Source organism: Pseudomonas sp. RC10-4-2, from assembly GCF_050433085.1.
Classification (GTDB): domain Bacteria; phylum Pseudomonadota; class Gammaproteobacteria; order Pseudomonadales; family Pseudomonadaceae; genus Pseudomonas; species Pseudomonas aeruginosa.
Genome location: NZ_JBNPXX010000001.1, coordinates 669684 through 725750 on the forward strand (window position 1 = coordinate 669684; position 56067 = coordinate 725750).

Annotated in this window: 53 protein-coding genes (2 of these 53 running past the window's edge); 37 read left to right on the plus strand and 16 right to left on the minus strand. The window is 65.3% G+C overall.

Going from position 1 to position 56067, the window contains the following annotated elements:
* Together FHW81_RS03165 and map are read right to left on the minus strand one after the other, a co-directional pair.
* Positions 1 to 153 carry the 5' end (the start) of a [protein-PII] uridylyltransferase gene (locus FHW81_RS03165; protein ID WP_003113862.1) on the minus strand. It extends 2550 nt beyond the left edge of the window, so only the first 153 of its 2703 coding nucleotides appear in the window; the start codon lies at positions 151 to 153; its stop codon lies beyond the left edge, outside the window.
* Positions 154 to 319: 166 nt separating this feature from the next.
* Positions 320 to 1105, minus strand: coding sequence for a type I methionyl aminopeptidase (gene map, locus FHW81_RS03170; protein WP_003092395.1), 786 nt, complete (start codon positions 1103 to 1105; stop codon positions 320 to 322).
* Positions 1106 to 1369: 264 nt separating this feature from the next.
* Between map and rpsB the strand changes: the two genes are divergently transcribed.
* The 24 genes from rpsB (at position 1370) to ispD (ending at position 28667) form a co-directional block, all read left to right on the plus strand.
* A complete protein-coding gene (gene rpsB, locus FHW81_RS03175; protein WP_003092394.1) occupies positions 1370 to 2110 on the plus strand; it encodes a 30S ribosomal protein S2 in 741 nt (246 codons plus the stop codon).
* Positions 2111 to 2240: 130 nt separating this feature from the next.
* Positions 2241 to 3110, plus strand: coding sequence for a translation elongation factor Ts (gene tsf / locus FHW81_RS03180; RefSeq protein WP_003092393.1), 870 nt, complete (start codon positions 2241 to 2243; stop codon positions 3108 to 3110).
* Between the two features lie 198 nt (positions 3111 to 3308).
* Complete coding sequence (gene pyrH / locus FHW81_RS03185) at positions 3309 to 4046, plus strand: UMP kinase (protein ID WP_003092391.1); 738 nt, start codon at positions 3309 to 3311, stop codon at positions 4044 to 4046.
* Positions 4047 to 4048: 2 nt separating this feature from the next.
* Positions 4049 to 4606: a ribosome recycling factor gene (frr, locus tag FHW81_RS03190; RefSeq protein WP_003092390.1), complete on the plus strand. Its 558-nt coding sequence runs from the start codon at positions 4049 to 4051 to the stop codon at positions 4604 to 4606.
* Positions 4607 to 4621: 15 nt separating this feature from the next.
* Complete coding sequence (uppS, locus tag FHW81_RS03195) at positions 4622 to 5377, plus strand: polyprenyl diphosphate synthase (RefSeq protein WP_003113863.1); 756 nt, start codon at positions 4622 to 4624, stop codon at positions 5375 to 5377.
* Entirely contained in the window at positions 5371 to 6186 is an 816-nt protein-coding gene (gene cdsA, locus FHW81_RS03200; protein WP_003092388.1) for a phosphatidate cytidylyltransferase, read from the plus strand. The genes uppS and cdsA overlap by 7 nt, the downstream gene beginning before the upstream one ends.
* On the plus strand, positions 6183 to 7373 hold the full coding sequence (ispC, locus tag FHW81_RS03205) for a 1-deoxy-D-xylulose-5-phosphate reductoisomerase (protein ID WP_003119345.1): 1191 nt from the start codon (positions 6183 to 6185) through the stop codon (positions 7371 to 7373). The genes cdsA and ispC overlap by 4 nt, the downstream gene beginning before the upstream one ends.
* A 25-nt stretch (positions 7374 to 7398) precedes the next feature.
* A complete protein-coding gene (gene rseP / locus FHW81_RS03210; protein WP_023119457.1) occupies positions 7399 to 8751 on the plus strand; it encodes a sigma E protease regulator RseP in 1353 nt (450 codons plus the stop codon).
* A 70-nt stretch (positions 8752 to 8821) separates the two neighbouring features.
* Positions 8822 to 11209, plus strand: coding sequence for an outer membrane protein assembly factor BamA (gene bamA / locus FHW81_RS03215; protein ID WP_004345477.1), 2388 nt, complete (start codon positions 8822 to 8824; stop codon positions 11207 to 11209).
* A gap of 50 nt (positions 11210 to 11259) precedes the next feature.
* Positions 11260 to 11766, plus strand: coding sequence for an OmpH family outer membrane protein (locus tag FHW81_RS03220; RefSeq protein WP_003098586.1), 507 nt, complete (start codon positions 11260 to 11262; stop codon positions 11764 to 11766).
* Positions 11766 to 12827, plus strand: a complete 1062-nt coding sequence (lpxD, locus tag FHW81_RS03225; RefSeq protein ID WP_003117487.1) for a UDP-3-O-(3-hydroxymyristoyl)glucosamine N-acyltransferase — start codon at positions 11766 to 11768, stop codon at positions 12825 to 12827. Before FHW81_RS03220 ends, lpxD begins: the two co-directional genes overlap by 1 nt.
* A 45-nt stretch (positions 12828 to 12872) precedes the next feature.
* Positions 12873 to 13313, plus strand: a complete 441-nt coding sequence (gene fabZ / locus FHW81_RS03230; protein WP_003092375.1) for a 3-hydroxyacyl-ACP dehydratase FabZ — start codon at positions 12873 to 12875, stop codon at positions 13311 to 13313.
* Positions 13310 to 14086: an acyl-ACP--UDP-N-acetylglucosamine O-acyltransferase gene (gene lpxA / locus FHW81_RS03235; RefSeq protein WP_003092373.1), complete on the plus strand. Its 777-nt coding sequence runs from the start codon at positions 13310 to 13312 to the stop codon at positions 14084 to 14086. The genes fabZ and lpxA overlap by 4 nt, the downstream gene beginning before the upstream one ends.
* Positions 14087 to 14089: 3 nt before the next feature.
* Entirely contained in the window at positions 14090 to 15226 is a 1137-nt protein-coding gene (gene lpxB / locus FHW81_RS03240; RefSeq protein ID WP_003113865.1) for a lipid-A-disaccharide synthase, read from the plus strand.
* Positions 15226 to 15831 (plus strand): ribonuclease HII, encoded by a 606-nt coding sequence (gene rnhB / locus FHW81_RS03245; protein ID WP_003098580.1) that lies wholly within the window; start codon positions 15226 to 15228, stop codon positions 15829 to 15831. The genes lpxB and rnhB overlap by 1 nt, the downstream gene beginning before the upstream one ends.
* Before the next feature lie 216 nt (positions 15832 to 16047).
* Positions 16048 to 17463: an alanine/glycine:cation symporter family protein gene (locus FHW81_RS03250; RefSeq protein ID WP_003092370.1), complete on the plus strand. Its 1416-nt coding sequence runs from the start codon at positions 16048 to 16050 to the stop codon at positions 17461 to 17463.
* Positions 17464 to 17592: 129 nt separating this feature from the next.
* Positions 17593 to 21114, plus strand: coding sequence for a DNA polymerase III subunit alpha (dnaE, locus tag FHW81_RS03255; RefSeq protein WP_003098578.1), 3522 nt, complete (start codon positions 17593 to 17595; stop codon positions 21112 to 21114).
* Positions 21115 to 21263: 149 nt separating this feature from the next.
* On the plus strand, positions 21264 to 22214 hold the full coding sequence (accA, locus tag FHW81_RS03260) for an acetyl-CoA carboxylase carboxyl transferase subunit alpha (protein ID WP_003109333.1): 951 nt from the start codon (positions 21264 to 21266) through the stop codon (positions 22212 to 22214).
* A 69-nt stretch (positions 22215 to 22283) separates the two neighbouring features.
* Positions 22284 to 23612, plus strand: a complete 1329-nt coding sequence (gene tilS / locus FHW81_RS03265; protein ID WP_003119350.1) for a tRNA lysidine(34) synthetase TilS — start codon at positions 22284 to 22286, stop codon at positions 23610 to 23612.
* Positions 23613 to 23782: 170 nt separating this feature from the next.
* On the plus strand, positions 23783 to 25411 hold the full coding sequence (locus tag FHW81_RS03270; RefSeq protein WP_003092366.1) for a CTP synthase: 1629 nt from the start codon (positions 23783 to 23785) through the stop codon (positions 25409 to 25411).
* A 2-nt stretch (positions 25412 to 25413) separates the two neighbouring features.
* Entirely contained in the window at positions 25414 to 26259 is an 846-nt protein-coding gene (gene kdsA / locus FHW81_RS03275; protein ID WP_003092365.1) for a 3-deoxy-8-phosphooctulonate synthase, read from the plus strand.
* A 45-nt stretch (positions 26260 to 26304) separates the two neighbouring features.
* The gene (eno, locus tag FHW81_RS03280) at positions 26305 to 27594 is read left to right on the plus strand and encodes a phosphopyruvate hydratase (RefSeq protein WP_003092364.1); all 1290 of its coding nucleotides are present in this window, start codon (positions 26305 to 26307) and stop codon (positions 27592 to 27594) included.
* Between the two features lie 64 nt (positions 27595 to 27658).
* Positions 27659 to 27943: a cell division protein FtsB gene (gene ftsB / locus FHW81_RS03285; protein WP_003098569.1), complete on the plus strand. Its 285-nt coding sequence runs from the start codon at positions 27659 to 27661 to the stop codon at positions 27941 to 27943.
* Positions 27944 to 27962: 19 nt separating this feature from the next.
* On the plus strand, positions 27963 to 28667 hold the full coding sequence (gene ispD, locus FHW81_RS03290; RefSeq protein ID WP_003092359.1) for a 2-C-methyl-D-erythritol 4-phosphate cytidylyltransferase: 705 nt from the start codon (positions 27963 to 27965) through the stop codon (positions 28665 to 28667).
* A gap of 60 nt (positions 28668 to 28727) precedes the next feature.
* Here the strand turns inward: ispD and yedF are convergent, their stop codons facing one another.
* From yedF to gfnR, 3 genes are all read right to left on the minus strand, one after another.
* Complete coding sequence (gene yedF, locus FHW81_RS03295; RefSeq protein ID WP_034033823.1) at positions 28728 to 28976, minus strand: sulfurtransferase-like selenium metabolism protein YedF; 249 nt, start codon at positions 28974 to 28976, stop codon at positions 28728 to 28730.
* Positions 28942 to 30168 (minus strand): selenium metabolism membrane protein YedE/FdhT, encoded by a 1227-nt coding sequence (gene yedE, locus FHW81_RS03300; protein WP_016852566.1) that lies wholly within the window; start codon positions 30166 to 30168, stop codon positions 28942 to 28944. The genes yedF and yedE overlap by 35 nt, the downstream gene beginning before the upstream one ends.
* 75 nt (positions 30169 to 30243) lie before the next feature.
* A complete protein-coding gene (gene gfnR / locus FHW81_RS03305; protein WP_003122148.1) occupies positions 30244 to 31152 on the minus strand; it encodes a glutathione-dependent formaldehyde neutralization regulator in 909 nt (302 codons plus the stop codon).
* A gap of 131 nt (positions 31153 to 31283) precedes the next feature.
* Here gfnR and FHW81_RS03310 point away from each other — a divergent pair, with 131 nt between their 5' ends.
* From FHW81_RS03310 to rpoS, 8 genes are all read left to right on the plus strand, one after another.
* Positions 31284 to 32396 carry an S-(hydroxymethyl)glutathione dehydrogenase/class III alcohol dehydrogenase gene (locus FHW81_RS03310; protein ID WP_003092351.1) on the plus strand — a complete coding sequence of 371 codons (1113 nt, stop codon included), beginning with the start codon at positions 31284 to 31286 and terminating at the stop codon, positions 32394 to 32396.
* A gap of 53 nt (positions 32397 to 32449) precedes the next feature.
* Entirely contained in the window at positions 32450 to 33301 is an 852-nt protein-coding gene (fghA, locus tag FHW81_RS03315; RefSeq protein WP_003113869.1) for an S-formylglutathione hydrolase, read from the plus strand.
* A 70-nt stretch (positions 33302 to 33371) separates the two neighbouring features.
* Entirely contained in the window at positions 33372 to 33845 is a 474-nt protein-coding gene (gene ispF / locus FHW81_RS03320; protein ID WP_003098560.1) for a 2-C-methyl-D-erythritol 2,4-cyclodiphosphate synthase, read from the plus strand.
* A complete protein-coding gene (gene truD, locus FHW81_RS03325; RefSeq protein ID WP_017148389.1) occupies positions 33842 to 34909 on the plus strand; it encodes a tRNA pseudouridine(13) synthase TruD in 1068 nt (355 codons plus the stop codon). The genes ispF and truD overlap by 4 nt, the downstream gene beginning before the upstream one ends.
* Positions 34897 to 35646: a 5'/3'-nucleotidase SurE gene (surE, locus tag FHW81_RS03330; RefSeq protein ID WP_003092341.1), complete on the plus strand. Its 750-nt coding sequence runs from the start codon at positions 34897 to 34899 to the stop codon at positions 35644 to 35646. The genes truD and surE overlap by 13 nt, the downstream gene beginning before the upstream one ends.
* Positions 35647 to 35678: 32 nt before the next feature.
* Positions 35679 to 36314 carry a protein-L-isoaspartate(D-aspartate) O-methyltransferase gene (locus FHW81_RS03335; protein WP_003098558.1) on the plus strand — a complete coding sequence of 212 codons (636 nt, stop codon included), beginning with the start codon at positions 35679 to 35681 and terminating at the stop codon, positions 36312 to 36314.
* A gap of 45 nt (positions 36315 to 36359) precedes the next feature.
* Complete coding sequence (locus tag FHW81_RS03340; protein ID WP_003115226.1) at positions 36360 to 37253, plus strand: peptidoglycan DD-metalloendopeptidase family protein; 894 nt, start codon at positions 36360 to 36362, stop codon at positions 37251 to 37253.
* A 104-nt stretch (positions 37254 to 37357) separates the two neighbouring features.
* Complete coding sequence (rpoS, locus tag FHW81_RS03345; RefSeq protein ID WP_003113871.1) at positions 37358 to 38362, plus strand: RNA polymerase sigma factor RpoS; 1005 nt, start codon at positions 37358 to 37360, stop codon at positions 38360 to 38362.
* A 426-nt stretch (positions 38363 to 38788) separates the two neighbouring features.
* Here rpoS and fdxA read toward each other — a convergent pair whose 3' ends face one another.
* The 3 genes from fdxA to FHW81_RS03360 all read right to left on the minus strand — a co-directional run bounded on the left by fdxA (position 38789) and on the right by FHW81_RS03360 (position 42879).
* The gene (gene fdxA, locus FHW81_RS03350; protein ID WP_003119354.1) at positions 38789 to 39112 is read right to left on the minus strand and encodes a ferredoxin FdxA; all 324 of its coding nucleotides are present in this window, start codon (positions 39110 to 39112) and stop codon (positions 38789 to 38791) included.
* 66 nt (positions 39113 to 39178) lie between these two features.
* A complete protein-coding gene (gene mutS, locus FHW81_RS03355; protein WP_003113873.1) occupies positions 39179 to 41746 on the minus strand; it encodes a DNA mismatch repair protein MutS in 2568 nt (855 codons plus the stop codon).
* A gap of 125 nt (positions 41747 to 41871) precedes the next feature.
* Positions 41872 to 42879: a TolB family protein gene (locus FHW81_RS03360; RefSeq protein ID WP_003098486.1), complete on the minus strand. Its 1008-nt coding sequence runs from the start codon at positions 42877 to 42879 to the stop codon at positions 41872 to 41874.
* 147 nt (positions 42880 to 43026) lie between these two features.
* Between FHW81_RS03360 and FHW81_RS03365 the strand changes: the two genes are divergently transcribed.
* The 3 genes from FHW81_RS03365 to recX all read left to right on the plus strand — a co-directional run bounded on the left by FHW81_RS03365 (position 43027) and on the right by recX (position 45174).
* Entirely contained in the window at positions 43027 to 43533 is a 507-nt protein-coding gene (locus tag FHW81_RS03365) for a CinA family protein (RefSeq protein ID WP_003092262.1), read from the plus strand.
* A 133-nt stretch (positions 43534 to 43666) separates the two neighbouring features.
* Positions 43667 to 44707 carry a recombinase RecA gene (gene recA / locus FHW81_RS03370; protein ID WP_003092260.1) on the plus strand — a complete coding sequence of 347 codons (1041 nt, stop codon included), beginning with the start codon at positions 43667 to 43669 and terminating at the stop codon, positions 44705 to 44707.
* Positions 44708 to 44712: 5 nt separating this feature from the next.
* Positions 44713 to 45174: a recombination regulator RecX gene (gene recX / locus FHW81_RS03375; protein ID WP_003098485.1), complete on the plus strand. Its 462-nt coding sequence runs from the start codon at positions 44713 to 44715 to the stop codon at positions 45172 to 45174.
* 21 nt (positions 45175 to 45195) lie between these two features.
* On the opposite strand, the gene FHW81_RS03380 is transcribed toward recX, so the two are convergent.
* Together FHW81_RS03380 and FHW81_RS03385 are read right to left on the minus strand one after the other, a co-directional pair.
* A complete protein-coding gene (locus FHW81_RS03380; RefSeq protein WP_003092255.1) occupies positions 45196 to 46266 on the minus strand; it encodes an LOG family protein in 1071 nt (356 codons plus the stop codon).
* A gap of 82 nt (positions 46267 to 46348) precedes the next feature.
* Complete coding sequence (locus FHW81_RS03385; protein ID WP_003098484.1) at positions 46349 to 47752, minus strand: MBL fold metallo-hydrolase RNA specificity domain-containing protein; 1404 nt, start codon at positions 47750 to 47752, stop codon at positions 46349 to 46351.
* Between the two features lie 179 nt (positions 47753 to 47931).
* Here FHW81_RS03385 and FHW81_RS03390 point away from each other — a divergent pair, with 179 nt between their 5' ends.
* Positions 47932 to 50337, plus strand: coding sequence for a xylulose 5-phosphate 3-epimerase (locus FHW81_RS03390; RefSeq protein WP_033980650.1), 2406 nt, complete (start codon positions 47932 to 47934; stop codon positions 50335 to 50337).
* 123 nt (positions 50338 to 50460) lie between these two features.
* Here FHW81_RS03390 and FHW81_RS03395 read toward each other — a convergent pair whose 3' ends face one another.
* From FHW81_RS03395 to FHW81_RS03420, 6 genes are all read right to left on the minus strand, one after another.
* On the minus strand, positions 50461 to 50682 hold the full coding sequence (locus FHW81_RS03395; RefSeq protein WP_003092249.1) for a DUF3820 family protein: 222 nt from the start codon (positions 50680 to 50682) through the stop codon (positions 50461 to 50463).
* Between the two features lie 18 nt (positions 50683 to 50700).
* Positions 50701 to 51111 carry a quorum-sensing-regulated virulence factor family protein gene (locus FHW81_RS03400; protein WP_003092248.1) on the minus strand — a complete coding sequence of 137 codons (411 nt, stop codon included), beginning with the start codon at positions 51109 to 51111 and terminating at the stop codon, positions 50701 to 50703.
* A gap of 175 nt (positions 51112 to 51286) precedes the next feature.
* The gene (locus tag FHW81_RS03405; RefSeq protein WP_003113877.1) at positions 51287 to 52351 is read right to left on the minus strand and encodes a polyamine ABC transporter substrate-binding protein; all 1065 of its coding nucleotides are present in this window, start codon (positions 52349 to 52351) and stop codon (positions 51287 to 51289) included.
* Positions 52352 to 52439: 88 nt separating this feature from the next.
* The gene (locus tag FHW81_RS03410) at positions 52440 to 53210 is read right to left on the minus strand and encodes an ABC transporter permease (RefSeq protein WP_003092244.1); all 771 of its coding nucleotides are present in this window, start codon (positions 53208 to 53210) and stop codon (positions 52440 to 52442) included.
* A complete protein-coding gene (locus FHW81_RS03415; protein WP_003092241.1) occupies positions 53203 to 54096 on the minus strand; it encodes an ABC transporter permease in 894 nt (297 codons plus the stop codon). The genes FHW81_RS03410 and FHW81_RS03415 overlap by 8 nt, the downstream gene beginning before the upstream one ends.
* A gap of 4 nt (positions 54097 to 54100) precedes the next feature.
* On the minus strand, positions 54101 to 55192 hold the full coding sequence (locus FHW81_RS03420) for an ABC transporter ATP-binding protein (RefSeq protein WP_003119359.1): 1092 nt from the start codon (positions 55190 to 55192) through the stop codon (positions 54101 to 54103).
* Positions 55193 to 55450: 258 nt separating this feature from the next.
* Here FHW81_RS03420 and FHW81_RS03425 point away from each other — a divergent pair, with 258 nt between their 5' ends.
* Positions 55451 to 56067: the 5' portion of a tRNA-uridine aminocarboxypropyltransferase gene (locus FHW81_RS03425; RefSeq protein ID WP_003098478.1), read on the plus strand. It continues 100 nt past the right edge of the window; only the first 617 of its 717 coding nucleotides appear in the window; the start codon lies at positions 55451 to 55453; the stop codon falls past the right edge of the window.

A 56067-nucleotide genomic window follows, 5' to 3' on the forward strand; every position in this document is an offset into this window, starting at 1 on the left:
GCGGCGGATGTCGCGGCCGCTGTTGAAACGGTTGTCGAGCACTTCGCGGAATTGCCGGATGGCCTTCTTGAAGGCGGCGATCGGGCTGGACTTCAAGGCCAGTTCCGCCTGGAACTGCCCGCGATCGAACAATTCGGGATCCACCTGCGGCATGCGGCCTTCCTTTATCTGCTAGCGGTTGGGTTCGATACGCGAGCGCCCCGTCTTGGTGCGTTTTTGCGCTGTATTGGTGCGCGCGCTGCGCCGAATCGGGGCGTCGGCCCCGCCGGAATGGGGCGGGGCGTCGAGGCGCACGGCTGGCAGCAAAAGCCGGGCCGGATCAGGCTGCCGAGGTGCGCGGGAAGGTTTCGTCGTTGCGCAGGGTGAGGATCTCGTAGCCATCGGCGGTGACCAGCACGGTGTGCTCCCATTGCGCGGACAGCTTGCGGTCCTTGGTGATCGCGGTCCAGCCGTCGCCGAGCAGGCGGGTCTCCGGGCGGCCCTGGTTGATCATCGGCTCGATGGTGAAGATCATGCCTTCCTTCAGCTCGATGCCGGTACCCGCACGACCGTAGTGGAGGACCTGCGGCTCCTCGTGGAACACCTTGCCGATGCCATGGCCGCAGTATTCGCGGACCACCGAGAAGCCGTTCTTTTCCGCGTGCTTCTGGATGATTTCGCCGATATCGCCCAGGTGCGCGCCCGGACGCACCACGGAAATGCCCTTGTACATGCATTCCTGGGTGATCTGGCAGAGGCGGTCGGCCCATTCCGGGGTCTTGCCGACCAGGAACATCTTGCTGGTGTCGCCGTGGTAGCCGTCCTTGATGACGGTGATGTCGACGTTGAGGATGTCGCCTTCCTTCAGCGGCTTCTCGTTGGGGATGCCATGGCAGACCACATGGTTGATCGAGGTGCAGATCGACTTGGGAAAGCCCTTGTAGTTCAGCGGGGCGGGAATCGCCTTCTGCTCGTTGACGATATAGTCGTGGCAGATGCGATCCAGCTCCTCGGTGGTCACGCCGGGCTTGATGTGTTCGCCGATCATTTCCAGCACTTCGGCGGCCAGGCGGCCGGCGATGCGCATCTTCTCGATATCGTCGGGCGTCTTGATGGTGACGGTCATGCGAATTCTCTTCGGGCGTGCAAGCACGCATGAATAATAAGGAATACGCGATTCTAGCAGACCTGACCGACCGATCTACTCCCGCCCGGCCATCCGCGGCGGGTTTTACTGCGTCCACGGTTATGGTATAAAGCGCCCCGCTCCGAGGCTGCGGCCTTTTTCGGAGCACAAACCCACACATGCATCGACACGATGGCCTGGGTGCCCGCAAGGGTTGGTCATTGGGATGCGTGGAGGCCTAACCCGACTTATCGAGGAACTATCATGTCCCAAGTCAACATGCGCGATATGCTGAAGGCCGGTGTGCACTTCGGCCACCAGACCCGTTACTGGAACCCGAAAATGGGCAAGTTCATTTTCGGCGCGCGCAACAAGATCCATATCATCAACCTCGAAAAGACCCTGCCGATGTTCAACGAGGCCCTGACCTTCGTTGAGCGCCTGGCCGCTGGCAAGAACAAGATCCTGTTCGTCGGCACCAAGCGTTCCGCCGGCAAGATCGTTCGCGAGGAAGCCGCTCGTTGCGGTATGCCGTACGTCGACCATCGCTGGCTGGGCGGCATGCTCACCAACTACAAGACCATCCGTCAGTCGATCAAGCGCCTGCGCGACCTGGAAACCCAGTCCCAGGACGGCACCTTCGACAAGCTGACCAAGAAAGAAGCCCTGATGCGCAGCCGTGACCTCGAGAAGCTCGAGCGCAGCCTGGGCGGCATCAAGGACATGGGCGGCCTGCCGGACGCTCTGTTCGTGATCGACGTCGACCACGAGCGCATCGCCATCACCGAAGCCAACAAGCTGGGCATCCCGGTCATCGGCGTTGTCGATACCAACAGCAGCCCGGAAGGCGTCGACTATGTAATTCCCGGTAACGATGATGCCATCCGCGCCGTGCAACTCTACCTGAACTCGATGGCCGAAGCGGTAATCCGCGGCAAGCAGGGCGCTGCCACCAGCGCCGACGAGTTCGTCGAGGAAGCGCCGGCCGAATCCGCCGAAGGCTGATTCCGGGACGTTCAGACGTCCGACGGTGCGCAGGAAGGGGGCTAGGCCCCCTTTTTGCCACCTTTGAGTTTCTGTCCGGCAGGCCGGGCACAAAGGTTTTTTGAGAGCTACCACTCAAGAGGATTTCGAAATGGCAGAAATTACTGCAGCCATGGTTAAAGAACTGCGCGAGCGTACCGGCTTGGGCATGATGGAGTGCAAGAAGGCGCTGACCGCCGCTGGCGGCGACATCGAGAAGGCCATCGACGACATGCGCGCTGCCGGTGCGATCAAGGCTGCCAAGAAGGCCGGCAACATTGCCGCCGAAGGCTCGATCGCCGTCAAGATCGCTGCCGACAACAAGGCCGCCGTGATCATCGAAGTCAACTCCCAGACCGACTTCCTGGCCCTCCAGGACGACTTCAAGGGCTTCGTCGCCGAGAGCCTGGAAAAGGCCTTCAACGAGAAGCTGACCGACGCCGCTCCGCTGGTCGAAGCACGTGAGGAAGCTCGTCTGGCCCTGGTCGCCAAGACCGGCGAGAACGTCAACATCCGCCGCCTGACCCGCGTCGAGGGCGACGTGGTCGGCGCCTACCTGCACGGCCACCGCATCGGTGTCGTGGTCAACCTGAAAGGCGGCAACCCGGAACTGGCCAAGGACATCGCCATGCATGTCGCCGCCAGCAACCCGCAGTTCCTGAGCGCTTCGGAAGTTTCCGAAGAAGCGATCGCGAAAGAGAAGGAAATCTTCCTGGCGCTGAACGCCGACAAGATCGCCGGCAAGCCGGAGAACATCGTCGAGAACATGGTCAAGGGCCGCATCAGCAAGTTCCTCGCCGAAGCGAGCCTGGTCGAGCAGCCTTTCGTGAAGAACCCGGAAGTGAAGGTCGGCGACCTGGCCAAGCAGGCCGGCGCCGAAATCGTTTCCTTCGTTCGTTACGAAGTGGGCGAAGGCATCGAGAAGGCCGAAGTGGACTTCGCTGCCGAAGTTGCCGCTCAAGTAGCCGCCACCAAGCAGTAACAAAGACGGTTTCGACTGTCGCCCCGGAAGAGGCTGCCCGCTGATGCGTGCGGCCTCTTCGTCAAATGGGGAAGCGTTCGGGGCAGCTTCCGCGTTGCCGGCCCGCTCGGCGGGCTCGCACGCAACGCAGGCGCAAAGTCGTCTCCGCCCACGACGGCCCGGCCGTCACGTATTTTTATCGCCGCAGGAGAAAAGGTCATGGCTCAGCAACTGAGCGCTCGTCAACCTCGCTATAAACGCATTCTTCTAAAGTTGAGCGGCGAAGCCCTGATGGGCTCGGAGGAGTTCGGCATCGATCCCAAGGTGCTGGACCGCATGGCGCTGGAAATCGGCCAGTTGGTCGGGATCGGCGTGCAGGTCGGCCTGGTCATCGGCGGCGGCAACCTGTTCCGCGGCGCGGCCCTGTCCGCGGCCGGCATGGACCGGGTGACCGGCGACCACATGGGGATGCTGGCCACCGTGATGAACGGCCTGGCGATGCGCGATGCGCTGGAGCGCTCGAACATCCCCGCGCTGGTGATGTCGGCGATCTCCATGGTCGGTGTGACCGACCACTACGACCGCCGCAAGGCCATGCGCCACCTCGGCGGTGGCGAGGTGGTGATCTTCTCCGCCGGTACCGGCAACCCGTTCTTCACCACCGACTCGGCGGCTTGCCTGCGCGCCATCGAGATCGACGCCGACGTGGTCCTTAAGGCTACCAAGGTCGATGGCGTGTACACTGCCGACCCGTTCAAGGACCCGAATGCCGAGAAGTTCGAGCGCCTGACCTATGATGAAGTGCTCGACCGCAAGCTCGGCGTGATGGACCTGACCGCCATCTGCCTGTGCCGTGACCAGAACATGCCGCTGCGGGTGTTCAACATGAACAAGCCGGGCGCATTGCTGAATATTGTTGTTGGTGGTGCCGAAGGCACCCTGATCGAGGAGGGTTGAGAATGATCAACGAGATCAAGAAGGAAGCGCAGGAGCGCATGGGCAAGACCCTGGAAGCGCTGGGCCATGCCTTCGCGAAGATTCGTACCGGTCGCGCGCATCCGAGCATCCTGGATAGCGTGATGGTTTCCTATTACGGGGCCGATACGCCGCTGCGCCAGGTCGCCAACGTCACCGTGGAAGACTCCCGTACCCTGGCCCTGGCCGTGTTCGACAAGAGCATGATCCAGGCGGTCGAGAAGGCCATCATGACCTCCGACCTGGGGCTCAACCCGGCCACCGCCGGCACCACCATCCGCGTACCGATGCCGGCCCTGACCGAGGAGACCCGCAAGGGCTACACCAAGCAGGCGCGTGCCGAGGCCGAGCAGGCGCGGGTTTCCGTGCGCAACATCCGTCGCGATGCGCTGGCCCAGTTGAAGGATCTGCAGAAGGAAAAGGAAATCAGCGAGGACGAAGAGCGCCGCGCCGGCGACGACGTGCAGAAGCTGACCGACAAGTTCATCGGTGAGATCGAGAAGGCACTGGAAGCCAAAGAAGCGGACCTCATGGCTGTCTGAGGCCGGGCTGACGTCATGGAAAAGACCCGGAAGGATGTGTGCGTGCCACGCCACGTGGCCATTATCATGGACGGTAACAATCGCTGGGCGAAGAAGCGTCTTCTGCCCGGCGTCGCCGGCCACAAGGCCGGTGTCGATGCCGTCAGGGCGGTGATCGAGGTCTGCGCCGAGGCAGGGGTCGAGGTCCTCACCCTGTTCGCGTTCTCCAGCGAGAACTGGCAGCGTCCGGCGGACGAAGTCAGCGCGCTGATGGAGCTGTTTCTCGTGGCCCTGCGCCGCGAGGTGCGCAAGCTCGACGAGAACGGCATCCGCCTGCGCATCATCGGCGATCGCACGCGTTTCCATCCGGAGTTGCAGGCGGCCATGCGCGAAGCGGAAGCCGCCACTGCCGGCAATACCCGTTTCCTCCTCCAGGTCGCCGCCAACTACGGCGGCCAGTGGGACATCGTCCAGGCCGCACAGCGCCTGGCGCGCGAGGTCCAGGGCGGGCACCTGGCGGCGGACGATATCTCCGCCGAGCTGCTCCAGGGCTGCCTGGTGACCGGCGACCAGCCGCTGCCCGACCTGTGCATCCGCACCGGCGGCGAGCATCGCATCAGCAATTTCCTTCTCTGGCAGCTGGCCTACGCCGAGCTGTATTTCTCCGACCTGTTCTGGCCCGACTTCAAGCACGCGGCGATGCGGGCTGCCCTGGCGGATTTCTCCAAGCGCCAGCGCCGCTTCGGCAAGACCAGCGAGCAAGTCGAGGCCGAGGCCCGTCCGTCATGCTGAAACAACGGATCATCACGGCGCTGGTGCTCCTGCCCATCGCGCTGGGTGGTTTTTTCCTTCTCGAAGGGGCGTTCTTCGCCCTGTTCATCGGCGCGGTGGTGAGCCTGGGGGCCTGGGAATGGGCACGCCTGGCCGGCTATGAACAGCAGTTCGGCCGCGTTGCCTACGCGGCGACGGTCGCCGTGCTGATGGTCGCTCTCTACCATCTGCCGCAGCTTGCCGGAGCCGTGCTGCTGCTGGCGCTGGTCTGGTGGACGCTGGCCACCGTGCTGGTGCTCACCTACCCGGAAAGCGTCGGCTACTGGGGCGGCCGCTGGCGCCGCCTGGGCATGGGCCTGCTGATCCTGTTGCCGGCCTGGCAGGGGCTGGTCCTGCTCAAGCAGTGGCCGCTGGCCAATGGCCTGATCATCGCCGTGATGGTGCTGGTCTGGGGCGCGGACATCGGCGCCTACTTCTCCGGCAAGGCCTTCGGCAAGCGCAAGCTGGCGCCGCGGGTCAGCCCCGGCAAGAGCTGGGAAGGCGTTTACGGCGGCCTGGCGGCCAGCCTGGCGATCACCCTGGCGGTCGGCCTCTACCGCGGCTGGTCCCTCGGCGCGCTGCTCCTGGCCCTGCTCGGCGCGGCGCTGGTGGTGTTCGTCTCGATCGTCGGCGACCTTACCGAAAGCATGTTCAAGCGCCAATCCGGAATCAAGGACAGCAGCAACCTGCTGCCCGGCCACGGTGGCGTGCTGGATCGCATCGACAGCCTGACGGCAGCCATCCCGGTGTTCGCGGCCCTGCTCTGGGCCGCTGGCTGGGGTGCGCCATGAGTCGACCGCAGCGGATCAGCGTGCTCGGCGCGACCGGCTCGATTGGCCTGAGCACCCTGGACGTCGTCCAGCGTCATCCCGATCGTTACGAAGCCTTCGCCCTGACTGGCTTCAGCCGCCTGGCCGAACTCGAGGCGCTGTGCCTCAGGCACCGCCCCGTCTATGCGGTGGTGCCGGAGCAGGCCGCGGCGATTGCCTTGCAGGGCTTGCTCGCCGCGGCGGGTGTCCGCACCCGGGTGCTGTTCGGCGAGCAGGCGTTGTGCGAAGTGGCCAGCGCGCCCGAAGTGGACATGGTAATGGCGGCCATCGTCGGCGCCGCCGGGCTGCCGTCGACCCTGGCGGCCGTCGAGGCCGGCAAGCGCGTACTGCTGGCCAACAAGGAGGCGCTGGTGATGTCCGGCGCGCTGTTCATGCAGGCGGTCAAGCGCAGCGGCGCGGTGCTCCTGCCGATCGACAGCGAGCACAACGCGATCTTCCAGTCGCTGCCGCGCAATTATGCCGATGGCCTGGAGCGGGTCGGCGTGCGCCGGATCCTCTTGACCGCCTCCGGCGGCCCGTTCCGTGAGACGCCGCTGGAGCAGCTTGCTTCGGTGACGCCGGAGCAGGCTTGTGCGCACCCGAACTGGTCGATGGGGCGGAAGATTTCCGTCGATTCCGCCAGCATGATGAACAAGGGGCTCGAACTGATCGAGGCGTGCTGGCTGTTCGACGCCCAGCCGAGCCAGGTCGAGGTGGTGATCCACCCGCAGAGCGTGATCCACTCGATGGTGGACTACGTCGACGGTTCGGTGATCGCCCAGCTCGGCAATCCGGACATGCGCACGCCGATTTCCTATGCCATGGCCTGGCCGGAGCGAATCGATTCCGGCGTTTCGCCGCTGGATATGTTCGCCGTCGGTCGCCTGGATTTCCAGCGCCCCGACGAGCAGCGCTTCCCCTGCCTGCGCCTGGCGAGCCAGGCCGCGGAAACCGGCGGCAGCGCCCCGGCCATGCTGAATGCCGCGAACGAGGTGGCCGTGGCCGCATTTCTCGAGCGGCACATCCGCTTCAGCGACATCGCGGTTATCATCGAGGACGTGCTGAACCGCGAGGCGGTGACCGCAGTCGAATCGCTCGATCAGGTCCTGGCTGCCGATCGCCGCGCGCGTTCGGTCGCCGGGCAATGGTTGACCCGGCACGCCGGCTAGTCTTCGGACGGCCTGGAGGTAGGAGATGAGTGCGCTTTACATGATCGTCGGCACCCTGGTAGCCCTGGGTGTGCTGGTGACGTTCCACGAATTCGGCCACTTCTGGGTCGCGCGACGCTGCGGGGTGAAGGTCCTGCGCTTCTCCGTCGGCTTCGGCACGCCGCTGGTGCGCTGGCACGACCGGCACGGCACCGAGTTCGTGGTGGCGGCCATTCCGCTGGGCGGCTACGTCAAGATGCTCGACGAGCGCGAGGCGGAAGTACCGGCCTATCTGCTCGAACAGTCCTTCAATCGCAAGACGGTCCGTCAGCGGATCGCCATCGTCGCGGCTGGTCCCATCGCCAATTTCCTACTGGCGATTCTGTTCTTCTGGGTCGTCGCCCTGCTCGGTAGCCAGCAGGTACGCCCGGTCATCGGTTCCGTGGCGCCGGAGAGCCTGGCCGCCCAGGCCGGCCTGGAGGCCGGGCAGGAGCTGCTGGCGGTGGATGGCGAGCCCGTCACCGGCTGGAACGGGGTCAACCTGCAGCTGGTTCGCCGTCTCGGCGAGAGCGGTACGCTGGAAGTGCGGGTGCAGGAAAAAGGCTCGAATGTCGATTCCACCCACCAGGTGCGTCTGGATGGCTGGCTGAAGGGCGAGGACAATCCCGATCCCATCGCCTCGCTGGGCATCCGGCCCTGGCGGCCGGCCTTGCCGCCGGTGCTGGCCGAACTCGACCCCAAGGGGCCGGCGCAGGCCGCCGGGCTGAAGCTCGGCGACCGCTTGCAGAGCATCGATGGCATCGCCGTCGACGACTGGCAGCAGGTGGTGGACAGCGTCCGTGCCCGTCCCGGGCAGCGCGTCCAGCTCAAGGTGCTGCGCGACGGCGAAGTGCTGGATGTTGCCCTGGAGCTGGCGGTGCGCGGCGAGGGCAAGGCCCGGAGCGGCTACATGGGGGCGGGGGTCGCCGGTACCGAATGGCCGGCGGAAATGCTCCGCGAAGTGAGCTACGGACCGCTGGAGGCGGTGGGTCAGGCGCTTTCCCGAACCTGGACCATGAGCCTGCTAACGCTCGACTCCATAAAGAAAATGTTGCTCGGCGAGCTCTCGGTAAAAAACTTGAGCGGGCCGATAACCATTGCTAAAGTGGCGGGCGCTTCAGCCCAGTCTGGCGTGGGGGATTTTCTCAATTTCCTGGCCTATCTGAGCATTAGCTTGGGGGTTCTCAACCTGCTGCCGATCCCTGTCCTCGATGGCGGGCATCTGCTGTTCTATCTGGTTGAGTGGGTGCGCGGGCGCCCATTATCCGAACGGGTACAGGCTTGGGGGATGCAGATCGGCATCAGTCTGGTCGTTGGCGTGATGTTGCTCGCTCTGGTCAACGATCTGAGTCGTCTGTAGTCATGTTGAATTCGAATCTGCCGCCCTTTGCGGCAGATTCTCTATTTGTCAGTTGGAAAAAAAGGACTCCATGAAACGCTTTCTGCTACCCGCGCTGCTGTCAGCGCTGATGATCGCCGAGGTTCACGCCGAGTCCTTCACTGTTTCCGATATCCGGGTCAATGGCCTGCAGCGCGTGTCCGCCGGTAGCGTGTTCGCCGCCCTGCCGCTGAACGTCGGCGAGACCATCGACGACCAGGCCCTGGTCCAGGCCACCCGCTCCCTGTTCAAGACCGGTTTCTTCCAGGACATCCAGCTCGGCCGCGATGGCAACGTGCTGGTAGTCACTGTAGTCGAGCGCCCGTCGATCTCCAGCATCGAGATCGAGGGCAACAAGGCGATTTCCAAGGAAGACCTGCTCAAGGGCCTGAAACAGTCCGGCCTGGCCGAGGGCGAGATCTTCCAGCGCGCCACCCTCGAAGGCGTGCGCAACGAGCTGCAACGCCAGTACGTGGCCCAGGGCCGCTACTCGGCCGAGATCAACGCGGAAGTGATCCCGCAGCCGCGCAACCGCGTCGCGCTGAAGATCAACATCAACGAAGGCACGGTCGCCGCGATTTCCCACATCAACGTGGTGGGCAACACCGTCTTCTCCGAAGAAGACCTGACCGACCTGTTCGAACTGAAGACCACCAACTGGCTGTCGTTCTTCAAGAACGACGACAAGTACGCCCGCGAAAAGCTCTCCGGCGACCTCGAGCGCCTGCGCTCCTATTACCTGGACCGCGGCTACATCAACATGGATATCGCCTCCACCCAGGTATCCATCACCCCGGACAAGAAGCACGTCTACATCACCGTCAACATCAACGAGGGTGAGAAGTACACCATCCGCGACGTGAAGCTGACCGGCGACCTGAAGGTGCCGGAAGAGGAAGTGAAGCGCCTGCTGCTGGTACAGAAGGGCCAGGTGTTCTCGCGCAAGGTGATGACCACCACCTCCGACCTGATCACCCGTCGCCTGGGCAACGAGGGCTACACCTTCGCCAACGTCAACGGCGTGCCGGAAGCCCATGACGACGACAAGACCGTCTCGGTGACCTTCGTCGTCGACCCGGGCAAGCGCGCCTACGTCAACCGCATCAACTTCCGCGGCAACACCAAGACCGAAGACGAAGTGCTGCGCCGCGAAATGCGCCAGATGGAAGGCGGCTGGGCCTCCACCTACCTGATCGACCAGTCCAAGGCCCGTCTGGAGCGCCTCGGCTACTTCAAGGAAGTCAACGTCGAGACCCCGGCGGTTCCCGGCACCGACGACCAGGTCGACGTCAACTACAGCGTCGAAGAGCAACCCTCCGGCTCGATCACCGCCAGCGTCGGCTTCGCCCAGAGCGCCGGCCTGATCCTCGGTGGCTCGATCAGCCAGAACAACTTCCTGGGTACCGGCAACAAGGTCAGCATCGGCCTGACCCGCAGCGAATACCAGACCCGCTACAACTTCGGCTTCGTCGACCCCTACTGGACCGTCGACGGCGTCAGCCTCGGCTACAACGCCTTCTATCGGAAGACCGACTACGACGAGCTCGACGTCGACGTCGCCAGCTACTCGGTGAACAGCCTGGGCGCCGGCATGAGCATCGGCTACCCGATCAGCGAGACCTCGCGCCTGACCTATGGCCTGAGCGTGCAGCGCGACCAGATCGACACCGGCCGCTACACCGTGGACGAGATCTACGACTTCCTCGACAAGGAAGGCGACAACTTCACCAACTTCAAGGCTTCCATCGGCTGGTCCGAATCGACCCTGAACAAGGGCGTGCTGGCCACCCGTGGTCACTCGCAGAGCCTGACCCTGGAAACCACCCTGCCGGGCAGCGACCTGTCGTTCTACAAGATCGACTACCGCGGGCAGGTCTTCGCCCCGCTGACCGACAACTACACCATGCGCTTCCACACCGAGTTGGGCTATGGCGACGGCTACGGATCCACCGAGCGCCTGCCGTTCTACGAGAACTACTACGCCGGCGGCTTCAACTCGGTGCGAGGCTTCAAGGACAGCACGCTGGGGCCGCGCAGCACGCCATCAGTTGCGCGTGATGGCAACGGTAACCAGATCGTTGGCCCTGACAGCAAAGGTCGCTACACCGACCCGGACCAGGATCCCGAAGCCTTCGGTGGTAACATCCTGATCACCGGCGGCGCCGAGCTGCTGTTCCCGCTGCCGTTCGTCAAGGACCAGCGCCAGTTGCGTACCGTGCTGTTCTGGGACGTGGGTAGCACCTTCGATACCGACTGCCCGACCAAGACCACCACCAACTGCGACGGCATCAAGACCGACAACCTCGCCAGTTCCGTGGGCGTCGGCCTGACCTGGATCACCGCGCTGGGCCCGCTGAGCTTCAGCCTGGCGACGCCGATCAAGAAGCCGGACAACGCGGAAACCCAGGTCTTCCAGTTCTCCCTGGGCCAGACCTTCTGATTTGTACGTAGTACCGAGTAACGAAACCATGCTTTGTGCAGGAGTGCATCGTGCGTAAGTTCACCCAGTTCGTCCTGATCACCGCAGCCATCATGGCGGCTCCTTCGGCGTTCGCTGAAATGAAGATCGCGGTGCTCAACTACCAGATGGCGCTGCTCGAGTCCGATGCCGCCAAGCAATACGCCGTGGATGCCGAGAAGAAGTTCGGCCCCCAGCTGAACAAGCTGAAGAACCTCGAGCGCGACGCCAAGGCGCTGCAGGACAAGCTGGTTTCCAACGGCAGCAAGATGTCCCAGGGCGACCGCGAGAAGGCCGAGCTGGACTTCAAGCAGAAGGCCCGTGACTTCCAGTTCCAGTCCAAGGAACTGAACGAGTCGAAGGCCGCCGCCGACCGCGACATGCTGAAGAAGCTCAAGCCGAAGCTGGACCAGGCCGTCGAGGAGACCATCAAGAAAGGTGGTTACGACATGGTCATCGAACGTGGCGCCGTGGTCGACGTCAAGCCGCAATACGACATCACCCGCCAGGTGATCGAGCGGATGAACCAGCTGCGTTGATGATGAGTACCTTGTCCTACACCCTGGGCCAGCTGGCCGCGCATGTCGGCGCGGAACTCCGTGGCGACGCGGACCTGCCGATCCAGGGCCTGGCGACCTTGCAGGAGGCCGGACCGGCTCAGCTGAGCTTCCTGGCCAACCCGCAGTATCGCAAGTACCTGCCCGAAAGCCGTGCCGGCGCCGTCCTGCTGACGGCTGCCGACGCCGACGGGTTCGCCGGTACCGCGCTGGTGGTGGCCAATCCCTACCTGGCCTATGCCAGCCTGTCGCACCTGTTCGATCGCAAACCGAAGGCGGCCGCCGGTATCCATCCTACCGCCATCGTCGCGGCGGACGCCGAGGTCGATCCGAGCGCCAGCGTCGGCGCCTATGCGGTGATCGAGAGTGGCGCCCGCATCGGCGCTGGCGTCAGCATCGGCGCGCACTGCGTGATCGGAGCCCGTAGCGTGATCGGCGAAGGCGGCTGGCTGGCGCCGCGGGTCACGCTCTACCACGACGTCACCATCGGCGCGCGGGTGAGTATCCAGTCGGGCGCGGTGATCGGCGGCGAAGGTTTCGGTTTCGCCAACGAGAAGGGCGTCTGGCAGAAGATCGCCCAGATCGGCGGGGTGACCATCGGTGACGACGTCGAGATCGGCGCGAACACCACCATCGACCGTGGAGCACTGTCCGATACGCTGATCGGCAACGGTGTGAAGCTGGACAACCAGATCATGATCGCGCACAACGTGCAGATCGGCGATCATACCGCCATGGCCGCTTGCGTCGGCATTTCCGGCAGCGCCAAGATCGGCAGGCATTGCATGCTCGCCGGCGGCGTTGGCCTGGTCGGCCATATCGAGATCTGCGACAACGTTTTCGTGACCGGCATGACCATGGTGACCCGCTCGATCACCGAGCCGGGATCGTATTCCTCCGGTACCGCCATGCAACCGGCGGCCGAATGGAAAAAAAGCGCCGCGCGCATTCGTCAACTGGACGACATGGCGCGTCGACTTCAGCAGCTGGAAAAACGCCTGGCTGCCGTGACCTCAAGCGGTGACGCTTCATCTGATGCGTAATTGACGTTTTTTGCGTCACCCTTTTCTGAACAGGCTCCCCCTAACATGATGGACATCAACGAGATTCGCGAATACCTGCCTCATCGCTATCCTTTCCTGCTGGTGGATCGGGTGGTAGAGCTGGACATCGAGGGCAAGCGCATTCGCGCCTACAAGAATGTCAGTATCAATGAGCCGTTCTTCAACGGACATTTCCCCGAGCACCCGATCATGCCGGGCGTGCTGATCATCGAGGCGATGGCCCAGGCGGCCGGTATCCTCGGTTTCAAGATGCTCGACGTGAAGCCCGCCGACGGCACCCTTTACTACTTCGTCGGTTCGGACAAGCTGCGCTTCCGCCAGCCGGTCCTGCCGGGCGACCAACTGCAACTGCACGCCAAGTTCATCAGCGTGAAGCGCAGCATCTGGAAATTCGACTGCCACGCTACCGTCGACGACAAGCCGGTATGCTCGGCTGAAATCATCTGTGCGGAACGCAAACTATGAGTTTGATCGATCCTCGCGCCATCATCGATCCGAGCGCCAGGCTGGCGGCTGACGTCCAGGTGGGCCCGTGGTCCATCGTCGGGGCGGAAGTGGAGATCGGTGAAGGGACGGTGATCGGTCCGCACGTGGTGCTCAAGGGCCCCACGAAGATCGGCAAGCACAACCGCATCTACCAGTTTTCCAGCGTCGGCGAGGACACTCCCGACCTGAAATACAAGGGCGAGCCGACGCGCCTGGTGATCGGTGACCACAACGTGATCCGCGAAGGCGTGACCATCCATCGCGGAACCGTCCAGGATCGCGCGGAAACCACCATTGGCGACCACAACCTGATCATGGCCTATGCGCACATCGGCCATGACAGCGTGATCGGCAACCATTGCATCCTGGTGAACAACACGGCGCTGGCCGGGCATGTCCACGTGGACGACTGGGCGATCCTGTCCGGCTACACCCTGGTGCACCAGTACTGCCGGATCGGCGCGCACAGCTTTTCCGGCATGGGCAGCGCCATCGGCAAGGACGTCCCGGCCTACGTGACGGTCTTCGGCAACCCGGCCGAAGCCCGCAGCATGAACTTCGAAGGCATGCGTCGGCGCGGCTTCAGCAGCGAGGCCATCCATGCCCTGCGGCGTGCCTACAAGGTGGTCTATCGCCAGGGACATACCGTCGAGGAAGCCCTGGCCGAGCTGGCCGAAAGCGCTGCCCAGTTCCCCGAGGTCGCGGTGTTCCGTGATTCCATCCAGAGCGCAACCCGCGGCATCACCCGCTGAGCCATGGCTGACGGATTACGCGTAGCCCTGGTCGCCGGCGAGGCCTCCGGCGACATCCTCGGGTCCGGACTGATGCAGGCGCTGCGGGCGCGGCACCCGGATATCGAGTTCATCGGCGTCGGTGGGCCGCGCATGGAGGCCGAAGGGCTGTCCAGCTATTTCCCCATGGAGCGCCTGTCGGTGATGGGCCTGGTCGAAGTGCTGGGCAGGCTGCCGGAGTTGTTGCGACGGCGCAAGCGGCTGATCCGCACGCTCATCGAGGCCCGGCCGGATGTGATGATCGGCATCGATGCTCCCGACTTCACCCTCGGCGTCGAACACAAGCTGCGCCAGGCTGGCCTGCGCACCGTGCATTACGTCAGCCCTTCGGTATGGGCCTGGCGGCAGAAGCGGGTGCTGAAGATTCGCGAAGCCTGCGACCTGATGCTGGCATTGTTCCCCTTCGAAGCACGTTTCTACGAAGAGCATGGGGTGCCTGTGCGTTTCGTCGGCCACCCCCTGGCCAACACCATTCCCCTGCAGGCGGATCGCGCTGCGGCCCGCGCGCGGCTCGGATTGCCGGCGGACGGACAGGTGCTGGCGCTGATGCCGGGCAGTCGCGGCGGCGAGGTCGGCAAGCTCGGCGCCTTGTTCCTCGACACCGCCCAGCGTCTGCTCGTCGAACGGCCGGGCTTGCGTTTCGTGCTGCCCTGCGCCAGCGCTGCACGGCGCGAACAGATCGAGCAGATGCTCCAGGGCCGCGAGCCTCTGCCGCTGACGCTGCTCGACGGTGCGTCCCATGAAGCGCTTGCCGCCTGCGATGCGGTGCTGATCGCCTCCGGTACCGCGACCCTCGAGGCGCTGCTCTACAAGCGGCCCATGGTGGTGGCTTATCGGGTCGCCGGGCTGACGTACCGGATTCTCAAGCGCCTGGTGAAAAGCCCGTACATCTCCCTGCCGAACCTGTTGGCCGGACGCCTGTTGGTGCCGGAACTGATCCAGGACGCCGCCACCCCGCAAGCGCTAGCCGCAACCCTCTCGCCGCTGCTGGACGACGGCTCGCAGCAGGTGGAATTCTTCGATGCCATCCATCGGGCCTTGCGCCAGGATGCCTCGGCACAGGCGGCGGAAGCCGTCCTGCAACTGGTGGAGCGCCGCTGATGCAACTGGGTCTGGATTTCAATCTGGTGGAGGATCTGGTCGCGGGCGTCGACGAGGTCGGTCGCGGTCCGTTGTGCGGCCCGGTGGTCACCGCCGCGGTGATTCTCGACCCGAGCCGCCCGATCCTCGGCCTGAACGACTCGAAGAAGCTCAGCGAAGCCCGCCGCGAGGCGCTGTTCGAAGAGATCCGCGAGAAGGCCCTGGCCTGGTGCATCGCCCGCGCCGAGGTCGAGGAGATCGACCGGCTGAACATTCTGCATGCCACCATGCTCGCCATGCAGCGCGCGGTCGAAGGCCTCAGCGTGACTCCGCGGCTGGCCCTGATCGACGGCAATCGTTGTCCGAAACTGGCGGTGCCCTGCGCGCCGGTGGTCAAGGGCGACAGCCAGGTGCCGGCGATCGCTGCGGCGTCGATCCTGGCCAAGGTCAGTCGCGACCGGGAAATGGTCGAGCTGGACCGGGTCTATCCGGGCTATGGCATGGCCGGGCACAAGGGATATCCGACCGCGGTCCATCTCGAGGCGCTTTCCCGCCTCGGCCCGACGCCGATCCATCGACGCTCGTTTGCGCCGGTTCGCGAATTGCTGGACGTCTCTGTTCAATAATTGAACGGATGTCGCGTGACTGACCGTATCTGTCGCCTGGTGACAAGCGGCGAGCGACGTCAATAGCGGAAAGTCCTGCCCCTTCCTGCCAAGTGCCATTCACAGCGAAATTTCCTTCGGCTCGCACGTCATTCCGTGTGTGTCCGAAACACGCGGCCTTCTACCCGGGAGGTCGGCTGACAACAATCCGCCACAAGCGGAACAGGGGAGTTATCCATGCAAGAATTCGCCACTCAGGTCGTCGACCTGCTCAACGGCCTTATCTGGGGCAAGATCCTCATCTGGCTGCTGGTCGGTTGCGGCCTGTACTTCACCGTGCGCCTGGGGCTGATCCAGTTCCGCCACTTCGGTCATACCTTCAGCGTGCTCAAGGGCAGCCGCCAGTCGGACGACTCGGGAATCTCCTCGTTCCAGGCGCTCTGCACCTCTCTGGCGGCGCGGGTCGGTACCGGCAACGTCGCCGGCGTGGCGGTAGCGATCACGCTCGGCGGTCCCGGCGCAGTGTTCTGGATGTGGGCGATCGCCCTGGTGGGGATGGCGACCGGCTTCGTCGAGGCGACCCTGGCCCAGTTGTTCAAGATTCGCGACGACAAGGGCCAGTTCCGTGGCGGCCCGGCCTACTACATGGAGAAGGGCCTGGGCGCGCGCTGGATGGGCATCCTGTTCTCGATCTTCCTGATCATCGCCTTCGGTTTCGTCTTCAACTCGGTGCAGGCCAATACCATCACCGGTGCCATGCAGGGCGCCTTCGGCGTGCCGACCTGGATCAGCGGCATCGCCGTGGTGATCCTCACCGCGTTGATCATCTTCGGCGGCCTGCGTTCCATCGCGCGCTTCTCCGAACTGGCGGTACCCTTCATGGCGGTGGCCTACCTGCTGCTGGCGGTGGGCATCATCCTGTTCAACCTCAGCGAACTGCCGGGCGTCCTGGCGATGGTGGTGAAGAGTGCCTTCGGCTGGCACGAGGCCGCCGCCGGCGGCATCGGCGCGGCGATCCTCAACGGCTTCAAGCGCGGCCTGTTCTCCAACGAAGCAGGCATGGGCTCGGCGCCCAACGCCGCCGCCTCGGCCACGCCCTATCCGCCGCACCCGGCGTCCCAGGGCTACGTGCAGATGGCCGGCGTGTTCATCGATACCCTGCTGATCTGTACCGCTTCCGCCGCCATCATCCTGCTGGCCGGACCGCAGGAAGGCGAGGGCATCATGCTGGTGCAGAATGCCCTGACCAGCCAGGTCGGCGATTGGGGCCGCTATTTCCTGGCGGTGATCATCCTGTTCTTCGCCTTCACCTCGATCGTCGCCAACTACTTCTATGCCGAGAACTGCCTGGTATTCCTCGAGCACAACCACCTGGCGGGCCTGTTGATCTTCCGCCTGATCGTGCTGGCGATGGTGATGTTCGGCGCGCTGGCTTCGCTGCCGTTCGTCTGGAACCTTGCCGACGTGTCGATGGGCCTGATGGCGATCACCAACCTGATCGCCATCCTGCTGCTGTCCAACCTCGCGATCAAGCTGGCCAAGGACTACAACGCCCAGCGCAAGGCCGGCAAGCTGCCGACCTTCGACGCCAGCCAGTTCCCGGAAGTCCAGCAGAAGCTCGAGCCGGGCATCTGGGACGACCGCCGCGCCTGAGCGCGGGGCGGGCGAGGCTTCTCGGCGTAGCCGAGGCGCATCGTCCGCTCTTGAACCTGTAGCTTTGCCACCGGGCCCGGTACAATCCGGGCCTTGTCGTTTTTGCGTTATTTCTGCTCCGGGGCCTTCATGACCGTATCCTTCGTTCACCTGCGTCTGCATACCGAATTCTCCCTGGTCGACGGCCTGGTCCGGGTCAAGCCCCTGGCCAAGGCAGTGGCAGGGCTGGGCATGCCGGCGGTGGCGGTCACCGACCAGAGCAACATGTGCTCGCTGGTGAAGTTCTACAAGACCGCCATGGGCGCCGGCATCAAGCCGATCTGCGGGGCCGACATCTGGCTCGCCAGCCGCGAGGAAGATGGCCCGCTCAGTCGCCTGAGCCTGCTGGCGATGAACGCGAAGGGCTATCGCAACCTCACCGAGCTGATTTCCCGCGGTTGGAGCGAAGGCCAGCGCAACGGCGAGATCATCATCGAGCGCGACTGGGTCAAGGAGGCGGCGGAAGGCCTGATCGCGCTGTCCGCGGCCAAGGAGGGCGAGATCGGCCACGCGCTGCTCGACGGCGAGGAAGCCAAGGCCGAGGCGCTGTTGCGCGAGTGGATGGAGGTGTTCCCCGAGCGCTTCTACGTCGAAGTGCAACGTACCAGCCGGGTCAACGACGAGGAGCACCTCCACGCGGCGGTGGCTTTGGCGTCACGCTGCAACGCGCCGCTGGTGGCGACCAACGACGTGCGCTTCATCAAGCAGGAAGACTTCGAGGCCCACGAGACCCGCGTCTGCATCGGCGAGGGGCGGACCCTCGACGATCCGCGGCGGCCGCGTACCTATTCGGACCAGCAATACCTGAAGTCGCCGGCGGAAATGGCCGAGCTGTTCAGCGACCTGCCGGAAGCGTTGGAAAACACCGTCGAGATCGCCAAACGCTGCAACATCGAGGTGCAGCTGGGCAAGTACTTCCTGCCGGACTTCCCCACGCCCAATGGCATGGGCATCGACGACTACCTGCGGCACGCCTCCTTCGAAGGTCTCGAGGAGCGCCTGGAGGTGCTGTTGCCGAAGGACACCCCGGACTACGAGGCCAAGCGCCAGGTCTATGTCGATCGCCTGAACTTCGAACTCGATATCATCATCCAGATGGGTTTCCCCGGTTACTTCCTCATCGTGATGGACTTCATCAAGTGGGCGAAGAACAACGGCGTACCGGTAGGCCCCGGGCGGGGCTCGGGCGCCGGCTCGCTGGTGGCCTACGTGCTGAAGATCACCGACCTCGATCCGCTGGCCTATGACCTGCTGTTCGAACGTTTCCTCAACCCGGAACGGATCTCCATGCCCGACTTCGACGTCGACTTCTGCATGGAGGGCCGCGACCGGGTGATCGACTACGTGGCCGACGCCTACGGGCGCAACGCGGTGAGCCAGATCATCACCTTCGGCACCATGGCGGCGAAGGCGGTGGTACGCGACGTGGCGCGGGTCCAGGGCAAGTCCTACGGTCTCGCCGACCGGCTGTCGAAGATGATCCCGTTCGAAGTCGGCATGACCCTGGATAAGGCCTACGAGCAGGAAGAAATGCTCCGCGACTTCCTCAAGAGCGACGAGGAAGCCGCCGAGATCTGGGAGATGGCCCTCAAGCTGGAAGGCATCACCCGCGGTACCGGCAAGCACGCCGGTGGCGTGGTGATCGCGCCGACCAAGCTGACCGACTTCTCGCCGATCGCCTGCGACGAGGAAGGCGGCGGCCTGGTGACCCAGTTCGACAAGGACGACGTGGAGGCGGCCGGCCTGGTGAAGTTCGACTTCCTCGGCCTGCGGACCCTGACCATCATCAAGTGGGCGATGGAGATCATCAACCGCGAGCAGGCCAAGAAGGGCCTGGAGCCGGTGAACATCGACTTCATCCCGCTGGACGACAAGCCGACCTATTCGCTGCTGCAGAAGGCCGAGACCACTGCGGTGTTCCAGCTCGAATCGCGCGGCATGAAGGAGCTGATCAAGAAGCTCAAGCCGGACTGCCTGGAAGACCTCATCGCACTGGTGGCGCTGTTCCGCCCGGGTCCTCTGCAGTCGGGCATGGTGGACGACTTCATCAACCGCAAGCACGGTCGCGCCGAGCTGTCCTATCCGCACCCCGATTACCAGTACGCCGGCCTGGAGCCGGTGCTCAAGCCCACCTACGGCATCATCCTGTACCAGGAACAGGTGATGCAGATCGCCCAGGTCATGGCCGGCTATACCCTCGGTGGCGCGGACATGCTGCGCCGGGCGATGGGCAAGAAGAAGCCCGAGGAAATGGCCAAGCAGCGCGGCGGTTTCATCGAGGGTTGCAAGAACAACGGCATCGATGCCGACCTCGCGGGCAACATCTTCGACCTGGTGGAAAAATTCGCCGGCTACGGCTTCAACAAGTCGCACTCGGCAGCCTACGGCCTGGTCTCCTACCAGACCGCCTGGCTGAAGACCCACTTCCCGGCGCCGTTCATGGCCGCGGTACTCACCGCGGATATGCAGAACACCGACAAGGTGGTGACGCTGATCGAAGAATGCCGGCACATGAAGCTGCGCATCGTGGCGCCGGACGTGAACAACTCCGAGTTCCGCTTCACCGTCGACGACGATGGCCGGATCGTCTATGGCCTGGGCGCGATCAAGGGCGTCGGCGAGGGGCCGGTGGAGGCGATCACCGAATGCCGCGCCGAAGGCGGGCCGTTCAACACCCTGTTCGACTTCTGCGACCGCGTCGACCTGAAACGCATCAACAAGCGCACCCTGGAAGCGCTGATCCGCGCCGGTGCGCTGGATCGCCTGGGGCCGCACTACCACGACGAGCTAAAGGCCTACCAGGCTACCGTCGACCTCAACCGCGCCGTGCTGCTGGCGGCGATGGAGGAAGCGATCCAGGCCGCCGAGCAGACCGCGCGCAGCCACGACAGCGGGCACATGGACCTGTTCGGCGGAGTCTTCGCCGAGCCGGAGGCGGATGTCTACGCCAACCACCGCAAGGTCAAGGAGCTGACCCTCAAGGAACGCCTGAAGGGCGAGAAGGACACCCTCGGCCTGTACCTGACCGGCCATCCGATCGACGAGTACGAAGGCGAGGTGCGGCGCTTCGCCCGCCAGCGCATCGTCGAGCTGAAGCCGGCGCGCGATACCCAGACGGTGGCCGGGCTGATCGTCAACCTGCGGGTGATGAAGAACAAGAAGGGCGACAAGATGGGCTTCGTCACCCTCGACGACCGCTCCGGACGGATCGAGGCCTCGCTGTTCTCCGAAGCCTTCGCCGCGGCCCAGTCGCTGCTGCAGACCGACGCGCTGGTGGTGGTCGAGGGCGAGGTCAGCCAGGACGACTTCTCCGGCGGACTGCGCCTGCGCGCCAAGCGCGTGATGAGCCTGGAGGAGGCGCGTACCGGCCTGGCGGAGAGCCTGCGGATGAAGCTGCACGCCGACCTGTTGAAGGGCGATCGCCTGCGCTGGCTGGGCGAGCTGTTCAACCGCCATCGCGGTTCCTGCCCGATCACCCTGGACTACACCAGCGCCGACGCCAAGGCCCTGCTGCAGTTCGGCGAGAGCTGGCGGGTGGATCCGGCGGACGATCTGATCCAGGCATTGCGTGACCAGTTCGGGCGCGACAACGTCTTCCTCAATTATCGTTAATCGCGATGGGCGATAACGCCGTTGTTCCGCGCTCTGCGGCGGGAAAACGCGGATCGCCCTTGCTCCCGGCTCGACCCCTGGCGCCCGATCCCGTAAGGTAGGGCGCCAAACGGAAACGGCCCACTAGAATCTGCGCACGACGGAAGCCTATGAACCCGAACTTTCTTGATTTCGAACAGCCGATCGCCGACCTGCAAGCCAAGATCGAAGAGCTGCGCCTGGTGGGCAACGACAATGCGCTGAACATCAGTGACGAAATCTCGCGTCTGCAGGACAAGAGCAAGGCGCTCACCGAAAACATCTTCGGCAATCTGTCCAGTTGGCAGATCGCCCAGCTCGCGCGCCATCCCAAGCGTCCCTATACCCTCGACTACATCGGCTACCTGTTCAGCGATTTCGAGGAACTGCACGGCGACCGGCATTTCGCCGACGACCCGGCGATCGTCGGTGGCGTTGCCCGCCTCGACGGTTCCCCGGTGATGGTCATCGGCCACCAGAAAGGCCGCGAAGTCCGTGAGAAGGTCCGGCGCAACTTCGGCATGCCGCGTCCGGAAGGCTATCGCAAGGCCTGCCGCCTGATGGAAATGGCCGAACGCTTCAAGATGCCGATCCTCACCTTCATCGACACGCCCGGCGCCTACCCGGGCATCGATGCCGAGGAACGCGGCCAGAGCGAGGCGATCGCCTGGAACCTGCGGGTGATGGCGCGACTGAAGACGCCGATCATCGCCACCGTGATCGGCGAGGGCGGTTCCGGCGGCGCGCTGGCCATCGGTGTCTGCGACCAGTTGAACATGCTGCAATACTCCACCTATTCGGTGATCTCGCCGGAAGGCTGCGCCTCCATCCTCTGGAAGACCGCCGAGAAGGCGCCGGAAGCCGCCGAGGCCATGGGCATCACCGCCGAGCGCCTGAAAGGCCTGGGCATCGTCGACAAGGTCATCGACGAACCGCTGGGCGGCGCCCATCGCGATCCGGCGAGCATGGCCGAATCGATCCGTGGCGAACTGCTGGCGCAACTGAAGATGCTCCAGGGCCTGGAAATGGGTGAGTTGCTGGAGCGTCGTTACGACCGCCTGATGAGCTACGGCGCGCCGTAAGCCATCCGGCGCACTGGTACGATCGACAAGCCCGGCATTCGCCGGGCTTGTCGCATGAGGAGCGCAAGCATGCCGGCGGTGCCGCTCGAATCCCGTCTGTTACAGGCCCTGGCGCCCTGGCGCGAAGCGGGGGGCTGGTGCGTGGCGTTTTCCGGCGGGCTGGATTCCACGGTGTTGCTGCATCTGCTCGCCCAACTGGCCCGGAGCGAAGCCTTGCCGGCGCTGTCGGCGCTGCATGTCCACCATGGCTTGCAGGCTGCGGCGGACGGTTGGCCGGCGCACTGCCAGGTGGTCTGCCGGTCGCTGGGTATCCCGCTGCGGGTCGAGCGGGTGCAGGTCGCCGTTGGCGGCAGCATCGAGCAGGCGGCGCGCGACGCCCGCTATCGCGCATTCCAGGCGAACCTGGGCGAGGGACAGGTGCTGCTCACCGCGCAGCACCTCGACGACCAGGCCGAGACCCTGCTGTTCCGCCTGTTGCGTGGAGCGGGCCTGCGCGGCCTGGCGGCGATGCCGGCGAGCCGGCCGCTGGGCGGCGGCCGCCTGTGCCGTCCCTTGCTCGGGGTTTCCCGCGCCGAACTGGAAGCCTATGCGCAGGCGCACCGGCTGGACTGGGTGGAGGATCCTTCCAACCAGGATCCGCGCTTCTCGCGCAACTACCTGCGCCGGGAGATCATGCCGCGTCTCGCCTCCCACTGGCCGCAGGCCGTCGCCGGCATGGCGCGCTGCGCGGCGCATCTGCGCGAGGCCGAAGACCTGCTGGCTGAACTGGCCGCCATCGACCTCCGGGCCTGCCGCCAACCCTCGGAACTGGATTGGCCGGACTGGCTGGATCTGCCCCGGATCGCCCTGGAGCCTCTGCGCCGCCTCAGCGCTGCGCGCCAGCGCAACCTGCTGCGGGCCTGGCTGGGGCAGCTGACGCGGTTGCCGGACAGTGACCACTGGGCCGGCTGGGAGTCGTTGCGCGATGCCGGCGACGATGCCGACCCGATCTGGCGCCTGGAGAGCGGCGAGCTGCGTCGCGGCGCGGGGCGGATCTGGTGGTTGCCGGCGGACTGGCGGGCGGCGGCGGGACCGTTCGTCTGGGAGCGTCCCGCTCATCCATTGCTTCTTCCCGGCAATGGTCGGCTGGCGTTGCTCGGCGAGGTTCCGGCGGGGCCGTTGCGCGTCGACTACCGGCGGGGTGGGGAGGTGCTGGCCCTGGCCGGGCGCGGTCGCCGCGACCTCAAGCGATTGCTCAACGAAGCGGGCGTACCGAGCTTCCTGCGCGGTCGTTTGCCGCTGCTCTTCCGAGCCGACGAACTGCTCGCGGTGGCCAACATTCCTGGCCTGGACAGTCCCCGCGAGGGGGGCTGGCGACTGTCCTGGAGCCCGCCGACGAACGACCCGGGTTTGAGCTAGTAAGCCGTTTCCAGTAGACTACGCTCCCGTCTTGTACTGCTCCCGCCGATTCCCTCCGGAATCAGCAGGAGTTTGCTTTGCCCACGGATTTGTCCGTGGCGGGAGCTGGCCTCCCTTCTCCGAATCCCCGGCGGTTGATCCCGCCTAAACGCTGACTTCTAGGGTTTTTCATGACGCGCTACATCTTCGTCACGGGTGGTGTTGTTTCTTCATTGGGGAAAGGCATCGCTTCGGCTTCTCTGGCTGCGATCTTGGAAGCGCGTGGCCTGAAGATCACGATGCTCAAGCTGGACCCTTACATCAACGTGGACCCGGGCACCATGAGCCCGTTCCAGCACGGTGAGGTCTTCGTGACCCAGGACGGCGCCGAGACCGACCTGGACCTGGGCCATTACGAGCGCTTCGTTCGTACCACCATGACCCAGAACAACAACTTCACCACCGGCCGCGTCTACATGGACGTGTTGCGCAAGGAACGCCGCGGCGACTACCTGGGCGCCACCGTGCAGGTGATCCCGCACATCACCGACGAGATCAAGCGGCGCATCATCAAGGGCGCCGGCGATGCCGACGTCGCCCTGGTGGAGATCGGTGGCACCGTCGGCGACATCGAGTCGCAGCCGTTCCTCGAGGCGATCCGCCAACTGCGCGTCGAGATCGGCGCCAAGCGCGCGATGCTGATGCACCTGACCCTGGTCCCGTACATCGCCACCGCCGGCGAGACCAAGACCAAGCCGACCCAGCACTCGGTCAAGGAGCTGCGCTCCATCGGCCTGCAACCGGACGTGCTGGTCTGCCGTTCCGACCACCCGATCGACGTCTCCTCGCGGCGCAAGATCGCGCTCTTCACCAACGTCGAGGAGCGCGCGGTGATCGCCCTGGAAGACGTCGACACCATCTACCGCATCCCGTCGGTGCTGCATGCCCAGGGCCTGGACGACATCGTCGTCGAGCGCTTCGGCCTGGAGTGCGGGCAGGCCGACCTGTCCGAATGGGACCGGGTGGTCGATGCCAAGCTCAACCCCGAGCGTGAAGTCACCATCGCCATGGTCGGCAAGTACATGGAACTGCTGGACGCGTACAAGTCGCTGATCGAGGCGATGACCCACGCCGGCATCCAGAGCCGCACCAAGGTCAACCTGCGCTACATCGACTCCGAAGACATCGAGCAGCAGGGCACCAGCCTGCTGGAAGGCGTCGACGCCATCCTGGTCCCGGGCGGCTTCGGCCTGCGCGGCGTGGAAGGCAAGATCAGCACCGTGCAGTACGCCCGCGAGAACAAGATCCCCTACCTGGGCATCTGCCTGGGCATGCAGGTCGCGGTCATCGAATACGCCCGCAACGTGCTCGGCTGGAGCGACGCCAACTCCACCGAGTTCGACAAGTCCAGCGGCCATCCGGTGGTCGGCCTGATCACCGAATGGCAGGACGCGACCGGCGCCACCGAGATCCGCACCGAAGCTTCCGACCTGGGCGGCACCATGCGCCTGGGCGCCCAGGAGTGCCAGCTGCAGACCGGCACCCTGGTGCACGACTGCTATGCCAAGGACGTGATCGTCGAGCGCCATCGCCATCGCTACGAAGTGAACAACAACCTGCTGCCGCAACTGGAACAGGCCGGCCTGAAGATTTCCGGCCGCTCCGGCGACGGCGCCCTGGTGGAAGTGGTCGAGGCCCCGGAGCATCCGTGGTTCGTCGCCTGCCAGTTCCACCCGGAGTTCACCTCCACACCGCGTGATGGCCACCCGCTGTTCAGCGGTTTCGTCAACGCCGCGCTGAAATATTCCGGGAAGGCCTGAGCATGGCACAGAAGATCGTTCGCGTCGGCGATATCCAGATCGGCAACGACCTGCCGTTCGTGCTGTTCGGCGGCATGAACGTGCTGGAGTCGCGCGACCTGGCCATGCAGGTCTGCGAAGAATACGTACGGGTTACCGAGAAACTCGGTATCCCCTATGTGTTCAAGGCCAGCTTCGACAAGGCCAACCGTTCCTCGATCCACTCGTTCCGTGGTCCGGGCCTGGAAGAGGGAATGAAGATCTTCGAAGAGATCAAGAAGACCTTCAAGGTACCGGTCATCACCGATGTCCACGAGCCGTTCCAGGCCCAGCCGGTGGCCGAGGTCTGCGACATCATCCAGCTGCCGGCCTTCCTCTCGCGACAGACCGACCTGGTGGTGGCGATGGCCAGGACCAACGCGGTGATCAATATCAAAAAGGCCCAGTTCCTCGCGCCCCAGGAGATGAAGCACATCCTGACCAAGTGCGAGGAAGCCGGTAACGACCGCCTGATCCTCTGCGAGCGCGGCTCCTCCTTCGGTTACAACAACCTGGTGGTCGACATGCTCGGCTTCGGCATCATGAAGCAGTTCGAGTACCCGGTATTCTTCGACGTCACCCACGCCCTGCAGATGCCTGGCGGTCGCGCGGACTCCGCCGGCGGCCGGCGCGCCCAGGTCACCGACCTGGCCAAGGCCGGGCTCAGCCAGAAGCTCGCCGGGCTGTTCCTCGAGGCCCATCCGGACCCCGAGCACGCCAAGTGCGACGGTCCGTGCGCGCTGCGCCTGAACAAACTCGAAGCCTTCCTGTCCCAGCTCAAGCAACTGGACGAGCTGATCAAGAGCTTTCCTGCAATCGAGACTGCCTAGTCTCCTCAGACCGCCCCGTTCATTCACTTCGGAGTGTTAACAAGAATGGCAAAGATCGTCGACATCAAGGGCCGTGAGGTCCTGGACTCCCGCGGCAACCCTACCGTTGAAGCGGACGTGATCCTGGACAACGGCATCGTCGGCAGCGCCTGCGCGCCTTCCGGTGCTTCCACCGGTTCCCGCGAGGCCCTCGAGCTGCGCGATGGCGACAAGAGCCGTTACCTGGGCAAGGGCGTGCTGAAAGCCGTGGCCAACATCAACGGCCCGATCCGCGACCTGCTGCTGGGCAAGGATGCGGCCGACCAGAAAGCCCTCGACCACGCGATGATCGAGCTGGACGGCACCGAGAACAAGGCCAAGCTGGGCGCCAACGCGATCCTCGCGGTGTCCCTGGCTGCCGCCAAGGCCGCCGCACAGGCCAAGGGCGTACCGCTGTACGCGCACATCGCCGACCTCAACGGCACTCCCGGCCAGTACTCCATGCCGGTGCCGATGATGAACATCATCAACGGCGGCGAGCATGCGGACAACAACGTCGATATCCAGGAATTCATGGTCCAGCCGGTCGGCGCGAAGAACTTCGCCGAGGCGCTGCGCATGGGCGCCGAGATCTTCCATCACCTCAAGGCCGTGCTGAAGGCCCGTGGCCTGAACACCGCCGTCGGTGATGAAGGCGGCTTCGCGCCGAACCTGTCGTCCAACGAAGACGCCCTGGCCGCCATCGCCGAGGCCGTCGAGAAGGCCGGCTACAAGCTGGGCGACGACGTGACCCTGGCCCTGGACTGCGCCTCCAGCGAGTTCTTCAAGGACGGCAAGTACGACCTGGAAGGCGAAGGCAAGGTATTCGACGCCGCCGGTTTCGCCGACTACCTGGCCGGCCTGACCCAGCGCTACCCGATCATCTCCATCGAGGACGGCATGGACGAGTCCGACTGGGCCGGCTGGAAAGGCCTGACCGACAAGATCGGCGCCAAGGTCCAACTGGTCGGCGACGACCTGTTCGTGACCAATACCAAGATCCTCAAGGAAGGCATCGAGAAGGGCATCGGCAATTCGATCCTGATCAAGTTCAACCAGATCGGTTCGCTCACCGAGACCCTGGAAGCCATCCAGATGGCCAAGGCCGCCGGCTATACCGCGGTGATCTCGCACCGCTCCGGCGAAACCGAGGACTCGACCATCGCCGACCTGGCCGTGGGTACCGCCGCCGGTCAGATCAAGACCGGTTCGCTGTGCCGCTCCGACCGCGTGTCCAAGTACAACCAGTTGCTGCGCATCGAAGAGCAACTGGGCGCCAAGGCGCCGTACCGTGGTCGCGCGGAATTCCGCGGCTGAGCCTAGTCTGGTACGGTGAAGGGGTGGCAAGAGCCACCCCTTTTCTTCTCAAGGAGTTCGAGGCTTGAGGTTACGTAGCCCCTACTGGCTGTTCGTGGTGCTGATCCTGGCGCTGGCGGGCCTGCAATATCGCCTGTGGGTCGGCGATGGCAGCCTGGCGCAGGTGCGCGACCTGCAGAAGCAGATCGCCGACCAGCATGGCGAGAACGAGCGCCTGCTGGAGCGCAACCGGATTCTCGAAGCCGAAGTCGCCGAGCTGAAGAAAGGCACCGAGACCGTCGAGGAGCGTGCGCGGCACGAGCTCGGCATGGTCAAGGACGGCGAAACCCTCTACCAGCTCGCCAAGTGAGCTGACGACCCTTCTCCCGATGACGACTTCCGACCTTCCCGCCTTCTGGACGGTGATCCCCGCCGCCGGCGTGGGTTCGCGCATGCGCGCCGACCGCCCGAAGCAATATCTCGATCTTGCCGGTCGCACCGTGATCGAGCGCACCCTCGATTGTTTCCTCGAACACCCGATGCTCAGGGGCCTGGTGGTCTGCCTGGCCGAGGACGATCCCTACTGGCCCGGGCTGGACTGCGCCGCCAGCCGGCATGTGCAGCGCGCCGCCGGGGGCGCCGAGCGCGCCGGCTCGGTGTTGAACGGCTTGCTGCGCCTGCTGGAGTTGGGGGCACAGGCCGACGACTGGGTGCTGGTGCATGACGCCGCGCGGCCGAACCTGACCCGCGGCGACCTCGACCGCCTGCTCGAAGAACTCGCCGAAGATCCGGTCGGCGGGCTGCTGGCGGTGCCGGCGAGGGACACTCTCAAGCGCTCCGACCGCGACGGCCGGGTCAGCGAAACCATCGACCGCTCGGTGGTCTGGCTGGCCTATACGCCGCAGATGTTCCGCCTCGGCGCCCTGCACCGGGCGCTGGCCGATGCGTTGGTGGCCGGCGTGGCGATCACCGACGAGGCTTCGGCGATGGAGTGGGCCGGCTATGCGCCGAAGCTGGTGGAAGGGCGCGCCGACAACCTGAAGATCACCACCCCGGAAGACCTGCTGCGCCTGCAGCGCAGTTTTCCGCACTGAACCCTGGCACAAGAAAGCCGACCCGAGGGTCGGCTTTCTTGTCGTTGCAGGCTCGCTCGTTCAGCTTTCCAGCGGCACCTCTATGAGGAAGCGGAACAGCGCGCCATGCTGCTCCACCGCCAGGCATTTGTAGCCCTGGCGCTGGGTATCTTCGGGAATCCCGTGGACCGATTGCGAGCAGTCGGTGACCACTTCCAGGTGTTCGCCCGGCTGCATGGTCGCCAGGGTTTCCAGGGTGGCGATGGCGTTGTACGGGCAATGTTCGCCGCGCAGGTCAAGCGACAGGGTCGGTTTGTCGGTCTGGCTCATGGTTCGGTTTCCGCGGTCGGGTGAATCGGGAGGCGTTCAGTTGCACCAGCAGCAGGCACAGGGCCAGGCCGGCGAAGGTCAATAGCAGGCCGTTGCCGGGCCCGAAGCTTTCCAGCAGGTTGAGCTTGGGATAGGGCAGGGCGAGGCGGGTGCCCAACTGGTCCCAAAAGATCGCCACCAGGGTTCCGCCGATGACGTTGCCGATGCCGACCACCCAGAAGTGCACCTGGCCCTCCATCGAGCGGTACATCCAGCCGGTCTCGCAACCGCCGGCGAGGACGATGCCGATGCCGAAGAGAATGCCGCCGATGATCGCATTCGGGCCCATCCAGAAGATCTTCGGCGCGACGCCCAGGCGGATCGCGGCGAAGGTACCGATGCAGGCGGCCGCCATGCCGAGCAGGATGCCGAAGGCGGCGCGGGTCCGGCCGGTGGTCCAGAGGTCCCGTGCGGCGCTGGTGAAGCAGATCTGCGCGCGCTCGATCAGGCCGCCGAACAGCAGGCCGAACAGGCAGGCCATGCCCAGCACCAGCGATACCTCGAAGCGCCAGGCGGCGAACAGCGCGGCGAGCGCCAGCACCGCCAGGCCCAGGCGGGCCTGCAGGCGTGCGCGTCGGGCCAGGCTTTCGGCGCTGGGCAGGGCGCTGGCCGTGGCGCCGACTTTCAGCGGTGTGCGCAGGAGCGGCAGCAGGCTGATCTTCACGCCGATCCAGGCGCCGCCGACGGTGGCGAACATGAAGGCCCAGGCGTGCAGGGAAAACATCGGGATACCGGTGAAGAACGCCGCCAGGTTGCAGCCCATCGCCAGGCGCGCGCCGAAGCCGGCGACGATACCGCCGACCAGACCCTGCAGCAGGCGACGTTTGCTGGTCGGCCAGCGCAGGCTGACGTTGCCGGCCCAGAGGGCGCAGCACAGGGCGCCGAGGAACATGCCGATGATCATCACTCCGTCGATCCGGTCCAGCGGCGTGCCTTGAAGGCCGATCAGCCTGAAGTAGCTCCAGTCCTGTGGCTGGTAGCCGAACCAGGACAGCACGTGGCCGCCCCAGCGGGTGAATTCGCCGGTCACCGCCCAGAAGGTGCCGGTGAGCGCGAAGTAGTAGGCGGAGGCGACGCCGAGGGCGACCAGCGCCGGCAGCGGCGACCAGAACCTCACCAGGTAGCGTTGGCGAAACGCATTGAAGGCAGACATGCGACTTCCTTGAATCGATAGCGGGTGGAACGGGAAACCGCCAAGTCTATCGCAGCGGTGAATCGCCTTACTGCTTCAGCGCAGGTTTTTCTCCCCGGCGAGTCCCGGATGGGATTGCGCCAGGCCTTCCTTGAGATAGTCCACCAGTTGCCTGACTTTCGGCGACAGGTGCCGCTGCTGCGGGTACAGCGCCCATACCGCGGTATTCGGCGGCTGGTGGCCTTCCAGCAGGGAGACCAGGCGGCCGTTGCGCAGATGCTCGATCACATAGTAGTCGGGCAGCTGGCACAGGCCGAAGCCGCGCAGGGCGGCGTCGAGCACCGCCTGGCCGCTGTTGCAGCGCCAGTTGCCCTGGACCCGGTGCTGGGTTTCCCGGCCGTCCTCGAGGAAGCTCCACAGGTCGCTGCTGCCGATCAGGCAGTTGAACTGGCCGAGTTCCGCCGGCGACTGCGGAGTGCCGTGGCGGCGCAGGTATTCCGGGGTGGCGCAGAGGTACATGACGCGTGGTGCCAACCGTGTGGCGACCAATCGCGAATCGCTCAGGCGGCCGAGGCGGATGGCCAGGTCGAAGCCCTCGTGGAGCAGGTCCAACTGGCGGTTGGACAGCTCGATGTCGACCCGCAGTTGCGGATAGTCGGCCATGAAGGCATTCACCAGTGGCACGATGAAACGTTCGCCGTAGGCTACCGCGCAGGTCATGCGCAGCAGGCCCTTGGGCTCCGCGGAGAGGTCGCTGACCGCGCGCAGGGCTTCGTCGCGGGCGTCCTGCAGGCGCTGGCAATGTTGCAGGAAGGTCTGTCCGGCTTCGCTCAGCGATACTCGCCGGGTGCTGCGGTAGAGCAGGCGGGTCTGCAGGCGCTCCTCCAGGCGGGCGACCTGGCGGCTGATGTGCGACGAGGAAACGCCCATGCGTTCGGCTGCCGCGGTGAACTGCCCGGTTTCGGCGACAGCGACGAATTCGTCGAGTCCTTCCCAGCGATTCATCTGGATTGTCCCTGTATGGCAATAATGTTTTGATTATTGCCTGATTATTCCTTGAAACGCGGTTTTCTACACTTTCCGTTTCAGTGGGTCGCTTAGCGGCCCGCCGGCTTCCATCGTTCAGGAGTTCCCAGATGATCAAGTCCCGTGCCGCCGTCGCCTTCGCCCCCAACAAGCCGTTGGAAATCGTCGAGGTGGATGTGGCGCCGCCGCAGAAGGGCGAGGTACTGGTGCGCATCGTCGCCACCGGCGTCTGCCATACCGACGCGTACACCCTGTCCGGCCAGGATTCCGAGGGGGTGTTCCCGTGCATCCTGGGCCACGAAGGTGGCGGCATCGTCGAAGCGGTGGGCGAGGGCGTGACCTCCCTGCAGGTGGGCGACCATGTCATCCCGCTCTACACCGCCGAGTGCGGCAAGTGCAAATTCTGCCTGTCCGGCAAGACCAACCTCTGCCAGGCCGTGCGCGCCACCCAGGGCAAGGGCCTGATGCCCGACGGCACCAGCCGTTTCTCCTACAAGGGCGAGCCGGTCTTCCACTACATGGGCTGCTCGACCTTCTCCGAATACACCGTGCTGCCGGAAATTTCCCTGGCGAAGATTCCCAAGGATGCCCCGCTGGAGAAGGTCTGCCTGCTTGGCTGCGGCGTCACCACCGGGATCGGTGCCGTGCTGAACACCGCCAAGGTGGAAGAGGGCGCTACCGTTGCCATCTTCGGCCTGGGCGGCATCGGCCTGGCAGCGATCATCGGGGCGAAGATGGCCAAGGCCGCGCGCATCATCGCGGTCGACATCAACCCGGGCAAGTTCGATATCGCCAGGGAACTGGGCGCCACCGACTTCATCAATCCGAAGGACTACGACAAGCCGATCCAGGACGTCATCGTCGAACTGACCGATGGCGGCGTCGACTACTCCTTCGAGTGCGTCGGCAACGTGCAGTTGATGCGCGCCGCGCTGGAATGCTGCCACAAGGGCTGGGGCGAGTCGGTGATCATCGGTGTCGCCGGTGCCGGCCAGGAAATCAGCACCCGGCCGTTCCAACTGGTCACCGGCCGCGTCTGGCGCGGTTCGGCGTTCGGCGGGGTGCGCGGGCGCAGCGAGCTGCCGAGCTATGTCGAGAAGGCGCAGAAGGGCGAGATCCCGCTGGATACCTTCATCACCCACACCATGGGGCTGGAGGACATCAACGAGGCCTTCGAGCTGATGCACGAAGGCAAGAGCATCCGCACCGTCATTCATTACTGACAAGCCGTCGCGGCGGGCCCTGCGGCTCGCCACGACCGTTTCACGGAGGTCACGTGAAGGATTCCCTCGAACTGATCGGCAGCCAGAAGACCTTCGGCGGCTGGCACCAGCGTTACCGTCATTTTTCCCGGACCCTGAACTGCGAGATGGTCTTCGCCATCTACCTGCCGCCCCAGGCCGAGCCGGAGGCGGCGCTGCCGGCCCTGTACTGGCTGTCCGGGCTGACCTGTACCGACGAGAACTTCATGCAGAAGGCCGGCGCCCAGCGGGTCGCCGCCGAACTGGGATTGGTACTGGTGGCGCCGGATACCAGCCCGCGCGGCAGCGGTGTCCCCGGCGATCCCGACGGCGCCTGGGACTTCGGCCTGGGCGCAGGCTTCTACCTGAACGCCACGCAGGAGCCCTGGGCCGCGCACTACCGCATGCACGACTACGTGGTGCACGAGTTGCCGGCGCTGATCGAGGCGCATTTCCCGGTGTCCCGGCGGCGCGGCATCAGCGGGCACTCGATGGGTGGGCATGGCGCGCTGGTTTGCGCGCTGCGCAACCCGGGGCGCTACCTGTCGCTGTCGGCCTTCGCGCCGATCTGCCATCCGAGCGATTGCCCCTGGGGCCAGAAGGCGTTCTCCCGCTACCTGGGCGAGGACCCGGCGGCCTGGCGCGAGTGGGATGCCTGTGCGTTGCTCGAGGGTGCGTCCGAACGCTTGCCGATCCTGGTCGACCAGGGCGAGCGCGACGACTTCCTCGCCGTCCAGCTCAAGCCGGAAGCGCTACGCAATGCGGCGGACAAGGCCGGCCACCCGCTGGAGCTGCGTCTGCAACCAGGCTACGACCACAGCTACTACTTCATCGCCAGTTTCATCGAGGATCACCTGCGCCATCATGCCGGGGTTCTCAACGGTTGATCCGCGATACCTGAAGCCTGTCCCGATCCGGGGTAGAATCACGCCCTGATTCCAACCAGGGCGTTTTTTCATGCGAATTGGCCATGGCTACGACGTGCATCGCTTCGGCGAGGGCGACTTCATCACCCTCGGCGGCGTGCGCATTCCCCACAAACATGGGCTGGTCGCCCACTCCGACGGCGACGTGCTGCTGCACGCCTTGTCCGATGCGCTGCTCGGCGCGGCGGCGCTGGGCGACATCGGCAAGCACTTCCCGGACACCGACCCGCGGTTCAAGGGCGCCGACAGTCGCGCGCTGCTGCGACACGTGGTCGCCATCGTCGCCGAGAAGGGCTGGAAGGTCGGCAACGTCGATGCCACCATCGTCGCCCAGGCGCCGAAGATGGCGCCGCACATCGAGACCATGCGCGGGTTGATCGCCGAGGACCTCGGCGTCGCGGTCGACCAGGTCAACGTCAAGGCCACCACTACCGAGCGGCTAGGTTTCACCGGACGCGAAGAGGGCATTGCTGTACATGCGGTCGCTTTGCTGATGGCCCGATGAGCGTTCTCGGCGAACTCGACCTGCTCGGGCCGCGCGCCCATGGGGCAGCCTGCGGCGAGGCGGTGCTCAAGGCCGTGGCCGAGGACTTCCAGGTCGACGAGGTGCTGGACATTCCCCTCAGCGGTGAAGGCGAGCACCTCTGGTTGTGGGTGGAAAAGCGCGGATTGAACACCGAGGAGGCGGCCCGTCGCCTCGGCCGCGCCGCCGGCGTGCAGCAGAAGAACGTCAGCTACGCCGGGTTGAAGGACCGCCAGGCCCTGACCCGGCAATGGTTCAGCCTGCACCTGCCGGGCAAGGCCGATCCCGACCTGGGTGCAGCCGAGGGCGCGGACCTGCGGATTCTTCGCTGCACCCGTCATTCGCGCAAGTTGCAGCGAGGCGCGCATGCCGCCAACGGCTTCACCCTGCGTCTGACCGGGCTGCGGGCGGAGCGTGCCGTTCTCGACGCGCGCTTGGAACGTATCGCCGCGGACGGCGTGCCCAATTATTTCGGCCTGCAACGCTTCGGCCACGGCGGCGGCAACCTGGTCGACGCGCGCAGTTGCGCGGAACAGGACCTGCTGCCGGCGAACCGCAACCTGCGTTCGCGCTTCCTTTCCGCCGGGCGCAGCTACCTGTTCAATCGCCTGCTCGCCGAGCGGGTCGCGGAGGGTAGCTGGAACCGGGCAGCGGTCGGCGACCTGCTGGCCTTCACCGACAGCCGCAGCTTTTTCCTCGCTGGCGAGGAAGAATGCCGCGATGCCCGTCTGGCCGCCCTCGACCTGCACCCCACCGGACCGCTCTGGGGCGAGGGCGATCCGCCGAGCGGCGCCGGCGTCCTCGAACGCGAGCTGGCCCTGGCCGGGCGCGAGCCGGCGCTCTGCCGCTGGCTGGCGAAGGCGGGCATGGCGCACGAACGGCGCATCCTGCGGCTCCCCATCCAGGGGCTGGCGTGGCATTATCCCGAACCTGATGTTCTGCAACTGGAATTCGTCCTGCCGGCCGGTTGTTTCGCCACCGTAGTGGTGCGTGAAATCCTCGACCTGGTACCGACAGGGCAGACGGAAAACCCATGCGCATACTGATTGCCAACGACGACGGGGTGACCGCACCCGGTATCGCCGCGCTTTACGACGCGCTGGCGGATCATGCCGATTGCGTAGTGATCGCCCCCGACCAGGACAAGAGCGGCGCCAGCAGTTCCCTGACGCTGGACCGCCCGCTGCACCCGCAGCGCCTGGACAACGGATTCATCAGCCTCAACGGCACGCCGACCGACTGCGTGCACCTGGGCCTGAACGGCTTGCTGGAGGAATTGCCGGACATGGTGGTCTCGGGTATCAACCTGGGCGCCAACCTCGGCGATGACGTCCTCTATTCCGGTACCGTGGCGGCGGCCATCGAAGGGCGCTTCCTGAAGGGGCCGGCCTTCGCCTTCTCGCTGGTCTCGCGGTTGACGGACAACCTGCCCACTGCCATGCACTTCGCCCGCCTGCTGGTCTCCGCCCACGAGCGCCTGGCCGTGCCGCCGCGTACCGTGCTCAACGTCAATATCCCGAACCTGCCGCTGGATCGCGTACGTGGTATCCAACTGACCCGCCTCGGGCACCGTGCCCGTGCCGCCGCACCGGTGAAGGTGGTCAATCCGCGCGGCAAGGAAGGCTACTGGATCGCCGCGGCCGGCGATGCCGAGGACGGCGGGCCGGGGACGGATTTCCACGCGGTCATGCAAGGCTACGTGTCGATCACTCCGTTGCAGCTGGACCGTACCTTCCACGAAGCCTTCGGCGGCCTCGACGAGTGGCTGGGAGGACTGACGTGATGTCCGAAGACCTGCATCGCCGGGGTATCGGCATGACCTCCCAGCGTACCCGAGAGCGCCTGATCCAGCGCCTGTACGAAGAAGGTCTGTCCAACGCCCACGTGCTCGAGGTGATCCGCCGCACGCCGCGTCATCTGTTCGTCGACGAGGCGCTCTCGCATCGCGCCTACGAAGACACTGCCCTACCGATCGGCCACAACCAGACCATTTCCCAGCCGTTCATGGTGGCGCGGATGACCGAGTTGCTGCTGGCGGCCGGCCCGCTGGACAAGGTCATGGAGATCGGTACCGGGTCCGGCTACCAGACCGCGGTGCTGGCTCAACTGGTCGAGCGGGTCTTCTCCGTCGAGCGGATCCAGGCGTTGCAGGACAAGGCCAAGGAGCGTCTTGCGGAGCTAAACCTGCGTAATGTTGTCTTTCGTTGGGGCGATGGCTGGGAAGGCTGGTCGGCGTTGGCTCCCTACAATGGAATCATCGTCACCGCGGCGGCCACGGAAGTCCCGCAGTCGTTGCTGGACCAGTTGGCCCCGGGGGGGCGCCTGGTGATCCCGGTCGGTGGCGGCGAGGTCCAGCAACTGATGCTGATCGTCCGCACCGAGGACGGGTTCAGCCGCCAGGTACTCGACTCGGTACGTTTCGTCCCGCTGCTCAACGGCCCGATCGCCTGAGCCGGCGGCCGGCGTCGCCGGCCCGATTGAACGAAAGCGAAGAAGATGGATAAGGGGGAAGGATTGAGGCTAGCAGCGACCCTGCGGCAATGGACTCGGCTCTACGGTGGCTGCCACCTGTTGCTCGGGGCCGTCGTCTGTTCCCTTCTCGCCGCCTGTTCGTCGTCGCCTCCCGGCGGGGTCAAGGTCGTCGATCGCAACGGTTCCGCGCCTGCCGCTGCGCGGCGTACGCCGGTCACCAGCGGGCAGTACATCGTGCGCCGCGGCGACACCCTGTATTCCATTGCCTTCCGCTTCGGCTGGGACTGGAAAGCCCTGGCCGCGCGCAATGGCATCGCGCCGCCCTATACCATCCAGGTCGGTCAAGCTATCCAATTTGGTGGGCGGGCATCGACGCAACCGTCCGTCGCGAAAAACACGCCGGTCGTCGCTGCGCCCGTGGCGACCAAGCCTACCCCGGTTCCACCCGCAGTTAGTACGTCGGTACCTGCCAAGCCCGCACCGGCTCCGGCCTCGACCACGACCCCACCCAGCAGCGGCGCGACTCCCGTCGTCGCGGGGCCTGCGGTGGGGGGGTGGGCATGGCCCGCGAGCGGTACTCTGATCGGCCGTTTTGCCTCAAACGGAAGTTTGAATAAAGGGATTGATATAGCCGGTCAATTGGGCCAGCCTGTCCTGGCTGCGTCTGGTGGGACCGTTGTATACGCCGGTAGTGGTTTGCGGGGCTACGGCGAGTTGGTCATCATCAAACACAACGAGACCTACGTGAGTGCCTACGGTCACAACCGCAGGCTGCTGGTGCGGGAAGGGCAACAGGTCAAGGTAGGGCAATCGATTGCCGAGATGGGCTCCACAGGAACCGATCGGGTGAAGCTGCACTTCGAGATTCGCCGCCAGGGTAAGCCTGTCGATCCACTGCAATATTTGCCACGTCGCTGACCGGGAGTTCGCCCGCCCACATCATGTAGGTGAGCGGGTCCGGGCGTGTCCAGCGGGAAAGGAATCGCCCGGGCTTGAGTCGAACTCATGCAAGGGATAACGACATGGCACTCAAAAAAGAAGGGCCGGAGTTTGACCACGATGATGAAGTGCTCCTCCTGGAGCCCGGCATCATGCTGGACGAGTCGTCTGCCGACGAGCAGCCTTCTCCCCGGGCAACTCCAAAAGCCACCACTTCCTTCTCTTCCAAACAACACAAGCACATCGACTACACGCGCGCGTTGGACGCAACGCAGCTGTATCTCAACGAAATCGGTTTCTCGCCCCTGTTGACGCCCGAAGAGGAAGTCCACTTCGCTCGTCTGGCGCAGAAGGGCGATCCCGCTGGTCGGAAGCGGATGATCGAGAGCAACCTGCGGTTGGTGGTGAAGATCGCCCGGCGCTATGTCAATCGCGGACTGTCCCTGCTCGACCTGATCGAGGAAGGCAACCTAGGCCTGATCCGCGCCGTGGAGAAGTTCGATCCGGAGCGCGGATTCCGGTTCTCGACCTACGCCACCTGGTGGATCCGCCAGACCATCGAACGGGCCATCATGAACCAGACCCGGACCATTCGCTTGCCGATCCATGTGGTCAAGGAGCTCAACGTCTACCTGCGTGCGGCGCGGGAACTGACCCACAAGCTCGACCACGAACCTTCCCCCGAAGAAATCGCCAACCTGCTGGAGAAGCCGGTCGCCGAGGTCAAGCGCATGCTCGGCCTGAACGAACGGGTGACTTCGGTGGACGTCTCTCTTGGTCCGGACTCGGACAAGACCCTGCTGGATACGCTCACCGACGATCGCCCCACCGACCCGTGCGAGCTGCTGCAGGATGACGATCTCAGCGAAAGCATCGACCAGTGGCTGACGGAACTCACCGACAAGCAGCGTGAGGTGGTGATTCGCCGCTTCGGCTTGCGCGGGCACGAAAGCAGCACGCTGGAAGAGGTCGGCCAGGAAATCGGCCTGACCCGCGAGCGGGTTCGTCAGATCCAGGTCGAGGCGCTGAAGCGCCTGCGGGAGATCCTGGAGAAGAATGGCCTGTCGAGTGACGCGCTGTTCCAGTGACGGAAAACCTTAGACCCACTGAAGACCCGGCGTTCGCCGGGTTTTTTGTGTCTGCTCTTGTAAGCATTAACTTACACGGCGTGTGAGCCTAAGTAGATAAATGCCCGGGAGGTTTGCCAAAAACGCTCGGTGAATTTAAGTAACTTATTGAAATTAAAGGAATATATTTTTCTAAAATGGCTGCCGAAGAAGCTTCGCTGGGTTTTCTGGCAGGTTGCGGGAGCACTGGGAATCGCTAATATCACTCCTGCGTACAGGGAACACGCAACCCCGAAGGATCGGGGAAGGGACGTCGCCAGGGAGGCGATTCATCAGGATGATGACGAGGGACTGAAGAGTGGGCGGGGTAATACCCCGCCCCTTTTTTTTGCCTGCCGTTTTACTCGTCGCCAAAGAAAAGGCCCGCTGTTTGCGGGCCTTGGCGTATCAGCGCTCCAGATGCTGGAGCTTGCCGGCGACGCCGTCCCATTCCTCGGCGTCGGGCAGGGCATCCTTCTTCTCGGTGATGTTCGGCCAGATTTCCGCCAGCTCGCTGTTCAGCTCGATGAATTCCTGCATGTTCTCCGGCACTTCGTCTTCGGAGAAAATCGCCTGGGCCGGACATTCGGGCTCGCACAGGGCGCAGTCGATGCACTCGTCCGGATGGATGACCAGGAAGTTGGGTCCTTCGTAGAAGCAGTCTACCGGGCAGACTTCCACGCAGTCGGTGTATTTGCACTTGATGCAGTTGTCGGTGACGACGAAGGTCATTTTCTAGTTCTCTCCTCAGGCGGGCGGCTAAGCGCGCGCGATTCTAGCAGCTTGTGCGGTAGTCCGTCAGACCCGCATCTTCCATGCATATAACAGATCGAGAGCTTGCCGCGGGCTGATATCGTCGGGATTGATCCTCGACAATTCATCGATCACCGGGTGCGGCAGGCTGGCGAACAGGTCGCTCTGCATCGGCGAGGCGGGCTTGCCGCTCTGCTGGCTCGGCATCTCGTGCGGCAGGCTGGTGGTTTCCAGGCGCTTGAGGTGTTCGCGGGCGCGCTGGATTACCGGGGCCGGCACGCCGGCCAACTGGGCCACCGCGAGGCCGTAGCTCTGGCTCGCCGGTCCCGGCAGTACATGGTGCAGGAACACGATGCGTTCATTGTGCTCGGTCGCGTTCAGGTGCACGTTGGCTACCGCGGGCTGGCTTTCCGGCAGTACGGTCAGTTCGAAATAGTGGGTGGCGAACAGGGTGAAGGCGCGAGTCCGGGCCAGGTCCTCGGCCGCTGCCCAGGCCAGCGACAGGCCGTCGAAGGTGCTGGTGCCGCGGCCGACCTCATCCATCAGCACCAGGCTCTTGTCGGTGGCGTTGTGCAGGATGTTGGCGGTTTCGCTCATCTCCACCATGAAGGTCGAGCGGCCGCCGGCAAGGTCGTCGGACGAGCCGATGCGGGTGAAGATGCGGTCCACCAGGGACAGCTCGCAGCGTGCAGCCGGAACGAAGCTGCCGATGTGCGCAAGCAGCACGATCAGCGCGGTTTGCCGCATGTAGGTGGATTTACCGCCCATGTTCGGACCGGTGATCACCAGCATCCGGGTGTCGGCATCCAGCGCCAGGTCGTTGGCCACGAACGGTGTCTCCAGCACCTGCTCGACCACCGGATGGCGGCCTTGCTCGATGTGCAGGCAGGTGTGTTCGACGAACCGCGGGCGATTCAGGTCGAGGTTCAGCGCGCGTTCGGCGAGATTCGCCAGCACGTCCAGTTCCGCCAGCGCCGAGGCGCTGTCCTGGAGCGGAGCGAGGTGGCCGATCAGGCGTTCCAGCAGCTCTTCGTAGAGCGCCTTCTCGCGGGCCAGGGCGCGGCTCTGGGCCGACAGCGCCTTGTCCTCGAAGGCCTTCAGTTCCGGCGTGATGAAGCGCTCGGCGCCTTTCAGGGTCTGCCGGCGGATGTAGTCGGCCGGAGCCTGTTCGGCCTGTACCCGTGGCAGCTCGATGAAGTAGCCATGGATGCGGTTGTAGCCGACCTTCAGGTTGGGCAGGCCGGTGCGGGCCTTCTCGCGCGCTTCCAGGTCCATCAGGAATTGCCCGGCGTTTTCGCTCAGCGCCTGCAGCTCGTCCAGCTCGGCGTCATAGCCGGTCTTGATCACGCCACCGTCGCGGATCACCGCTGGCGGGTTGTCGATGATCGCCTTGGCCAGCAGTTCGGCGAGTTCGGGATAGGTGCCGATGGTGGTGGCCAGCGCCTGCAGGTGCGGCGCTTCCAGTTCGGTCATGGCGTTCTGCAGGTCCGGCAGCGCCGCCAGCGCGTCGCGCAGGCGCGCCAGGTCGCGAGGGCGGGCGTTGCGCAGGCCGATGCGGGCGAGGATGCGTTCGAGGTCGCCGATTTCCTTGAGCTGCGGTTGCAGGTTCTCGAAGCGGTAGCGTTCCAGCAGGCAGGCGATGGACTCCTGGCGGGCTTCCAGTACCGCGCGGTCGCGCAGCGGACGGTTCAGCCAGCGGCTCATCAGGCGGCTGGCCATGGCGGTCTGGCAGCGGTCGACCACCGATTGCAGGGTGTTCTCGCGGCCACCGCTGAGGTTGATATCCAGCTCCAGGTTGCGGCGGCTGGCACCGTCGAGGATCACCGTGTCATCGAGGCGGTCGTGGCGCAGGCTGCGCAGGTGCGGCAGGGCGGTACGCTGGGTTTCCTTGGCGTAGGCGAGCAGGCAGCCGGCGGCGCCGATGGCCAGGGTCAGGTTCTGGCAGCCGAAGCCTTTCAGGTCCTGGGTGCCGAATTGCTGGCAGAGGCTCTTGTGCGCCGAGTCGCGATCGAAGTCCCATGGCGCGCGGCGACGTACGCCGCGGCGCTTCTCCGCCGGCAGGCCCTGTGGCCAGTCGTCGGGAATCAGCAGCTCGGCCGGGTTGAGGCGCTCCAGTTCGGCCAGCAGGGTTTCCCAGCCTTTTATCTCCTGGACGCTGAAGCGGCCGCTGGTGATGTCCAGCACGGCGAGGCCGAACAGGCGCTCGTCGCCGAGGATCGCCGCCAGCAGGTTGTCGCGGCGTTCGTCGAGCAGCGCCTCGTCGCTCACCGTGCCGGGGGTGATGATCCGCACCACCTGGCGCTCCACCGGCCCCTTGCTGGTGGCCGGATCGCCGATCTGCTCGCAGATCGCCACCGACTCGCCGAGCTTGACCAGCTTGGCCAGGTAGCCCTCCGCGGAATGGAAGGGAATGCCTGCCATCGGGATCGCCTTGCCGCCGGACTGGCCGCGTGCGGTCAGGGTGATGTCGAGCAGTTTGGCGGCCTTCTTCGCGTCCTCGTAGAACAGCTCGTAGAAGTCGCCCATGCGATAGAACATCAATTGGTCGGGGTGCTGATGCTTCAGTTTGAAGTACTGCTGCATCATCGGCGTGTGCTGGGAGAGGTCGGTCATACGGGCCTTCGGAAGCGGGCTTTGGACGGTGCAAAAGAGGGTAATGTTAACCCGATTCGCCGGCCTGTGTCGGGTCTGTTCGGAACCGGCGCGGACCCTCAGGTCCGCGCCTGTGCGGGCTGCTTTCAGCGTGCCGCGGTATAGCTGGCGCCGAGCTTCTGCCGACCGTCGGGCAGGTTGATCTGCGCCGGGTCGAGACGCCAGACCCGCGCCGCGGCGATGTCGCCGAGGAGCAGGCTGTAGGTCGGGTCGAACGAAGTGCTGGAGAAGATCAGGTAGTCCTCGTTCACCGGCGCGGCGTCGGAATTGTCGCCCTGGCAGTGGTTGAGCGGCAGGATCGCCGGGGTGCCGGGCGGGCTGTTGGGTACGACCATGGCCAACTGGTCGTTGCCGGCCGGCTGGGTACGCGAGAGGAAGTAGGCGGTGTAGTCGCGTACCACCGGGTAATAGTCGCGGCCCCCCGCGGCCGGGGTGGCGAGGGCGCTGACCTGGCCGTTCTCCAGGTTCCTGCGCACCACCCGCAGGCTGTCGCCGGCTCCTGTCGCGTAGACCACGTACTTGCCTGAGGGTGTGAGGAACGGCATCGACTCCTCGGTGCTCCAGCCGTCGCCGGTCACGGCTTTCCAGGCGCTCACGCCGACGCTGCCATCGCCATTGAAGACCAGGGTGGCGAGGCGGATGTCGCCCTCGTGCTTGAGCACGACCTGGCGGCCGTCGAAGGAGAACTTCGGATCCTCGTTGCGACCGCCGATGGCCGCGGTCAGGTTGCTCGGCGCCTGGGTACCGCCGATGGCCCAGGCGAACACGTGCCAGGCGCCATTCTGGCGGCCCATGAAGGTCAGGTAGCGGCCGTCCGGGGAGAAATGCGCATTCATCGGGTCCTCGATGTTCCAGCCGGGCTGGTTGAGCTGGCGGGTGCTCTTGCTCTTGAAATCGTGCAGGTAGAGGTTCGAGGAGCCGTCCCCGTACTCCATATAGCTGTGGTAGACCAGGCGCCCGCCGAGCGCGGGCAGGCTGCTGGCGGGTTGCAGGGCCAGGTTGGCGGTGCAGGCCGCATGGGCGGGGAGGCTGGCTACGGGGGAGAGGAGCAGGGCGAGGGAGAGCAGAGAGACCTTGAGTGGCGCGATGTTCATGGGGTGCCTTTCCTTGGACGGTGATGGAACACGCATGTTCGCGCATTCGCTGCCTTCGCGCGGTTGCGCTTGTCCGAAAGCTGCTTCTGAATGGAAAAGCCGATGGTGTAGGGTAGTCCCTTTCCGTTTCTACCCTGGAGAACAGTGATGACCCTGATGGAGTCCGACCTGACCGCACTGGCCGCCCGCCTCGGCGAAAGCCTTCGTTACCTGGGCGAGCAGGTCAGCACGGCGGAATCCTGCACCGGTGGCGGCATCGCCGAGGCGATCACCCGCATCCCGGGGAGTTCGGGCTGGTTCGAGGCTGGCTACGTGACCTACTCGAACCGCCAGAAGACCCTCCAGCTGGAGGTGCCCGAGTCGCTGTTCCCGGCAGTCGGCGCGGTCAGCCGGGAAGTGGTCGAGGCCATGGTGCGCGGCGCCCAGCGGCACAGCGGGGCGCGTTTCGCGGTGGCGGTGAGCGGTGTCGCCGGGCCCGACGGCGGCTCGCCGGAAAAGCCGGTAGGCACGGTCTGGCTGGCCTGGGCCGACGGCGAGCGGCTGGTCAGTGAGCGCTGCCAGTTCAACGGCGACCGCGACGCCGTGCGCCGGCAGACGGTGGCGACCGCGCTGACCGGCCTGCTGCGCATGAGCAACGGCGAGAACCCGGGCTAGCCGCACCTGCGGGCAACCGTTCGGAACATTCTTCCCGTCGGGGGTAGGCGAGCGACTTGCCCTGTGGAATAATACTGTCTACTTATACAGTTGTTCGTGGCCGTCCGGCCGCCCTGACTTCGCGAGGACTTCAATGGACGAGAACAAGAAGCGCGCCCTGGCCGCGGCCCTGGGACAGATCGAACGCCAATTCGGCAAAGGCGCGGTCATGCGCATGGGCGACCATGAGCGCCAGGCGATCCCGGCCATCTCCACCGGCTCCCTGGGTCTGGACATCGCCCTCGGCATCGGCGGCCTGCCCAAGGGCCGGATCGTCGAGATCTACGGTCCGGAATCCTCGGGCAAGACCACCCTGACCCTCTCGGTGATCGCCGAGGCCCAGAAACAGGGCGCCACCTGTGCCTTCGTCGACGCCGAGCACGCGCTCGATCCCGACTATGCCGGCAAGCTGGGCGTCAACGTCGACGACCTGCTGGTCTCCCAGCCGGACACCGGCGAGCAGGCCCTGGAAATCACCGACATGCTGGTGCGCTCCAACGCGGTCGACGTGATCATCGTCGACTCCGTGGCCGCGCTGGTACCCAAGGCCGAGATCGAAGGCGAGATGGGCGACGCCCACGTCGGCCTGCAGGCACGCCTGATGTCCCAGGCGCTGCGCAAGATCACCGGCAATATCAAGAACGCCAACTGCCTGGTCATCTTCATCAACCAGATCCGCATGAAGATCGGCGTCATGTTCGGCAACCCGGAAACCACCACCGGCGGTAACGCACTGAAGTTCTACGCCTCGGTCCGCCTGGACATCCGTCGTACCGGCGCGGTGAAGGAAGGCGACGAGGTGGTGGGTAGCGAAACCCGCGTCAAGGTGGTGAAGAACAAGGTTTCCCCGCCGTTCCGCCAGGCCGAGTTCCAGATCCTCTACGGTAAGGGCATCTACCGTACCGGCGAGATCATCGATCTGGGCGTGCAATTGGGCCTGGTCGAGAAGTCCGGCGCCTGGTACAGCTACCAGGGCAGCAAGATCGGCCAGGGCAAGGCGAACGCCGCCAAGTACCTGGAAGACAATCCGGAAATCGGTTCGGTACTGGAGAAGACCATTCGCGACCAGTTACTGGCCAAGAGCGGCCCGGTGAAGGCCGACGCCGAAGAAGTGGCTGACGCCGAAGCCGATTGAGGCCAATGGCGATCGTGCTCGATACGCCCGTCGCCGTGCGGCGGGCGGCCATGGATCTGCTGGCGCGCCGTGAGCACGGGCGCGCCGAGCTTTCCCGCAAGTTGCGCCAGCGTGGCGCGTCTGCCGAGTTGATCGATCCTGCCCTCGACCGCCTGGCCGAGGAAGGTCTGCTCGACGAATCCCGCTATCTCGAAAGCTTCATCGCCAGTCGCGCCCGTAGCGGCCATGGGCCGTTGCGCATCCGTGAGGAACTGGCGCAACGCGGTCTGCCGCGCGCCGATATCGAAAGGGCGCTGGGTGCCTGCGAGGTCGACTGGAGTGCGCAATTGCGTGAGGTCTGGCGCCGCAAGTTCGCCCGCCTGCCGCAGGACGCCAGGGAAAAGGCCCAGCAGGGCCGCTTCCTGGCGTACCGGGGTTACTCCATGGAGTCGATCAGCCGCCTGTTGAACGGCCGCAGCGACGATTGAGCGCGTGCCGGAGCGGCAGCTTCAGTCCCAGTTTTCCGGCAGGTTGATGTAGTCCAGCAATTCCCGCAGCCGCCCCTGGTCGCGCCCGTTGAACACGAAGGCGAGGCGGGTCAGGTTGCGGAACTCCGGTTCGTCCTGTTCCTGCTCGCTGTAGGCCTGCTGCTGGAAGCCGCCGCTCAGGCAGAGGCTGGCGAAGTGTTCGTGCAGGTGCGCCAGCGCGGCTTCGTTCAGGGCGTGGTTCAGGCGAATCACGAAAGTGCCTTTCAGCCAGCGGCTGGAGTGGAAATTGCGGTAGAACTGGGCGATTTCCTTCACCGCGTCTTCGGCCGAATGCACCAGGCGCATCAGGCGCATGTCGGCCGGCAAGATATAGTGATTCTCCAGCAACTGTTCCTGCATGAACTCCAGGGCGTGTTCCCAGTAGCGGCCGCCCGGCTGGTCGAGCAGCACGATCGGCACCAGCGGACTCTTGCCGGTCTGTACCAGGGTCAGCACTTCCAGTGCCTCGTCTAGGGTGCCGAAGCCGCCGGGGCAGAGCACCAGGGCGTCGGCTTCCTTGACGAAGAACAGCTTGCGCAGGAAGAAAAAGTGGAACGACAGCAGGTTGCCGCTGCCGTCCACCGTATGGTTGGCGTGCTGCTCGAAGGGCAGGGTGATGTTGAAGCCCAGGCTGTTCTCCAGCCCGGCGCCTTCGTGGGCGGCGGCCATGATGCCGCCGCCGGCGCCGGTGATCACCATCAGGTCGTAGCGGGCCAGTTCCTCGCCCAGCTTGCGCGCCAGGGCATAGACCGGATGTTCGACCGGCGTGCGCGCCGAGCCGAACACGGTGACCTTGCGTCGCCGCTTGAACTGCTCGAGGACGCTGAAGGCATGCTCCATCTCGCGCAGGGTCTGCAGCATGATCTTGGCGTCCCAGCGGTTGCGGTCGGCCTGGGCCATGCGCGTCACGGTGAAGAGCATCTCGCGGTAGAGCGCGAGATTGGGGCTGTCGCCGGGAGCCGCAAGGGCCGCCAGTTCGTCGACCTTCCGCGCCAGGTCGGTGCCGCTGGTCTGGAAGTGCCGGGAAAGATAGTCATCGGCTTCGTAGGGCATTCGCATACTCCTTCTACAACCACCCTGGACAGGCGGTCATCCGCATACTGCCACGGACTGCGTGACAGTTGCGGACGGCGGCTCAGATCTCGATGCGTTCGCCGGGTTCCGGTATCTCGGCATCCCAGTCGAGACGCTCGCGGATCGCGCCCTGCAGCGCTTCCATCTTTTCCCGCTCGCCATGTATCAGGTATAGCGCTGGACGGTGGGCGAAGTGACCGACCCAGTCGAGCAGCTGCGATTGCCCGGCGTGGGCGGAGAAGCCGCCGAGGGTATGGATCTGCGCCTTGACCGCGATGCGCTGGTGGAACACGCGAACCGCGCTGGCGCCGTCGACGATGTTGCGGCCCAGGGTGCCGCGCGCCTGGAAGCCGGGGAATACCACATGGCATTCCGGGCGCCAGAGGTTGTGCTTGAAGTGATGGACGATACGGCCGCCGGTGCACATGCCGCTGCCGGCGATGATGACCGCGCCGCTCTTGATCCGGTTGATCGCCATCGACTCGTCGGCGCTGCGGGTGACGCGCAGCACCGGCAGCCATTCCTCCAGGCGGGTGGTGCCGGTGCCGCGAATGTACTCGCGGTCGCGGTCGTCGAACTCGTTGCTGTGGCGCAGGTAGATGCCATTGGCACGGGCGGCCATCGGGCTGTCGAGGAATACCGCCTGTTGCGGCAGGCGGCCCTCCTGGTAGAAGCGGCCGAGGTAGTAGAGCAGGTCCTGGGTGCGGCCGACGGCGAACGACGGGATCAGCACGTTGCCGCCGTCGCGGTGCGCCTGGTCGAGAATCGCCGCCAGTTCCTCCAGGGTGTCGTTGCTGTCGCGGTGATCGCGATCGCCATAGGTGGATTCGAGCATCACCACGTCGGCCCGGCTCAGCGGCGAGGGCGCTCGCATCAACGGCGAGCAGGTGTTGCCGAGGTCGCCGGAAAACACCAGGCGGCGCGGTTGCACCTGGTCGTGGAATTGCACTTCGACGATCGACGAGCCGAGGATGTGCCCGGCGTTGTGAAAGGTCACCCGCACGCCACGAGCGACCGCCACGGTGCTGCCGAGGCTGATCGGCCGGCGCAGCTTGAGCGCGCGTTCGGTGTCGGCCTGGGTATACAGCGGCTTGATGCTCGGCTTGCCGATCCGGTTGCGCCAGCGGTTCTCCCACTCGGCGTCCTTTTCCTGGATGTGCGCGGAGTCCAGCAGCATGAGTTCCAGCAGTTCGCAGGTGGCCTCGGTGGCGAAGATCGGGCCCTTGAAGCCCTCGGCCGCCAGGCGCGGCAGCAGGCCGCTGTGGTCCAGGTGGGCGTGGGAGATGACCACCGCGTCGATGCTCGCGGGATCGAAGGGGAAGGGCGCGCGGTTGCCGTTGTCGGCTTCGCGGCGCCCCTGGCGCATGCCGCATTCGAGCAGGACCTTCACGCCATCGAGGGTTTCCAGCAGATAACAGGAGCCAGTGACCTCCTGGGCGGCGCCTAGAAACGTCAGTGATGCCATCGAGCCTCCTCCGTCAGAGCTCTGTCGACACCCCGATACCTTTCGGGGATCGTGGAATGCCATGGAACCTTCGTACAGGGCCAGGGTGAACGAATCGGGGGCGGGGAGCTTGATGCAGGTCAGCGCCCTTTGCCGTGTGCTGCCTAGACTGCAAGGCACCACTAGGGAGGCTACCCACCATGAGTCAGATTCTGCCCAGTCAGGACGAGTTGCTTGCCCATGCGGCGGCCGAGCCGGCGTTTGCCGCGTGGCTGCAAGGCCATGGTCCGCTCCAGCATAGCGCAGAGACCCGCGCCGCCGTGTTCCGCACCGCTCATCAATTGGTCCAAGCCGGGCTGCAACCGGACCTGGCCAGCGTCTACCAGCTGTTCCGCGCCCTCGACCGGCTGACCGCCAGCGCCCTGCGCATCGTCGTGCACATGACCTACGCCCGGCGCATCCGCCTGGACGGCCAGCCGTTGCAGGCCGAGGATTTCAAGACACAGCCCGAGGGCCACACCGGCGGAGCCCTGAACATGGTCCCGGCCTACGCCGGCTATCTGGCACTCAACGTCCTGACCGGCAAGACTCGCGCCTGGCTGATGGGCCAGGGCCATTGCGTGGCCGCCATCGACGCGCTGAACGTCCTCACCGGCAACCTGCACCCGGAGCAGGAGCGCGCCTATGCCGACGGCGAGGAAGGGCTGAACCGCTTGCTGCAGGACTTCTACGGCTACGCCCAGGCCCCCAACGGCGCACCGGCGGCGCCACTGGGCAGCCACGTGAATCCGCATACCGCCGGCGGTATCGCCGAGGGCGGCTACCTCGGCTTCGCCGAATTGCAGTACGCGCACATGCCGCTGCCCGGCGAGACCCTGGTGGCGTTCCTCTCCGATGGTGCCGCCGAGGAACAGCGCGGCAGCGACTGGATTCCGCGCTGGTGGCGAGCCGAGGATTGCGGGGCGGCGCTGCCGGTGATGATCGCCAATGGCCGGCGCATCGAGCAGCGCACCGAACTGGGCACCCATGAGGGGCTGGAGGGCTTCAAGCTGCATCTGCGCCGATGCGGCTTCGATCCGATCAGCTTCGATGGGCGCGACCCGGCCGCCTTCGTCTGTACGCTCTGGGAGATGGAGCAGCGCCTGGAGCGGCGCGTGCAGGAGAAGAACAGCGGCATCCTCCGCTACCCGCTGCCGATTCCCTACGGCATCGCCGAGACGGTCAAGGGCTTCGGCTTCTATGGCGCCGGCAGCAACGCCGCGCACAACCTGCCGCTGCCGGGCAATCCGCATAACGACGAACAGGCCCGGCAACTGTTCAACCAGCATGCAAACGAACTCTGGGTCGAGCCTGAGGCTCTCGAATTGGCCCGCCGGCTGTTCGCCGAGCAGCGCGGCGAGCGTCCCCTCGAACGGGACAACCCGCTGGCCCTGCGCCATCCCATCGAACCGATCATCCCGCCGCTGCGCTATCGCGACGACGCCTGCTCGCCGATGGCCGCGCTGGACCGCTTCTATACCGAACTGGTGGAGGCCAACCCCGACCTGCGCGCCCGGGTCGGCAATCCCGACGAATTGGCCAGCAACCGCCTCGGCGGCGTGCTCAAGGCGCTCAAGCATCGGGTCAGCGAGCCGGAGAGCGAACTGGAATCGGTGAGCGGTCGGGTCATCACCGCGCTCAACGAGGAGGCGGTGGTGTCCGCCTGCCTGGCCAACCAGGGCGGACTCAACCTGGTTGCCAGCTACGAGGCGTTCTGCGTGAAGATGCTCGGCGCGGTGCGCCAGACCCTGATCTTCGCCCGCCAGCAGAAGGAAGTCGGGCGTCCGACCGGCTGGCTGGGCTGGCCGCTGGTCGCTACTTCGCATACCTGGGAGAACGGCAAGAACCAGCAGTCGCACCAGGACACCACCTTCTGCGAGGCCCTGCTTGGCGAGATGAGCGACATGGTCCGGGTGCTCTTCCCGGCCGATCACAACAGCGTCCTGGCGCTGCTACCGACGATCTACCGCAGCCGGGGGCAACTGGCCTGCCTGGTGATCCCCAAGCGCGACCGGCCGATGGTGTTCGACGCCGTCCAGGCCGAGCGCCTGGCCCGCGACGGCGCGATCCTGGTCGAGGAGCGCTGCGGCTCCGATCCGCTGCTGCTGATCGCCAACGGCAGCTACCAGCTCGAACAGATGCGCCGCGCCGCGCAGCGCCTGGCCGAGGCCGGGCAGGCCTACCGGCTGGTCTACCTGCAGGAGCCGGGACGCTTCCGCGCGCCGCGCGATCGCTGGGAGGTCGAGGCGGTGGCCGACGAGGCGCTGGTGGAACGACTGTTCCCGGATAGCCATGAGCGCCGCGTGCTACTCACCCATATGCGCGCGGAAGTGGCGCGCGGTCATCTTTGGCCGATCCTGCCGGATGCCCGGCGCACCTCGGTACTCGGCTATCGCAACCGCGGCGGCACCCTCGACGAGGCGGGCATGCAGTTCGCCAACCGCGCCTGCTGGGGCAACGTGCTGGCGGCTTGCGCCCGCTTGATGGAGGTGCCGCGCACCGCGCTGCTGACTCCGGAGGAAGCGGCGGCGGTGGCCGGCAAGGGCGATCCGGCGTTGTTGCGCTGAGTTCGGCTGCGTATCGGCGGATAACGTCTGTGGCGTTATTCGCCCTGCCGAACGGGGGCGGGTGTCTGGCGAAGGCAGGGTGTGGGCAGGGTGTCGGCGGATAGCGTCGGCGACGTCATTCGCCTACGGAGCGGGGGGACGAAGCGGCTTGAGCAGCCCGTCCAGCCCGTCGATCTTCAGTTCCAGGGTCAACTGCATCAGCCGCCCGAGTTCACCAGGCGGGAAGCCTTTCTTGTAGAACCACAGCAGGTACTCCTCCGGCAGGTCGACCAGCATCCGTCCCTGGTACTTGCCGAACGGCATCGGCGTCCTGGCGATCTTCAGCAGATGCTGCTTGTCCAGCATGGCGACCGCGCGGCGCGCTTACTTCTTGCCCTGGATGCGGCAGCTGCCGGCATCGAAGCGTTCGGTGGCGACCGGCTGGTTGGTCTTGTACTCGGTGAAGCTGTAGGTGAGGATCGCGCCGCGGGCGAGCAACTGGCGATAGCCGGTGTTGCTGCACACGCTATCGCCGAGCTGGCTGCGCACGCTGTCCGGGTTGGAGCGCATGCGCTCGGCGTGGCTGGCGCGTACGCTGAGGTGATTGATCAACTGGTTGCCTTCGACGGTGTAGCCCTGGTCGAGGATGTCTTCGTTGATGGCGCGGGGAGTGCCTACGCTGCTTTCCTTGGCCACTTTCTCCAGCATCTTGCTCAGTTCGAAATCCTTGAGCGAGGCGGCATGGGCGGCGGTGGGCAGGACGAAACAAAGGGCAAGGGCCATGAAGCGCGACATCGAAGATCTCCTGGGGCAATAAGCGGATTCGACCGATGGAGGGGGCGAATTGTTTCCGTCGGCCCATTCCCGGGACGGACGGTGGCGAATGGGCGCCATGTTACCGCGTTCGGGGCGGGGCACGGAAACGCAAAAGGGCGACCGAGGGTCGCCCTTTCGTCGATAGCGGTGCGGATCAGCGCAGCTTGATCTCTGTCCAGAGCTTGTTCAGGGCGCGTCGCTGGCGCGAGTTCAGGTCCTTCAGCGGCTCCAGCCTGGCCTGGGTGGTGGCGTCCGGGAACAGGGCGGCGAGCGTCTTGATTTCCGGCTTGATGAAGGGCAGGGCGGCGGCGTTGGGCGTGCCGGTACCGATCTGGTTGGTCAGCTCGGAAGCGTTCCGACCGTCGAGCATGAAGTCGATGAAGCGGTAGGCCAGGTCAGGGTTCTTCGAGCCCTTGTGGATCACCATGTTGTCGATGGCCAGCACCGCACCTTGGCGGGGCAGGGCGAAGTCGACCTTGAAGGCGCGGCCGGCAGCCTCCGCGTCGGCCCTGGCCTGGTACATGTCGCTGGAGTAGCCATGGGCGACCCAGATGTTGCCCAGGGTCAGCTCCTTGATATAGCTCGACGAGTTGAACGCGGCCCAGTACGGCTTGGCCGCGAGGATCAGCGCCTGGGCTTCCTTCCAGTGCTGCGGGTCGGTGTCGTTGGCGGAGTGACCGAGGTACTTCAGGGCGGCGCCGAACAGTTCCTGCGGGTCGTCCATCACCGTGACCCTGCCCTTGATCTTCTCCAGGACCGCCGGGTCGAAGATTACCGACCAGTCGGCGGGGTCGATGCCCAGTTTGTCCAGCTCGGTCTTGTTGTAGCCGACCAGGGTGGTGGTGAAGGCGTAGGGCAGGGAATAGCGGTTGCCCTTGTCGAAATCCTTGTCGAGGTAGCCCGCGGCCTCGTTGCTCAGGTTCGCCAGGCGACTCTTGTCCAGCTCCAGCAGGTCGCCCTTGCGGATCAGCGCCTCGACCGCGTTCTGGGTCGGGATGATCACGTCGTAGCCGCTGGCCCCGGCGGCCAGCTTGGCCATCATTTCCTCGGTGCCGGAATAGAACTCCTGCACCAGCTCGCAGCCACATTGCTGCTCGAAGCGTTTCAGCGTGTCCTCGGCGATGTAGTCGTTCCAGTTGAACAGATACAGCTTCTCGGCGGCGGTGGCCTGGGCGGCTCCTGCCATGAGGGTTGCGACGAGCAACAGCTTTTTCATCATGGTTCCTTGTTACGGGGTGGCAGGGCTCCGGAAACCGGAGCAGGGCAAGGCCGCGGGCCTCTCCGGGAGGCACGCGGGTTTCGGCGGATCAATGGCCCTTGATGGCGCTGGGGGAGAGTTTCGAGGCGATCACGATCAGCACTAGGGTGAGCAGCATCAGCAGGGTGGAGACGGCGTTCACTTCGGGCGTCACGGCGATCTTGATCATGGTGTAGATCTGCGTCGGCAGGGTGGCGAAGCCGCCGCCGGCGGTGAAGAAGGTGATCACGAAGTCGTCGATGGACAGGGTGAAGGCCATCAGCGCGCCGGCGACGATGCCCGGCATGATCAGCGGCAGGGTCACCAGGCGGAAGCTCTGCCAGGGCGTGGCACCGAGGTCGCGGGCCGCCTCGGTGAGGCTTTCGTCCATGCCCGACATGCGCGCCTGCACCACCAGGGCGACGAAGCCGACCGAGAAGGTGATGTGCGCGAGGGTCACCGAGAGCATGCCCAGGCTCATGTTCAGGCCGATGAAGAAGATCACTAGCGAGACCCCCATCAGGAGTTCCGGAATGGCGATCGGGGTCAGCACCAGCAGGGGCAGCACGCGCAGCTTGAAGCGATGCAGGGCGACCCCGGCGAGGGTGCCGAGCAGGGTCGCCACGCTGGCCGAAACCAGCGCGATGACCAGCGAGTTGGCGGCGGCCTGGAGCATGTCGCGGTTGCCGAACAGCTTGCGGTACCAGTCCAGGGTGAAGCCCACCCACTCGGCGTTCAGCCGCGAGTCGTTGAAGGAGTACAGCACCACGATCACCAGCGGTACGTAGAGGAACAGGTACACCAGCGCGGTGGCGCTCCAGAGCAGGTAGGGCCTACGCATGGGCGCCTCCCTTGCGGGCGCGCGCGGCGCCCATGCCGAGGGCGACCAGCAGCAGGATGCAGCCGGTCAGGGCGATCGACAGCGCGCTGCCGAACGGCCAGTCGCGGGAGTCGAGGAACTGGCTCTTGATCAGGTTGCCGATCATGATGCCGTCGGTACCGCCGACCAGGTCGGGGATGGCGAACATTCCCAGAACCGGGATGAATACCAGTGCCGCGCCGGCGGCCACGCCCGGCAGCGAGAGCGGGAAGGTCACCCGCCAGAAGCGTTGCCAACGACCGGCGCCGAGGTCCTGGGCGGCGTCCAGCAGGGCCGGGTCGTGTTTCTCCAGGTTGGCGTAGAGCGGCAGGATCATGAACGGCAGGTGCACGTAGACCATGCACAGGATCACCGCGAACGGGGTGAACATCAGGCTGATCGGCTGCGCGCCGAACAGGTCCAGCGCGGCGTTGATCCCGCGGGTCAGGGCACCGGACGGCGAGAGGATGATCATCCAGGCGTAGACGCGTACCAGCAGGTTGCTCCAGAACGGCAGGATCACCAGCAGGATCAGCAGGTTGCGCCACTTCGCCGGGGCCCGGGCGAGGGTGGTCGCCACCGGGTAGGCGAGCAGCAGGCAGGCCAGGGTGGTGACCAGGGCGTAGCCGAAGGATTTGACGAACAGTTGCAGGTACACCCAGCTCTCGGTGAGCCGGGTGTAGTTCTCCACGCTGAGGTCGTAGACGGTCTGCCCGTCCTCGCTGTACATCCAGGGCGCCAGGCCGCCGTAGTCGCCGGGAAAGCGGAACGAGGCGAACAGCATGATCAGCGCCGGAACCAGGAAGAAGAACAGCAGATACGCTTGCGGCGGCCAGACCAGCAGCCACTTGCCGAGGTTCTTTCTCATCGTGTCAGGCCCTGACCAGATGGCCGGCATCGAAGCGCCAGGCGGCTTCCACCGCGTCGCCCACCTCGAAGAACTTGGCTCGGCCGGGCGTGGCGTTGGGCAGCAGGGTTTCCAGGCGCTCGCCGTTCTCCAGCTCGACGATGTACAGGGTCACGTCGCCCAGGTAGAGCAGTTCGGCGACGCGACCGCGGAAGTGCACCTCGTCGCTGTCGGCGGTGACGCTCTGCGCCAGGCGGATCTTCTCCGGCCGCAGGGTCAGCACGCAGGCCTCGCCGGGCTGGGCGTCGAAGGATTTCAGCGCCTGGACCTCGCCCAGGCCCCTGAGGTCGATGCGCACGCGTTCGCCGTCGACCGCCTCGACCGTGGCGTCGAGCAGGTTGCACTGGCCGATGAAGTCGGCGACGAAACGACTGCGCGGGAAGCTGTAGATGGTTTCCGGGGCGTCCAGTTGCTCCACCCGGCCCTGGTTCATCACCGCGATGCGGTGCGACAGCGCCAGGGCTTCGCCCTGATCGTGGGTGACATAGACGAAGGTGATGCCGACGTCCTTCTGCAGGTTGATCAGTTCGATCTGCATTTCTTCGCGCAGCTTGGCGTCCAGCGCCGACAGCGGTTCGTCGAGCAGCAGCAGGCGCGGCCGGTTGACCAGCGCGCGGGCGATCGCCACGCGCTGGCGCTGGCCGCCGGAAAGCTGTGTCGGCATGCGCCCGCCCTTGTCCGCCAGGCGCACGTCCTTCAGGGCCTGTTCGACGCGGGCGTCGATCTCGCTCTTCGCCACTCCGGCCATCTTCAGCGGGAAGGCGATGTTCTGCGCCACGCTCATGTGCGGGAACAGCGCGTAGCTCTGGAACACCGTATGCACCGGGCGCTTCTCCGGCTCGACGCCGGCGAGGTCCTGGCCGTTGAGGCGGATCTCGCCGCTGTCCGGCTGGTCGAAGCCGGCGAGCATGCGCAGGAGGGTGGTCTTGCCGCACCCGGAAGGGCCGAGGAGGGTGAAGAATTCGCCGGTGTTGATCGTCAGGCTGACATTGTCGACGGCGGTGAAGTCGCCGAAGCGGCGGGTCACGTTGCGGATCTCGAGCAAGGGGGGCGTCACTCGTCTGGAGAGGCAGTAAGGTCAGCGGGCGGAGCCGGCTGCCCGGTGTCGAAAAAGGGGGCGGATTATAGGGATCGCATCCCGCTCTAACTAGACGTCTGAGGCCCCTGTGAAGAATTTTTTTTCGCGGCCTCGGAAGTTGTCCGACAAAGCAGGAGCCACGCGGGCTCTGATAGAATTTCGCGGTCGCTTTCCAGCCCGTTTCCTCGAGTCTTCGATGTTCCTTCGCCCGTCCTTTCCGTATCGGGAGCCTGCCCGATGAGCCATGCCGTTTCCCGCTTGCGCCAGGAGCGCCTGGCGCGCAGCCTGAAACCCTTCGTCGCGCGCGGTTCGCGCATGCCGCGCTGCGAAGGCTGTCGGCTGCTGCCGAGCTATTGCATGTGCGCCTGGCGGCCGCGGGTCGAGGCGCGCGCCGGCATGTGCCTGGTCATGCACGACATCGAGGCGCTGAAACCGACCAACACCGGCTGGCTGATCGCCGATACCGTGGCCGACACCTTCGCCTTCGGCTGGTCGCGCACCGAGGTCGACCCGCGCCTGCTGGAGTTGCTGGCCGACCCGCAGTGGCAGCCATACCTGGTGTTCCCCGGCGAATACGTGGCGGCGGAGCGGGTGGTGAACGAGGTCGCCCCGCTGGTGGAGGGCAAGCGACCGCTGTTCATCCTGCTCGACGCGACCTGGACCGAGGCGCGCAAGATGTTCCGCAAGAGTCCCTACCTGGAGCCGTTCCCGGTGCTCAGCCTGCTGCCCGAGCAGCTCTCGCGCTATCGCCTGCGTCGCTCGACCCGTGGCGAGCACCTGTGCACCGCCGAAGTGGCGGCGCTGTGCCTGGAGCTGGCTGGCGACGAGGCCGCGGGCGAGGCGCTCGGCGCCTA

What these genes read in the sequence shown, in the direction of transcription:
- map (WP_003092395.1), bottom strand. Translation starts at nt 1,105, where the DNA reads ATGACCGTCACCATCAAGACGCCCGACGATATCGAGAAGATGCGCATC.
- rpsB (WP_003092394.1), top strand. Translation starts at nt 1,370, where the DNA reads ATGTCCCAAGTCAACATGCGCGATATGCTGAAGGCCGGTGTGCACTTC.
- tsf (WP_003092393.1), top strand. Translation starts at nt 2,241, where the DNA reads ATGGCAGAAATTACTGCAGCCATGGTTAAAGAACTGCGCGAGCGTACC.
- pyrH (WP_003092391.1), top strand. Translation starts at nt 3,309, where the DNA reads ATGGCTCAGCAACTGAGCGCTCGTCAACCTCGCTATAAACGCATTCTT.
- frr (WP_003092390.1), top strand. Translation starts at nt 4,049, where the DNA reads ATGATCAACGAGATCAAGAAGGAAGCGCAGGAGCGCATGGGCAAGACC.
- uppS (WP_003113863.1), top strand. Translation starts at nt 4,622, where the DNA reads ATGGAAAAGACCCGGAAGGATGTGTGCGTGCCACGCCACGTGGCCATT.
- cdsA (WP_003092388.1), top strand. Translation starts at nt 5,371, where the DNA reads ATGCTGAAACAACGGATCATCACGGCGCTGGTGCTCCTGCCCATCGCG.
- ispC (WP_003119345.1), top strand. Translation starts at nt 6,183, where the DNA reads ATGAGTCGACCGCAGCGGATCAGCGTGCTCGGCGCGACCGGCTCGATT.
- rseP (WP_023119457.1), top strand. Translation starts at nt 7,399, where the DNA reads ATGAGTGCGCTTTACATGATCGTCGGCACCCTGGTAGCCCTGGGTGTG.
- bamA (WP_004345477.1), top strand. Translation starts at nt 8,822, where the DNA reads ATGAAACGCTTTCTGCTACCCGCGCTGCTGTCAGCGCTGATGATCGCC.
- lpxD (WP_003117487.1), top strand. Translation starts at nt 11,766, where the DNA reads ATGATGAGTACCTTGTCCTACACCCTGGGCCAGCTGGCCGCGCATGTC.
- fabZ (WP_003092375.1), top strand. Translation starts at nt 12,873, where the DNA reads ATGATGGACATCAACGAGATTCGCGAATACCTGCCTCATCGCTATCCT.
- lpxA (WP_003092373.1), top strand. Translation starts at nt 13,310, where the DNA reads ATGAGTTTGATCGATCCTCGCGCCATCATCGATCCGAGCGCCAGGCTG.
- lpxB (WP_003113865.1), top strand. Translation starts at nt 14,090, where the DNA reads ATGGCTGACGGATTACGCGTAGCCCTGGTCGCCGGCGAGGCCTCCGGC.
- rnhB (WP_003098580.1), top strand. Translation starts at nt 15,226, where the DNA reads ATGCAACTGGGTCTGGATTTCAATCTGGTGGAGGATCTGGTCGCGGGC.
- FHW81_RS03250 (WP_003092370.1), top strand. Translation starts at nt 16,048, where the DNA reads ATGCAAGAATTCGCCACTCAGGTCGTCGACCTGCTCAACGGCCTTATC.
- dnaE (WP_003098578.1), top strand. Translation starts at nt 17,593, where the DNA reads ATGACCGTATCCTTCGTTCACCTGCGTCTGCATACCGAATTCTCCCTG.
- accA (WP_003109333.1), top strand. Translation starts at nt 21,264, where the DNA reads ATGAACCCGAACTTTCTTGATTTCGAACAGCCGATCGCCGACCTGCAA.
- tilS (WP_003119350.1), top strand. Translation starts at nt 22,284, where the DNA reads ATGCCGGCGGTGCCGCTCGAATCCCGTCTGTTACAGGCCCTGGCGCCC.
- FHW81_RS03270 (WP_003092366.1), top strand. Translation starts at nt 23,783, where the DNA reads ATGACGCGCTACATCTTCGTCACGGGTGGTGTTGTTTCTTCATTGGGG.
- kdsA (WP_003092365.1), top strand. Translation starts at nt 25,414, where the DNA reads ATGGCACAGAAGATCGTTCGCGTCGGCGATATCCAGATCGGCAACGAC.
- eno (WP_003092364.1), top strand. Translation starts at nt 26,305, where the DNA reads ATGGCAAAGATCGTCGACATCAAGGGCCGTGAGGTCCTGGACTCCCGC.
- ispD (WP_003092359.1), top strand. Translation starts at nt 27,963, where the DNA reads ATGACGACTTCCGACCTTCCCGCCTTCTGGACGGTGATCCCCGCCGCC.
- yedF (WP_034033823.1), bottom strand. Translation starts at nt 28,976, where the DNA reads ATGAGCCAGACCGACAAACCGACCCTGTCGCTTGACCTGCGCGGCGAA.
- yedE (WP_016852566.1), bottom strand. Translation starts at nt 30,168, where the DNA reads ATGTCTGCCTTCAATGCGTTTCGCCAACGCTACCTGGTGAGGTTCTGG.
- gfnR (WP_003122148.1), bottom strand. Translation starts at nt 31,152, where the DNA reads ATGAATCGCTGGGAAGGACTCGACGAATTCGTCGCTGTCGCCGAAACC.
- FHW81_RS03310 (WP_003092351.1), top strand. Translation starts at nt 31,284, where the DNA reads ATGATCAAGTCCCGTGCCGCCGTCGCCTTCGCCCCCAACAAGCCGTTG.
- ispF (WP_003098560.1), top strand. Translation starts at nt 33,372, where the DNA reads ATGCGAATTGGCCATGGCTACGACGTGCATCGCTTCGGCGAGGGCGAC.
- truD (WP_017148389.1), top strand. Translation starts at nt 33,842, where the DNA reads ATGAGCGTTCTCGGCGAACTCGACCTGCTCGGGCCGCGCGCCCATGGG.
- surE (WP_003092341.1), top strand. Translation starts at nt 34,897, where the DNA reads ATGCGCATACTGATTGCCAACGACGACGGGGTGACCGCACCCGGTATC.
- FHW81_RS03335 (WP_003098558.1), top strand. Translation starts at nt 35,679, where the DNA reads ATGACCTCCCAGCGTACCCGAGAGCGCCTGATCCAGCGCCTGTACGAA.
- FHW81_RS03340 (WP_003115226.1), top strand. Translation starts at nt 36,360, where the DNA reads ATGGATAAGGGGGAAGGATTGAGGCTAGCAGCGACCCTGCGGCAATGG.
- rpoS (WP_003113871.1), top strand. Translation starts at nt 37,358, where the DNA reads ATGGCACTCAAAAAAGAAGGGCCGGAGTTTGACCACGATGATGAAGTG.
- fdxA (WP_003119354.1), bottom strand. Translation starts at nt 39,112, where the DNA reads ATGACCTTCGTCGTCACCGACAACTGCATCAAGTGCAAATACACCGAC.
- mutS (WP_003113873.1), bottom strand. Translation starts at nt 41,746, where the DNA reads ATGACCGACCTCTCCCAGCACACGCCGATGATGCAGCAGTACTTCAAA.
- FHW81_RS03360 (WP_003098486.1), bottom strand. Translation starts at nt 42,879, where the DNA reads ATGAACATCGCGCCACTCAAGGTCTCTCTGCTCTCCCTCGCCCTGCTC.
- FHW81_RS03365 (WP_003092262.1), top strand. Translation starts at nt 43,027, where the DNA reads ATGACCCTGATGGAGTCCGACCTGACCGCACTGGCCGCCCGCCTCGGC.
- recA (WP_003092260.1), top strand. Translation starts at nt 43,667, where the DNA reads ATGGACGAGAACAAGAAGCGCGCCCTGGCCGCGGCCCTGGGACAGATC.
- recX (WP_003098485.1), top strand. Translation starts at nt 44,713, where the DNA reads ATGGCGATCGTGCTCGATACGCCCGTCGCCGTGCGGCGGGCGGCCATG.
- FHW81_RS03380 (WP_003092255.1), bottom strand. Translation starts at nt 46,266, where the DNA reads ATGCCCTACGAAGCCGATGACTATCTTTCCCGGCACTTCCAGACCAGC.
- FHW81_RS03385 (WP_003098484.1), bottom strand. Translation starts at nt 47,752, where the DNA reads ATGGCATCACTGACGTTTCTAGGCGCCGCCCAGGAGGTCACTGGCTCC.
- FHW81_RS03390 (WP_033980650.1), top strand. Translation starts at nt 47,932, where the DNA reads ATGAGTCAGATTCTGCCCAGTCAGGACGAGTTGCTTGCCCATGCGGCG.
- FHW81_RS03395 (WP_003092249.1), bottom strand. Translation starts at nt 50,682, where the DNA reads ATGCTGGACAAGCAGCATCTGCTGAAGATCGCCAGGACGCCGATGCCG.
- FHW81_RS03400 (WP_003092248.1), bottom strand. Translation starts at nt 51,111, where the DNA reads ATGTCGCGCTTCATGGCCCTTGCCCTTTGTTTCGTCCTGCCCACCGCC.
- FHW81_RS03405 (WP_003113877.1), bottom strand. Translation starts at nt 52,351, where the DNA reads ATGATGAAAAAGCTGTTGCTCGTCGCAACCCTCATGGCAGGAGCCGCC.
- FHW81_RS03410 (WP_003092244.1), bottom strand. Translation starts at nt 53,210, where the DNA reads ATGCGTAGGCCCTACCTGCTCTGGAGCGCCACCGCGCTGGTGTACCTG.
- FHW81_RS03415 (WP_003092241.1), bottom strand. Translation starts at nt 54,096, where the DNA reads ATGAGAAAGAACCTCGGCAAGTGGCTGCTGGTCTGGCCGCCGCAAGCG.